Genomic DNA, 54,561 nt, shown 5'->3' on the forward strand with positions numbered 1-54,561 from the left:
CCGCCAAGGCGGCCCGATCGCCTTTCAAAAAACGCCCATGCATCACGTGCGCCAAATATCGGCTCCCGTGCAAAGGCCTCGCTTGGGCTGAAGGTGCCGCTCGGTCTTGTCCTGGCGGTGCATTTTGCACCGGTGCCCTACAACGTCTTCCTGACTTTGGCGGTCTGGCGCACGGCTGAGAAGGCCGGCGGTGCCAGGGCTTCGCTCTTCATGCTAGGATCAGCGCTCTGGCTGATCGCCACGATCGTCGTCTGACGAGGCGACCCGTACGAAAAGGGCGGCCAGAGCCGCCCTTCGCGAGAAATGATGACGCCTGTTCAGGCCGCGGGCTCGAATTTCAGCGCCACGCCATTGATGCAGTAGCGCAGGCCGGTCGGCGGCGGGCCGTCCTCGAAGACATGGCCGAGATGGCTGCCGCAACGAGAGCAGTGGCATTCGGTACGGACCATGCCGTAGCTGCGGTCGACCGTGTTCTCGACCGAGCCCGGAACGGGATCGTTGAAGCTCGGCCAGCCGGTGCCGCTCTCGAACTTCAGCGTGGATTGGAACAGCGGCTGGTCGCAGCCAACGCAGGAAAAAGTGCCGGCACGCTTCTCATAGAGCAGGGCGCAGCTCCCCGGCCGCTCGGTGCCATGGTTGCGCATGACCGCGTACTGCTCCGGCGTCAGCCGGGCGCGCCATTCGGCGTCGGTGCGGGTTACGGGGTAGGTGTGGGTGTCCATTTGATCTCCTCAGCCTTGGCGGCTCGTTCTTGGTTGCAACCGGATATTCGCAACAAGATAGGCGTTTGTTACGACATTTGCCCGCATTTTCGAGCGGACCACCTGGAATTCCTCAGGCAATCGCCGCGAGATAGCGCGTGACAGAGGCGGCCAGCGCCGTCTTCGCATCGCTGATGATGTTCTGGTTCCACCATGCGCCGTAGATGTCGTCGAAGGCGAACGGCGCAAGGGCTGCCGCGATGCGGTGTATGGCGGCAGCATTGAGCGGGATCTGGTTCGGATAGCTGTACATGAAGCTGACATGGCGGCGTGTCGGCGTCACCTGCAGGATGTCGCCGGTCAGCAGGGCATCGGCACCGTCGCGTTTCCAGTGCAGCACCTGGCCGCCGGCAAAGTGGCCGCCGCAGCGGATGAGTGTCAGCGACGGGTTGATGGCCAGCGTCTCGCCTTGCCAACTGACGATCGAGCGATGCGGCCGCATGATCCATTGCCGGTCGTCGGCATGGAGATAGATCGGCACGCCGCCAAACGCCTCGCTCCATTCGACCATCACTGAATAGTAATGGCAGTGCGAGATGGCGATCGCGGCAAGGCCGCCGCGGCGGTTGATCTCCGCCACCGCCTCGTCGCTTACCATCGAGATGCAGTCCCATAGCACATTGCCGTGCAGCGTTTGCGCCAGCAGCGCCCGCTGTCCGATGGCGAAGCGCGGCTCGATGCCAAACGCGAGCACGCCGGCGTCGTCCTTCATCACCAGCCGATGCGCGGCGGCGAGTTGTTGGGGCGTGGTCCAGGCCTGGCCCTCCCAGCGCACATACTGCCGTTCGTCCTCGCAAATCGGGCAGTGTCGCGGTGGCGTTTCCGTCGCCGCGAACTGGACGCCGCACTGCAAGCAGAGGAAGCAGGTCATCTGATCTCCCGTGGTCCTTCAGTGCTTTCTTGAAAGCTGCTTCGTAGCACCTTCGAGCCCGGCCAGTGTCAGCGGAAACATGCGGCCGCCGAAGATGTCACGGATCATCGCGATCGAATGGGTAAAGCCCCAGTTCTTTTCGCTCTCGGGGTTAAGCCACACCGCGTTCGGCCATTGCCGCAGCAGCCGGCCGAGCCAAACGGTTCCGGCCTCGGGGTTCCAGTGTTCCACCGAGCCGCCGGGGTGGGCGATCTCGTATGGGCTCATCGAGGCATCGCCGACGATGATGACCTTATAGTCCGGACCATATTTGTGGAGGAGGTCGAAGGTCGGAATCACCTCGGCATGGCGGCGGCGATTGTCCTTCCACACGCCTTCGTAGATGCAGTTGTGGAAATAGAAATATTCGAGCTGGCGGAATTCGGCGCGGGCGGCCGAAAACAGTTCCTCGACGCTTTTGATATGGTCGTCCATCGAGCCGCCGACATCGAAGAACATCAGGAGCTTCACGGCATTGCGGCGCTCGGGACGCGTCTTGACGTCGAGATAGCCATGCTCGGCGGTGGCGTGGATGGTGCCGGGCAGGTCGAACTCTTCCTCAGCGCCTTCGCGCACCCAGCGGCGCAGCCGCTTCAGCGCGACCTTGATGTTGCGGGTGCCGAGTTCGATGGCATCGTCGAAATTCCTGAACTCGCGCTTGTCCCAGACCTTCACCGCGCGGCGGTTGCGGCTTTCATGCTGGCCAATGCGGACGCCTTCGGGGTTGTAGCCATAGGCGCCGAAGGGCGAGGTGCCGCCGGTGCCGATCCATTTCGAACCGCCCTGGTGGCGGCCTTTTTGTTCCTCGAGCCGTTGCTTCAGCGTCTCCATCAGCTTGTCGAAGCCGCCAAGCGCCTCGACCAGCTTTTTCTCCTCTTCGGTCAGGTGTTTCTCGGCGAGCCGGCGCAGCCATTCCTCGGGAATGTCGGCGACATTGATGGCATCCGGGCCACCCAGCGCCTCGATGCCCTTGAAGACATGCGCGAACACCTGGTCGAAGCGGTCGATATGGCGCTCGTCCTTCACCAGGGCGGCGCGAGCAAGATAGTAAAATCCCTCGACATCATAGTCGACCAGTCCGGCTTTCAGCCCTTCCAGCAGAGAGAGGTATTCCCTGAGCGAAACGGGAACACGCGCTGCCTTCAGTTCGAGGAAGAAGGGGATGAACATGGCCGGTTACAGCAAATCATACTCGATAAAGCCGGTGCGGCGCGCAACGCGGTCGTAGAGCTTGCGCGCGGTGGTGTTGGTCTCGTGCGTCATCCAATAGACGTTCTTCACGCCAATCTTGGCTGCCTCATCCTTGACGGCCTTAATCAGGGCGGCACCGATGCCCTTGCCGCGCACTTGCGGGTCGGCGAACAGGTCCTGCAGGTAGCAGTTGTTTTTCTCCGACCAGCCGGAGCGGTGGTAGAGATAGTGGGTGAGGCCGACCGCCTTGCCGTCGAGGGTAGCGGTAAAACCCTTCGGCTCGAACTCGCCCGCCGTGAACAGCCGCTTCCAGGTGACGGCGTAGACCTCTTCCGGCAGCTTGGTTTCGTAGAAGGTCAGATAGTCGGTCCACAAGCGGCGCCAGTCGGCGTGGTCGGATTGCGCGAGCGGGCGGACAACAATCTCAGACATTTTATCTCCTCCGAAGGGTTCCGGCCGAAGCTGACGTGCTCTTCGGCCGGCGGCAACGGTCCACAGCCGAGGAAAGCGCTATCGCTGCGGTCCTATTGCTGCCGTCTGGCCATGAAGGCCAGCCGCTCGAACAGGTGCACGTCCTGTTCGTTCTTCAGCAGGGCGCCGTGCAGCTTGGGCAGCGCGTTCTTGGCGTCGGCGCGCAAATCCTCTGGCGCGATGTCGTCAGCGACCAGCAGGCGGATCCAGTCCAACGCCTCCGATGTCGACGGCTTTTTCTTCAGCCCCGGCACGTCACGGATTTCGTAGAATTGGGTGAGCGCCGCGCGCACCAGGTTCTGCTTGATGCCTGGGTAGTGGACATCGACGATCCTGTGCAGCGTGTCGACATCGGGAAAGCGGATATAGTGGAAGAAGCAGCGGCGCAGGAAGGCGTCCGGCAGTTCCTTCTCGTTGTTGGAAGTGATGATGACGATCGGCCGCACCGCAGCGCGGATGGTCTCACCGGTCTCGTAGACGAAGAATTCCATCCGGTCGAGTTCCTGCAGCAGGTCGTTGGGGAACTCGATGTCGGCCTTGTCGATCTCGTCGATCAGAAGCACGACCTTCTTGCCGGCCGCGAATGCCTCCCAAAGCTTGCCGCGCTTGATGTAGTTCTTGATGTCGTTGAACCTGAGATCGCCGAGCTGGCTGTCGCGCAGCCGCGACACGGCATCGTACTCGTAAAGACCTTGCTGCGCCCGTGTCGTCGATTTGACATGCCATTCGATGAGGTCGAGGCCGAGTGCCGCCGCCACCTGGCGGGCAAGTTCAGTCTTGCCGGTGCCGGGCTCGCCCTTGACCAGCAACGGCCGCTCCAGCGCGATCGCCGCGTTGACCGCCACCATCAGATCCTTGTCGGCGACATAGGCCGCCGTGCCTTCGAAACGCATTTTTGCTCCTCGGTTCGTTCCGGGGACCGTAAGGAGGCCCTCTGGTCCGCGCAAGGGCGGGTTTGCAACGGCGATGATGCCAAATCGGCGCGGAAAGAGCACCGTCTCTCTGGCGCATGGGCCACCATCGGCCTATATTGGCGGAGGCGGTCTGCGCTTCCCGGCAGGAGACACTTTTCCCCGGGGCCTTAATGATCCTTAGGGAGCTGTCCCTGGGAAGACCCGTGGGTTTTCTCATACGGCGCCCACCTACTTTGTAGGCACCCGGGATCGACCTCTCCACCGGTTGTGTGGATCGCCACTTGTCGCAAGGCGTCCACGCATCGCGGTGGATGATGCGGTGGAAAACGTCGCTCTTGAGACCTCACACAGTTCTGACCTTTTCTACCTTGGCCGCATGACCTCTCCCAAAGACCTTAAAAAACGGCTGCGCCTCGAGGCACTCGCCCGCCGCGACGCGCTTGATGAATTCTGGCGGGTCGAGGCCGCGCTCGAAATGGCGGAGACGGCGCGCGACCGTCTGGAGGTCGGGTCCGGTCAGATCGTCTCCGGTTTCTGGCCAATGCGCTCGGAGGTGGATGTCAGGCCATTGATGTTCGCCTTGCGCGAGAAGGGCGCACGGCTCTGCCTGCCCGCCATTCTCGACAAAACCACCATCGTCTTTCGCGAGCTGGTGCGTGGTGCGCCGATGGTCGACATGGGCTTTGGCACGGTCGGACCGCACGCGGAGGCCGAAGTTCTCGACCCCTCGGTCATGCTGGTGCCGCTCGCCGCCTTCGACGCGCGCGGCCACCGCATCGGTTATGGCGCGGGCTATTACGATCGCGCGATCGCGAAGCTCGTCGACAAGGGGCATGCGCCCCGGCTGGTCGGCATCGCCTTCGACTGCCAAGAAGTTTCGCAAGTTCCGGACGAACCCCATGACGTGGTCATCGCGGAAATACTCACCGAGAGCGGGTTGCGCCGCTTTGCACCAAAATTGTAGATAGTTCTTTGAAACGCATGATCTTTGCCGAAAAGTCATGCAACTTTTCGGGATCAGGCATAGATGAGACTTCTCTTCCTCGGGGACATGGTCGGTAAGACGGGCCGCACCGCGGTGTGGGAACAACTGCCTGGCCTGATCTCCGACTTCAAACTCGATTTCGTCATCGTCAACGGCGAGAACGCCGCCGGCGGCTTCGGCATCACCGAAGAGATTTTTCGCGAGACGATCGCGGCGGGCTGCGATGTCGTGACCACCGGCAACCATGTCTGGGACCAGCGCGACGCGCTGGCCTTCGCGCCGCGCGAGCAGCGTTTCCTGCGGCCCTCCAATTTTCCCAAAGGCACGCCAGGGCGCGGCTCCGGCGTCTATATCGCCAGGAGCGGCGCGCGTGTGCTGGTCGCCAACATCATGGGCCGGGTATTCATGCATCCCGAGCTCGATGATCCGTTCCAGGCCGGCGAACGCGAGCTTGCGGCCTGTCCGCTCGGCGAGCAGGCGGATGCGGTGGTGATCGACTTCCACGCCGAGGCAACCTCGGAAAAGATGTGCTTCGCGCATTTTGTCGACGGCCGTGCCAGCCTGGTCGTCGGCACCCACACGCACCAGCCCACCGCCGATCACCAGATACTCAATGGCGGCACCGGCTACCTGTCGGATGCCGGCATGTGCGGTGACTACGATTCCTCGCTTGGCATGGACAAGGAAGAACCGCTCAACCGGTTCCTGTCGAAGGTGCCGAAAGGCCGTTTCGAAGCGGCGATCGGCCCGGCGACATTGTGCGGGGTCGGCGTGAATATTTCCGACCGCACCGGGCTGACCGAGAAGATCGCGCCGTTTCGTCGCGGCCCCCGGCTGGAGGAAACGGTCCCCTCCTTCTGGTCGTGACATTGATATAAGCGTTCGCAATACCCAACTGCCGGCGACACTGCTCTAGATCGTAGGGGACGACCTCCATGCAGCTTATCGAATTCCTGGCGCCGCATTTTCAATTCGTTTCCGACCCGACCGCCTGGGTCGCGTTGCTGACGCTGGTGGTGCTCGAGATCGTGCTCGGCATCGACAATCTGATCTTCATCTCCATCCTGACCAACAAGCTGCCGGTGGAGCAGAGGGCTCGTGCGCGCCGCCTTGGCATCTCGGCCGCGCTGATCATGCGCCTGGTGCTGCTTGCCACCATTTCCATCATCGTCCAGCTGACGACGCCGGTGTTCACGGCCTTAGGCCACGGCTTCTCCTGGCGCGACCTGATCCTGATCGCAGGCGGCCTGTTCCTGGTGTGGAAGGCGACCAAGGAAATCCACCACACGGTCGATCCCGACGACCATCAGGACACGATGCTGGGCGAAACGCTCAAGATCTCGCTTGCCGGCGCGATCTTCCAGATCCTGCTGCTCGACCTCGTCTTCTCTATCGATTCCATCATCACCGCGGTCGGCATGACCGACGAGATCGCCATCATGTACATCGCGGTCATCGTGGCCGTCACGGCGATGATGCTTGCCGCCGGACCGCTGGCGGACTTCATCGCCAAGAACCCGAGCATCGTCATGCTGGCGCTGGGCTTCCTGCTGATGATCGGCATGACACTGATCGCCGACGGCATGGGCTACCATGTGCCCAAGGGCTACATCTACGCCGCGATGGGTTTTTCGGCGCTGGTCGAGGGACTCAACATGCTGGCGCGACGGCGCAAGAAAGCGAAATCCGGCGACGGGCACTGAGACCGACCGGATCGGGCGAGCCTCGGCATTTCCGGCGAGAACAGGATCGCCTCCAATGCGCTATCTCTTTGCTTTACGCAATTCCGAACGCAAAAGCGCTTCGCACTTTTGCGTTCGGAATTGATTTAATGCCCCGGAGCGCCCTTCGGGTGGCGGTCGGCGATCAGGCCCAGCGTCAGGCCCTGTTCCAGCCAGGCCTTGGCGCCGGCGAGGACAAGTGCAAAGCCGCCGGTTGAGCCGACCGCTTGTTTCACCTGCTCGTCGCCCTTGCCGGCAAAGCCGAAATTGTGGACTTCGAGGAAGGTCGCCTCCCCAGGCATTTCGGTGAAGGTCCAGACCACCGTGGTCGGCGGATCGCTCCACGTCATGACGATCTTCTTGTCCCTGACGATCTCGCTGACATCGACGGTCGTCGAGACGCCATACATGCGCCACTCCCACTGAACCGGCTTGCCGCCATCAAGCCGGCCGCTGCCGTGGGTGAACCAGAATTGGGTCGTGATCGCCGGGTCGACGATGGCTTCGAAAACATCAGCGACCGGCCGCCGGATCAGCATGGCGGCTTCGGCGGTCGGTGTTTCACGGATTTCCATGGCGATCTCCTTTTCGAATACGCGCTCACCAGGCGTCGGGTTCGCGTACCATGTGAATGATGTTGGCCGGATTGGTGGTCCAGCCACCTCGGAAACCCAAGCCCAATGGCTCAATGGCATCGCAACGCACAACGCCCGCCTTGGCCAGATGATCCGCGGCGCCCGGAAAATCCTGCGTGAAAAGCTCCAGCCAGATCTCGGCTTGGCTCATCATCGGCGCTTCGTCGATCCACAGCCTGACAGGCCCAAGTTCGAAGCCGACGGCCGGCGCCTTGGTGGTGAACGGCTTGAGGCCGACGACGTCGCGGTAGAAGGCGACCGTCGCTTCGTACTGGTGCGATGGCACCTTCATGGCGATGTTGATGCCGCCGGTGATCTTCGCGGTCATGGCTGGGTTCCGTTTTTTAAATGTTGTTTTCGCTGGCGGGCTCGCCCTTCATCTCGCTGCGGTAATAACCGTCGCGCAGATTGATGCCGTATTCGACGTAGGCCTTCATACAGGCCAGCATCTGCGACCAGCCCTCGCAATTCAGGTAGGACTTCTTCAGGCCGACCGCGCCTTCGTGCCAGCCGCTCTCGGCGATGGTGACGAAGGTGCCGCCATCGTCGAGCGGCTCGAAATTCATCTCGATGCGGGTCTTGTAGGCGGGCTTGCCGTCGGCGTCGGTAGCATCCCAGCGCAACACGATGCGGCTGTCCTTGACCACTTCGTCGACCTCGACCGGCACCTTGCCCCACCAGACGACACCCGAACCGGCAACCAATGGCGCGCTGGCGCCGCCGATGGTGGTGAAATAACCGCTGAGCTTCTTCGGATTGGCGACCGCGTCGAAGACTTCGGCGACCGGTTTACCGATGCGCCCTGAAACCCTGAATCCAAGAGACATATCCACAGCTCCTTGCTTGATCGCGACAACGATATGTTATATAAAAGTAACATGTCAAGCCGATCGCAGGACGACAATGTTTTCAAGGCGCTGGCGCATCCGCGCCGGCGCGAAATGCTGGACCGGTTGAAAGACGAGCCCAGGACCACCGGCATGCTGTGCGAAGCCTTTCCCGATATCGACCGCTGCACGGTCATGCTCCATCTCAAGGTGCTGGAGGAGGCAGATCTGATCGTTGCGCGTCGTGATGGGCGCGAGCGCTGGAACCACCTCAACGCGCTGCCGATCAAGCAGATTCACGACCGCTGGATCAGCCAGTATGCCGGCCATGCGCTCAGCATCATCGACCGGCTGAAGTCCGATCTGGAAGGGTAGGACTCCGATCTCGAAGGGTAGGACATAGGCCGGGCGAAGCCTGCTTGCCGGGCCGCCGCATGCCGAGTGCCCGGCAACGCGGCGCGGCTGGACGAATTGAGCCGATTTATCTATAAGCCGGCCATTCCGACACAGAGCGCGTACGTTCACCCGGACGCATCAGGACGCTCTGAAATTGAATTCGAGCCTTTTGCAAAGGCGAGGTGACGCACCTCGCGGCAAGACGCTCTAGCCGAACACGACAGGGGTGCCATGGCTGGCCATTCACAGTTCAAGAACATCATGCACCGCAAGGGCCGTCAGGACGCGGTGCGGTCGAAAATGTTTTCCAAGCTGGCGCGCGAAATCACCGTTGCGGCCAAGAGCGGGACGCCCGATCCATCGATGAACCCGCGCCTGCGCCTGGCGATCCAGAACGCCAAGGCGGTGTCGATGCCGAAGGACAACATCCAGCGCGCCATCAACAAGGCGTCGATGGGCGATGCCGAGAATTACGAAGCCGTGCGCTACGAAGGTTATGGGCCGGGTGGCGTCGCCGTGATCGTCGAGGCGCTGACCGACAACCGCAACCGGTCGGCGTCCAATGTCCGTGCCGCCTTCACCAAGGCAGGCGGCGCGCTCGGCGAAACCGGATCGGTATCGTTCATGTGGGACCGCGCCGGCGAAATCTACTATCCGGCCTCGGCAGGCAGTGCCGACAAGATCATGGACGCGGCCATCGAAGCCGGTGCCGACGATGTCGAATCGGACGAGGAAGGCCACACGATCTATTGCGCCTTCGAGACTCTCGGCGAAGTGTCCAAGGCGCTTGAAGCCTCGCTCGGCGAGGCCGAATCGGTCAAGGCGATCTGGAAGCCGCAGAACAATGTCCCGGTCGACGAAGAGCGGGCGCAGTCGCTGATGAAGCTGGTTGCGACGCTCGAGGACGATGACGACGTGCAAAGCGTGTACGCCAACTTCGAAGTCGACGACGAAACCTTGGCCAAGCTCAGCGCGGCGTGAGTGAAGCCTGATCCGACATGAGCAAAGCTCGGTTGCCCGCCATCCGCATCACCTACTGCACGCAATGCCAGTGGCTGCTACGTGCCGGCTGGATGGCGCAGGAGCTGCTCTCCACCTTCGGCACCGATCTCGGTGAGGTGACGCTGGTGCCGGGCACCGGCGGCATCTTCACCATCTCGTGCAACGATGTACTGGTCTGGAACCGCAAGCGCGACGGCGGCTTTCCGGACGCGGCGAAACTCAAGCAGTTGGTCCGCGACGTGATCGATCCGGATCGTGATCTCGGTCACGCCGACCGCAAGGCGAAGAGCTGATATCTTCCCGCGAAAGCGGGACGATCACTTGCGCCTCTTTCCGAAAACAGCACCGATACCGGCGCCGATCGCTATGCCCATGCCGATGCCGACGGCGGGGTCATCCATCGCCACGCCGAGGGCAGCGCCGAGGCCGACGCCGATCGAAATGCCGACGGCCATGGTCGAATACGGATCGTTCACGGCTCTTTTCCCGACAATGCTTATGGCCGCCACAACGCCCGGCTGCGGCGGTCCGTCAACATGTCAACGCGCGGCGAACCAGAAGGATGCCATGGCAACGATGGCGGTGACGGTGCGAACGTGGTTCCACATCACCCAGTTCCGGAGAAAGCTGGTCCATACGGCGGCGCCATTGCTGCTGGCCGGATCGACGGCGGCCAGCGCATCGTTGAGAGGCACGTTGAAGACCATGGTCACGATCGGGTTGCCGACGAGATAGATCAGCGCGCCGGCCAGAAGCCAGAACGAACCCGGCTGGTTCCAGCCGATGAGGGCGCCGGCGATGAGCACGATGCAGACCAGCCCGGTGCCGAAGAGTGCCGTCATGAACATCGGCGTGATGACAGTGACGTTGATCGAATTCATGGCGGCGATGCCGCCCGCCGCCGGCAGGCGAGCGAACGCCGGCATGACGAAGTTGGAGAAGGCGAAGAACACGCCGCCGACCACGCCTGCGCCCAGGGCCGCGATGAAAGTGAGGATGGGAAGAAGTTTGACAATCATGTCGGTTGCTCCAAGTGCCGGTTGCGGCGGGTTCCTCTGTTTGCAAATGTGACTAATCCTCACATTTGCAAAATGTGATAAACCCTCGTATTCTGCGAGTCAAGTCATTCGAGGCGATTGCCGGGCGCGTTTGTTGGAGACAGTCATGGAAGGCACGCCGGCCAACGAGCAGATCGCTTCGCCGCGCCGGGCACCAAGCCAGCAGCGCAGCCGCGAGCGGGTCGAGCGCATGCTGGCCGCCGCCTCGGCGCTGATCGCCGAGCAAGGCAGCGATGCCATGCGCATGGGTGAAGTCGCTGAACGGGCAGGGGTGTCGATCGGATCGCTCTACCAGTTCTTTCCGGACAAGCGGGCGATCGTCTGGGCGCTGGCAGAGCGCTACACGGTGGAGAGCCAAGCCTGCATCTCGGCGGCGCTCAAGGATGTTACGGATGCAGAGGGGCTGGGCCAAGCGTTTTCGGAGCTGGTCGATATCTACTACCGACTGTTCCTCGCCGAACCGGTGATGCGCGACATCTGGTCGGGCACGCAGGCCGACAAGGCGCTGCGCCGCCTCGAGCTCGCCGACAGCCGGGCCAATGCCGAATTCCTCGGTGCGGTGCTGAAGCGGTTACGTCCCGGCGCCGATCCCGTTTCCCTGGAGACCACGGCCTTTCTCGTCTGGCAGATGGGCGAGGCGGCCATGCGGCTGGCGATCTCGGTCGAGCGGCAGGAGGGCGACAGGCTGGTCGCAGCCTATAAGCGTATGGCGCTCAGGGAACTGCTGGCGGAATAGAGAGCCGAAAACTCAGCCTTCGGCCAAGCAACAAAAAACCCGCCACGAGGGCGGGCTTTTGATCTGCGAAAAAGCTCTTGCCTTAGAGGCCGAAACCTTCAAAGCGCTTCTTGAACTTCGACAGGCGGCCGCCGCGGTCGAGCAGAGTCTGCTGGCCGCCGGTCCAGGCCGGGTGGGTGGTCGGGTCGATGTCGAGGTTCATCGTATCGCCTTCCTTGCCCCAGGTCGAACGGGTCGTGTATTCGGTGCCGTCGGTCATGACGACCTTGATGGTGTGGTAGTCGGGATGAATAGCGCTCTTCATGGCTCGGTTCCTGGCTTGCTGGCGCGGCTGACTGGCATAAGCCTGCGTCGATGCGCCCCTTTTTTAAACTCGAAGCCGCAGCTATTGAGGAGCCACGGCTTCTAAAACGGTCGGCGTGGCTATACATCAGCCGAAATTGAATCACAAGGCCGTGGCTCGCGCATATTGAGGCGCATACAACAAGGCGGCTAGAGGAAACACCGGGATGGCGCAATCCAGCAGCGCAGACGAGCGCCGCCGCTCGCTCAAGCCGCTCAGGCGCCTGTTCCCTTACATCGGCCGCTACCGGAAAATGGTGGCGGGCGCCGTCGTCTCGCTGGCAGTCGCGGCGATGACGACGCTGGCGCTGCCGCTGGCGGTGCGGCGCATGATCGATCATGGCTTCACGCCGGCGGGATCCACCATCATCGCTGAATATTTCGCCGCGCTGGTGGCCATGGCGGCGCTTTTGGCGGCCGCCTCGGCCGGCCGCTACTATTTCGTCATCACGCTCGGCGAGCGCGTCGTCGCCGACATCAGGCGCGACGTTTTCGCTCATGTGACGATGCTGTCGCCGGCCTTCTTCGACACTGCCCAGTCGGGTGAGATCGTGTCGCGGCTCGCCGCCGACACCACGCAGGTCAAGTCGGCGGTAGGCGCCACGGCTTCGGTCGCGCTGCGCAACGTCATCCTTGGGCTCGGCGCCGTGGCGATGATGGTTGTCACCAGCCCAAAACTGTCCAGCCTGGTCATAGCGGCCATTCCGATCATCGTGCTGCCGCTGGTCGCCTTCGGCCGCTCCGTGAGGCGCAAATCCCGGCAGGCACAGGACACGCTCGCCGAGGCGACAGCCTATGCCAGCGAGCAGATCGGCGCAGTGCGCACGCTGCAGGCCTTTACCAATGAGAAACTGGTCACCGGTCGTTTTTCGGGCGCGGTGGAAGCCGCCTTCGAGGCGGCACGTGCCTCGATCTTCGCGCGGTCCTTCCTCACCTTCTTCGCCATCTTCACCATTTTCTCGTCGGTCGTTGCGGTGTTGTGGTTCGGCTCGCGCGACGTGCTCGACGGCAATCTGTCACCCGGCACGCTTGGCCAGTTCCTGCTCTATTCGGTGTTCGCCGCCGGCGCGCTCGGCGCGCTGTCGGAAGTCTGGGGCGAACTCGCGCAAGCAGCGGGTGCGGCCGAACGGTTGACCGAGATCCTGGCCGAGACGCCGGCGATCCAGGCGCCGGCCGAGCCGAAGCCGATGCCGGCAATTGTGAAGGGCGCGATCATCTTCGACGACGTCTCGTTCTCTTATCCGGCGAGGCCCGACCGCGCCGCCGTCCATGGCTTGAGTTTTTCGGTCAAACCCGGCGAGACGGTGGCGATCGTCGGTCCCTCGGGTGCCGGCAAGAGCACTGTCTTTTCGCTGATCCTGCGCTTCTATGATCCCGAAACCGGCAAGATCCTGATCGACGGCATCGACGTGCGTGAGGCTGACCCCGTCGCGGTCAGGCAGCGCATCGCCATCGTGCCGCAAGATGTCACCATCTTCGCGACGAGCGCGCGCGACAATATCGGCTTTGGCCGGCCAGGCGCCAGCGAGGCCGAGATCGAGGCGGCGGCGAAGGATGCGTTGGCCGACGAATTCATCCTCAAGCTCGAGAAGGGTTACGACAGCCAGGTCGGCGAACGCGGCGTGACGCTGTCAGGCGGCCAGCGCCAGCGGGTAGCGATCGCCCGCGCCATCCTGCGCGACGCGCCGGTCCTGTTGCTCGACGAGGCGACCTCGGCCCTCGACGCCGAAAGCGAGACGCTGGTGCAGACGGGGCTCGAGCGGCTGATGCAAGGCCGCACCACCATCGTCATCGCCCACCGGCTGGCGACCGTGCTCAAGGCCGACAGGATCCTGGTCATGGATGGCGGCCGCATCGTCGAGGAAGGCACGCATCAGAGCCTAGTCGTCAAGGGCGGCATCTATGCGCGCCTGGCCAAGCTGCAATTCGAGACCGGCGCCAGCGCCTTCAGGGGCGCGGCGGAATAGCGGGGCTCGATATGGCCGGTCTCATCCACCGTAGCGCTGCTTCAGGTGATTGACGAAATAAACGGCGTTGAGTTTTTCGCCGGTGGCGCGTTCGAGCAGGTCCGGCGTCGTCCAGCGCGATCCCTGCGACCATATCTTCTTGCGGCGCCAGTCGTTGATGGCCGCGAAATTCCCTTTCACCAGGTCGTCGTCGGCGGAAGGATGTTCGCGTATCAGCGCGGCCCATTGCTGCGCCGCCATCATCGCGCCCAGCGTGTAGGAGGGGAAATAGCCGAAGGCGGCACCCGGCCAGTGCACGTCCTGCATCGGCCCATCGGCCGGATTGTCGATGGTGGAGAGGCCGAGATAGTCGCGCATCTTGGCGTCCCAGGCTTCGGGTAGATCAGCCACCTCCAGCCTGCCCGAGACGAGTTCCTGCTCCAGTTCGTAGCGCAGGATGACATGCAGCGGATAGGTTACTTCGTCGGCATCCACGCGGATCAGGCCGCGCTCGACACGATGCACATGCGGCAAGAGATCATCGAGCGACCAGGTTTCGCCGAGATGCTTTTCCACCACCGGCAGCGCCCAGTGCCAGAAAGCAGGATTGCGGCCGATCTGCTTTTCGACGAACAGGCTCTGGCTTTCATGCACGGCCATGCCGCGGGCCTTGCCGAGCGGCCAGTGCGACCATGCCCTCGGCAGGTTCTGCTCATAGAGCGCATGGCCGGTCTCGTGCAGCACGCCCATCAGCGCCGACAGGAAGTCCGATGTCTTGTAGCGGGTGGTGATGCGCACGTCGCTGGGCACGCCGCCGCAGAACGGATGGTGCGACACCGACAGCGAGCCGTGTGTCAGGTCGAAGCCGACCGCCGCCATCATGGCGAGACCGAGTTCGCGTTGCCGGTCGATGGCATAGGTGCCCGAAAGCGGCTTCAGCGGATGCCTGCGCAGCCGCGCTTCCTGGATCGCCAGCGCCTCCGGCACGAAGCCTCTAAGGAAGGCCTTCAGGTCGGCGAAGACGGGAGTGATATCCGCCGTGCGGTTGCCGGGATCGTATTGTTCCATCAGCGCGTCATAGGGCGCGAGGCCGAGCACGTCGGAGCGCAGGGCCGCCTCTTCGCGCACCAGCGCCACCACGCCCTCGAGCGCCGGCTGGAAGCCAGCCCAGTTGTTCTTGGCGCGCAGGTCGCGCCATAGCTGCTCGCAACGCATGCGCGCCGTTGTCTGGCGTTCGACGAATTCGACCGGCAGGCAGGTCAGGTTGGTGTACTGCCGCCGCAGCTCGGTTAGGGCCGCGCGCTGCTCATCGTCCAATGCCTCGGCTTCGGCGGCGGCGATCCAGTCCGATATTTCCGGCGCGGTCGCCCTGGTGTGATACATGCCGGCCAGTGCCGCCATCGCCTCGGCGCGCTTCTCGCCACCGCCAACGGCCATATGGGTCGCTTCATCGGCGCCGAGGATGGCCAGCGCATGCTCAAGCGCTTCGAGCTTGTGGCCGAGGTCGTCGAGTTTGTGAAAGGACATGGCGGCTCCGTGATTGAGGACGGCGCGAAAAGACACCAACGCAAAAGCCTTGGCAACCCTCAGATCCCATTCAGCAGATGCAGCTTGCGCAGGCGAGGTCGAGCATGAAATGCTGCCGGCGACGCATGCAGGGGGAGCAGAATGATCGGCAACATCCTGGCCGGGCTCGTGGCCTTGATCCATGTCTACATCGTCTATCTCGAGATGGTTCTTTGGGACACGCCGCGCGGGCACAAGACATTCCGCCTGACGCCGGAATTCGCCAGTGCCTCGAAGGTGCTCGCCGCCAATCAGGGCCTCTACAACGGATTTCTCGCCGCCGGCCTGATCTGGGGGCTTTACCTCGGCGCCGGCGGGTTCCAGGTCAAGGTCTTCTTCCTGTTGTGCGTGGCCATTGCCGGTCTCTATGGCGCGGCAACGGTCGGCCGCAAGATCCTTTACATCCAGACCGTGCCGGCGGCGGCCGCCCTGATCGCGGTCTGGCTTGGTCGGTGGGCAGGATGGGCTGGTAAGGAAAAGGACGCCTGCGGGATTGGGTCCCGAAGGCGCCAGTTGATCCCTTCCTCCTGGAACTTTCAGGCAGGATCGCCTCAGCCGTTCGGATAGTTTCCGCCGTCGGCGCCATCGCCCATCAGGAAACCGCTGCCGGTGTTGACCATCAGACGCTGGTCGACAGTGTCGAGCTGGCGCAGCAGGTCATGGTATTGCGCGGCCGGTATCCTGCCGTGATCCGACGCGGCTATCTTCTCGGCGGCCCGACCGATACGGGCGGTGCGCATTTCCAGGCGCTCCGCGACGGCCGGGGTGATGTTGTTAGCTCGCCTGGCGTCGACGATGCCCTGATGGACACCCCGAGCCTGTTCAACGAGCGCTGCGACACGCGGGCCTGTCATGGCGGTCGGATCGGTCGCATCGAGTGCACCCTTGTGGTGGCCCGCGGCATAGGCGCCGGCAAGCGGGGCCGCGATCAGAATCGCGGCAAGGGTTGCAGTCTTGAGAGATGCTGAAGTGCTCATAGGGAGGTTCCTCCTGCCGGGAAGGGAGAGCGGCCGCGCCGCTTCGCCTTCCGACCAGTTTGGGTCGTCCAGTTCCGTCGCGTCGCGATGGGAGGCATCGCCGGCGGTTCTCGACCCTGCGCAGCAAGCTAGGAGCGCTTCCGCGCGAAGTGTAATTAAGAAAAGATAATCTTTTCAGGCCTTGCTGGCCGCCGCTTGCGCCCTAGAGTTGAGTCGGCGAACAAATTCGCGTGAGTTCGCGTGATGATGGATCAACGTTCGGTGAGCTTCAGTTCAATGCGGCGGTTCTTGTTACGCGCTTCGTCGGTGTCGGCGGGGTCGAGCGGCTGGAACTCGCCGAAGCCGGCGGCGACGAGCCGGTTGGCCGGCACGCCGTTCTCGATCAGGAACTTGACCACCGAGGTCGAGCGCGCCGTCGACAGCTCCCAATTGTCGCGGTAACGGCCATTGCCGGACAGCGGCTTGTTGTCGGTGTGACCATCGACGCGCAGCACCCAGTTGATCTCCGGCGGGATCTCTTTCTGCAATTCAATGATGGCATCGGCGAGCTTCTTCATCTCGACCTTGCCGGCGTCGTTGATCACTTCGGAGCCGGTCGGGAACAGCACTTCCGACTGGAACACGAAGCGGTCGCCGACGATGCGGATGTTCTCGCGATCGGCGAGGATTTCGCGCAGGCGCCCGAAGAAATCGGAGCGGTAGCGGTTCAATTCCTGCACACGCTGCGCCAGTGCCACGTTCAGGCGACGGCCGAGATCGGCTATCTTGGTGTTGGAATCGCGGTCGCGCGTTTCGGAGACGTTGAGGGCATCCTCGAGCGCGCCAATCTGCTTGCGCAAGGCCGCGATCTGCTGGTTGAGGATCTCTACCTGGCTCAGCGCCTGCTGGCTGATCTGGCGCTGGTTGTCGAGTTCACCACCCAACTGCGCGGCACGCTGGTTGGCGGCGTCGCCGGCGCCGGCACCTTGCGCCAGCAACTGTTCGAGCCGGCTCTTTTCCGCCTGCGCCGCCGACAGGGACGCCTGCAGATTGGCGAGCGAATCCTCCTTGTCCTGCGCCGTCGAGCGCTCCAGCGCCAGAAGCTGGGTCAGTTCGTTGATCTGCGAGTTGAGGCGCGACAGTGCCGTGTCCTTGCCGGAGATTTCGCGGCCGAGCAGGAACTGCGCCAACACGAAAACGGTGAGCAGGAACATGATGGCGAGCAGCAGCGTCGACAACGCGTCGACGAAGCCAGGCCAATAGTCGATACGGCGATCGGTACGCCGGCCCCTGGCAAGCGCCATGCTAGTGCACCCCGGGCTTCTTCAGCGCGTCGGCGATCTTCTCCAGCGTGTTGCGCATCGCCTTCTGCTCGTCGGACTGGGCCTCGACCCAATCGCGCATGATCTGCTGCTCGGAACGCATGTTCTTGACCAGGCCGGAAATGCCGTCGGCGAGATTGGCCATGGCGGTGGCGACGCGCGGATTGGAGCCGCCGCCGTTCTCCTGCATGCTGCGCAGCCGTTCCGACAGGACGCGGATCTCGTCGGAAGATTCGGCCTTGGCCGGGTCGGAAACGACGATGTCGGACGACAGATCGGTGACCGAGGACAGCCAGTTCTCGAGCTCGGTGTAGAAGCGCGTCTGGGCGCGGCCGGCCTGCAGGTCGAGGAAGCCGAGCACGAGTGAGCCGGAGAGGCCGAACAGCGAGGACGAGAAGGCGGTGCCCATGCCGGCCAGCGGCGCCGACAGGCCCTGCTTCAGCGAATCGAGCACCGCCGCCGCATCGCCCGTGCCGGGATCGAGCGATTCGATTGTCTCGCGGATCGAGCCGATCGTATTCAACAGGCCCCAGAAAGTGCCAAGCAGGCCGAGGAACACCAGAAGGCCAACCAGGTAGCGCGAGGTGTCGCGGCTTTCGTCGAGGCGCGTGGCGATGGAATCGAGCATTGTGCGCATCGAGGAGGTCGAAAAGGCCATGGACGACGAGCGTCCGATCATCGCCTTCATCGGCGCCAGCAGCACCGGTTCGGTGGTCTCGGAGCCGGCGCGGAAGGAGTTGACCCAGCGCACCTCGCGAAACAGCCGTCCGACCTGCGTGAAGGCCAGCAGGATACCGACGACGAGCACGCCGACGATCAGGCCGTTGAGGCCGGGATTGGTGACGAATGCCGTCGTGACCTGGCGGGTCAGGATGGCGGCGATGAAGGCGACGATGGCCAGGAAGATGACCATGGTCAGCAGAAAGACCTGAGGGCTCGACAATTTGTGCGGATCGTAGATGAGCACGTCAGAGCGCCTGCCCATGCCGAAGGATCTGAGAAAAGCCATCCGTGCCCCGTTTCCGATGCCGCTGCCGCTGCCGCCGATCACGTAGTTGGCGACTCTAAACGGAATTGTGACCAAATTGAATGGTGCTTGGCAATATTGCCACAGGTGGCTTTTGGAGCCGGCGCTTCAAAGGCGGTTGATGACCAGGCAATCGACCATGGCCGCCAGATGCAGGCCGGCGCCGGTGACGACGAAGCCGTGCCACAGGGCGTTGTGGAAGCGCAGCGCCTTCCAGGCGAAGAAAATCACGCCGCAGGAATAGACGACGCCACCGGCGACGATGAGCACGATCGACGTGGTCGGCAGCGTCTCGACAAGCGGTTTGACAAGGACGACGCCGCTCCAGCCGATGGCAAGGTAGAAGACGATCGCCAGCCTGTCGAAGCGGCCGGGGAAAAACACCTTGACGGCAATGCCCGTTGCGGCCGCGGCCCAGACCAGAACGATCATCCAGCGCGCCAGCGGCGAGTTTCCCAACTGAGCGAGAAAGGGTGTGTAGGTGGCGGCGATCAACAGATAGATCGCGGCATGATCGAAACGCCGCAAAATCCATTTCGCGGGCGAGGTCACCGGCCACAGATTATAAGTCAGCGACACAGAAAGCACCGTGAGCAGCGAGACGACATAGAAGGCGGCTGCGATGTATTCGCCGGGCCCGACCCGGGAGGCGGCGAGCGCCAGCAGCGCCGAACCGGCCGCTATCGCCAGCACGATCCCAACAGCATGGACGATCCCGTCGGCGATCGTCTCGGCGCGCGAATAGTGCCAGCGTCCGATGAACGGGATGTCGATCTGTGGCTGGGTGTCGGTCATCTATCGTCCTGCATCACCCTATAATCTGGGCGACCGACGGACAGTATTTCAAGCTTTGTTTGCGGTTTTACGACTGCGGCGGTTCAGCGCGGCGGGAGCGGCTTTTTCACCGTCTTCAGCAATGCGCGCTGGATGATCTCGTTGCCGGCGACGACCGTGCCGGTGTCCAGCATGTCCTGTCCGCCATTCATGTCGGAGGCGAAGCCGCCTGCCTCGCGGATCAAGAGCAGGCCGGCGGCGATGTCCCAGGCCGACAGGCCGACTTCCCAGAACCCGTCCATGCGTCCGGCGGCGACATAGGCAAGATCGAGCGAGGCGGAGCCCATGCGGCGTACGCCGGAGACCTCGGCCATGACATTGCGCAGTTCGACCAGGAAATTGCCGTGATGGCCGCGGCCGAGATGCGGCACGCCGCAGCCGATCACCGTGTCGACAAGCTTGGTGCGGCCGGCGACGCGCAGGCGGCGATCATTCATGAAGGCACCGCCGCCGCGCTCGGTCGTATAGAGCTCGTCCATGGCCGGATTGTAGATGACGCCGGCAACGATCTGACCCTGGCGCTCAAGCGCGATGGAGACGGCGAAAAGCGGAATGCCGTGCAGGAAATTGGTGGTGCCGTCGAGCGGATCGACGATCCAGCGGTGCTGGCTGTCATCGCCAATGACCGTGCCGCGCTCTTCCATCAGGAAACCGTAGCCCGGGCGCGCTTTCGACAATTCGGCAAACACGATGTCCTCGGCCTTGCGGTCGGCCTGGCTGACATAGTCGCCGGGGCCCTTCATCGAGACCTGCAGGTTCTGGACCTCGCCGAAGTCGCGCGACAGCGAGCGGCCGGCCTTCATTGCGGCCTGAACCATGACGTTGAGGAGGGCGGAGCGTGCCATAGTGCTTCTTCCTGGTGCGGCGCTTTAAACTCTGTCTCGATGCATGCCGGTGACCCAAAAGCAGGGCCACCTTTGGGCGACATGCATCAGTCGGCGCGGCGCACGTAAGTGATTTCGTTGGTGTCGACGATGATGCGTTCGCCGGCGCCGATGAAGGGCGGGACCAGCACCCGAATGCCGTTTTCCAGTACAGCCGGCTTGTAGGAGGACGCTGCCGTCTGGCCCTTCACCACGGGATCCGCCTCGGTGATGGTCAACGTCACATAGTCGGGCAGCGAAATGCCGATCGGCCGCTCCTCGTAGAGCTGAACCGTCACCATCATGCCGTCCTGCAGGAACGCGGCGCGGTCGCCGACGAAATCCTTGTTCAGTTCGAGCTGCTCGTAGCTTTGAGTATCCATGAACACCAGCGCGTCTTCCTGCTCGTAGAGGAAGGAAAAATCCTTCAGGTCGAGCCGGATCTGCTCGACCGTCTCGGCCGAACGGAAGCGTTCGTTGAGCTTGGTGCCGTTGATGAGGTTCTTCAGTTCGACCTGGTTATAGGCGCCGCCCTTGCCGGGCTTGACGGTGTTGGTCCTGACCGCCACCCAGAGGCCGCCATCGTGTTCGATGACATAGCCGGGACGGATTTCGTTGCCATTGATCTTGGCCATGATGATGGGATCCGGGATGCTGCCAACGGCCAGACCGTTGGTTGGGATGTTCGCCGTGACAAGCGATTTAGGGCTCCAAGACCACAAATCGCCCGGAGAGGCAAGGGAGGACGGGTCGGCTCCAGCCGGCAAGCCGGCATCAGGTCTCGATATCGAGGACGTCGCCGACGGTCGTTGCAATGGCCTGCGCGGCCTTCGCCAGGCGGTTGAGGTGAGGAGAGCGCAGTGCCACGACCTGCAATGAAAGGTCCAAATCTCCAGTATCGACAAGCGCGAGGTCGTCGGGAAGTCCGCGCGCGGCGAGCCGCGACGGCATGAGGCCGAGGCCGTGTCCCCGACGTACCCATTCCATCTGCATCGCCGGGTCCTGAATTTCCGCTGCCACAACGAGCCGATGCCGTTCGCCGCCCAAAATGGCGAGGAGTCTCTGACGTGCGTCGCAAGGCTCGGGACTGAGCACCCAAGGCATGGAAGCCCAGGCGGCGTCCCTAAGACGGGATTTGGTAGCGCCGGCGTGCGCTATGACGGCGAGACGTTCGGTGCCGAGCACGTCCGGGCCTTGATGACCGGCGGGTCGTAGAACAATCGCCATGTCGAGTAGGCCGCGCTCGAACTGCTCGATCAGATCCGCGCTCCAACCGGTCTTGAGCCGCAAGGATATTTTTGGAAACGTCGCAGCCGCGCGAGCTATACCGCCCGCAACGCTCCCGTCGGACAAGCCATGTGCCAAGCCGACACGCAGCACGCCTTGCGGTTCGCTGTCGGCGGCGAAGGCTTTCAGAGCCTCGATTGACGCCAGTATGTCTTTCGCGCGCTCCAACACCTCCAGTCCCGCCGTGGTCAGGCGCGGCGGCTTCTGCCGGCGATCAAGAAGCGTTGTCCCGAGCATATCCTCCAGTCGCTGCATCTGACGGGTGACGGCAGGCTGCGTCAAAGGCAGGCGCCGGGCCACATTCTGAATAGAGCCTTCCTCGGCGAACAGAACGAGCGTGCGCAGTTCCTCCAGCATTCTAGCGGTGCTCCAAATGCATAATCATACTGATTATTATGAATTTGAAATCATAAGCAAGGCAAGCGATTTTCCTTTCCAGGGACCTCCAAACGGAAAGAAGACAATGAAGGCCATCGAATTGCAGCACCCGGGCGGCATCGACAATCTCAGGCTGGTCGAGCGGCTGATGCCGGAACCGGGCCGCCAGGAGATGATTATCAAGGTCAAGGCCACGGCACTGAATTACCGCGATGTGGAAATCGCCCATGGCAGTTATCACACTGCCTTTGCGCTGCCATTGGTTCCGCTTTCGGACGGCGTCGGCGAAGTGGTTGCCGTTGGCGCCGAAGTGACCCGCTTCAAGGTCGGCGACCGCGTCTGCGCTACATTCTGGCAGCGTTGGATCGGCGGCAGTTTCGCCATGGCCGAACCCTCCTATCAACGGGGCGGTCCCATCGACGGGTTGCTCAGCGAGTTCGCGAGGCTGGATGAACAGGCGGCCGTCCTTGCGCCAGAGCACCTGAGCGATGTCGAGGCCGCGACCCTGCCTTGCGCCGCCGTGACGGCCTGGCATGCGCTGTTCACCGAAGGCCGGTTGAAACCCGGCGAGACGGTGCTGAGCCTGGGCACAGGCGGTGTCTCGCTGTTTGCGGTGCAGTTTGCCGCCGCCGCCGGCGCACGCGTCATCGTCACGTCAAGCAGCGTCGACAAGCTCACGCGCGCAAAAGCGCTTGGCGCCCATGATGGCATCAACTACCGCAGCGACCCGGATTGGGCGTCAGCCGTGCTGGCGCTCACCGGTGGGCTGGGCGCCGATCACATCATCGAAGTCGGCGGGCCGCAAAGCTTCGCCCAGTCGCTGAGGGCTTCGGCGCGGGGTGCCCAGATCAACGTAATTGGCTATCTCGGCGGCAGTGAAGGGGCAGTCAACCCGCTCGACATCTTCCGCCGCCAGGTCCGGGCACGCGGGATACCGGTTGGTTCACGCGAATCCTTCGAGGCGATGAACCGGGCTCTTGCCGTCAACCGGTTGACGCCGGTGATCGACAAGGTCTTGCCGTGGCGTGAGGCAGCCAGCGCCTTCCGCCATCTCGAACACGGCTCGCCCTTCGGCAAAGTCGTCCTGGATCACATGCAATAAGCATGCGCGCTGTCCTCAGGGCAGGCGGTTCGCCTTCTGCAGGGCCTGCTTGGTCTGGTCGTCGCTCAACCCTTGCAGGAAATCGTCCATCTCCTGATCGATGAGGCCGGCGCGGCGGGCGACGATGTACCAGGCGCCGGCGAGCACGAGGTCCGGATCGGTGCCGATGCCTTGCATATAGAGTTTTGCCAGGCGGTTCTGGGCCGCGACGTTGCCGCCTTCGGCGGCCTGCTTCGTCCAGCCGAACGCCGATTTCAGGTCGCGCGCGCCGCCGCGGCCCTCGATCATCCAGGCGGCGAGATCGATCTGCGCGGTGTCATAGTTCTGACGGGCGGCCTGCGCCAGCAGCCGCCGTGCCTGTGCGTCGTCGCGCGGCTTGCCGCCGACGCCATTGGCATAGATCTGAGACATGGCGTATTGCGCATCGGCGAGACCGGTCGCCGCAGCGCGCTCATAATAGGAAACCGCCTTGGCCAGGCCGGCGTCGCCGGGATCCTGCTGGACCAGCATCTGCGCGAAATTGAATTGCGCCAGCTGGTTGCCGGCTTCGGCGGCGGCCTGCATCAGGGCATAGGCCCCCTTCGCGTCCTTCTTGACATAGCGGCCGTCGAGCAGCATCAGCGCATATTGAAACTGCGATTCCGGCACGCCCTGCTCGGCGGCAAGCGCATACCATTTCGCGGCCTCGGCCGAGTTCAACGGGACACCCAACCCGCGCGACAGGATCTCGGCCACCAGCGTCTGCGCGGCCGGGTCGCCATTCTGCGCACGGACCAGCGCCAGATTGTAGGCGGTCTTGTAGAGCCCGCGCTGGAAGGCACCATAGGCGGCGTCGGCCGGCTTGGCGCCGAAACGATCGGGATTGACGGTGTCGACCGAGGGCAGCGGTGCAGGCTCCGCCGTGGTGGCAGGCTGGGGCAGCTGGTTTTCGATCGGCTTGTCGGTGTGCACGCCGGTTTCAGGCTTGGGCTGCGGCAAGGGTATGGTTTCGGCGGCGGCGGCCTGGATCATCACCGCCGCAAGCAGGGCCTGAAGGGAAAGCCTTGCCAGGGACACGTCAATCCTCGAAGCGCGGCGCTGTTTCGTCGAGCAGCGCATTGGCGCGAGTGATCGCCGCCTTCGGATCGACGCCGTCGGCGAACACGGCGCTGGACAGCGCGACGAACTCGGCGCCGGTGGCGGCCACCGTCTCGACGGAGGCAAGATCGCAACCGGCCTCGACGATGCAGGGGATCTGGATCATCTGCGCCCACCATTGCCCCAATGACAGGTTGCGCGGATGCGGCTCGGGCTTGTTGTCGTAGCCGAAGCGGCCGAAGAAAATGTAATCGGGCCTGGCTTCGCCAAGCTCCAGCGCGTCGTCGCGGGTCTTGGCACCGCCGGCGCCGACCATCATTTTCGCCTGGAAATGCTCGATCGTCTCCGCGAGTTCGGCCTTGGAGACCTCGACATGGATGCCGTCGGCCTGGACCCGGCCCGCGATGCGGGTGTCGCCAGCGATGATGACGGCCACGCCCGCGGCCTGCGCAGCCGGCACGATCTGTTCGGCAAAGGCCTGGAAGGAGGCCTCGTCCATGCCGTTCTCGGGAAGGATCAGCGAGGCGATGTCGCCGCCGTCGAACGCGGCCGCGATGCGGGTGGCCAGCACGCCGGGCGGCGCGATCAGTACGATGCGGCAGCGGTTGGGGGGCGTTGCGTCATTCATGGTTCTTCGATCCCGGGTTTCGCCTATGCCGGGCGAAGATGGTTGGATTGCGGCATAGAGCAAACTGCCCGCTTTGAACAGGCGGGCAGCCAGGATCGCAATTTTTGACCGGCCGGGTAGCCGGCATGCCGCCTTACTTGATCGGCTGCGGGCTCGCGGCGGACGGTCTGGATTTCCACAATGTCCAGCCGAGGTTCATGCCGGCGGCAGCGGTCAGGATGGCGGCGGCGCCGACGACCTGACTGAGATGCAGCCGATGGCCGAAGGCCGTGACATCGACCAGGATGGCAACGACCGGATAGATGAAGGACAGCGACCCCTGCAGATGCGTCGGCAGCCTCTGGATGGCGCCGTACATCAGGATATACATCAGGCCGGTGTGGACGACGCCGACCGTCGCCAGCATAGCCCAGCTCAATGGATCGGCGGGAAGATGCGAGAGATTGGCGAAGGGCGCCAGCATGACCACGCCGACGCAAACCTGGATGAGTGCGATCAGATGCGGCGGCGTGCCCTTGAGCTTCTTGGTGACGATGGCCGCGACCGCCCAGAAGAAGGCGGCGGCCAGGGCCATGAGAATGCCGCCGAAATAGTTCGTGCCGACATCGCCGGCGTCAGGGGCGGCCCCGACGATCAGCACCATGCCGGCGAAGGCGATTGCCAGCCAGCTCAGCTTGGTCAACGTCAGCCGCTCGGCGAACAACAGCGCGCCGAAGCCGACCAGCATGAAGGGCTGCGTGTTGTAGACCGCGGTGGCGATCGAGATGGAGGCGCGTGAGAAGGCACTGAACAGGAGCAGCCAGTTGATGACGATCGCCGCACCCCCAAGTGCCGCGAGGCCGACGATGCGCAACGACAGTCTCTTGCGCAACAATCCAAGCGAAGCACAGATGACGAGCAGCGTCAGCGCGCCGAACGCGCAGCGCCAGAACACCACATCCATGATCGGCTGGCCGGACATGATGACGAACCATCCGATCGTTCCCAAGATCGCCATTGCGGCCGACATTTCGACTGTGCCACGTACAGTATCGTTCATGATAAGCCTCTGAACCCGTTGAGGCGGCATAATCTCATGCGATGCCGAGGCTTTCCATCTCCATGAAAAGGATATATGACGGCTTTGCCTAATTATCTTAGGCTGGAACCTGGAACCCGCGAGAAAAATAAATGCTGGATGACTTCGACCGAAATCTGCTGGAAATCCTGGTCAGGGATGCGCGGACCTCGCTGAAGGATCTCGCGGCCCAGGTCGGACTGTCGTCGCCGAGCGTCTCGGAGCGGCTGCGGCGGCTCGAGGAACGGGGCGTCATCCGGGCGTTCACCGTCGAGATCGACCCGCTGGCGCTCGGCTATACGCTCCAGGCGATCGTGCGGATCAAACCTTTGCCGGGCAAGCTGCACATCGTCCAGAAACTGATCGAGGAGATTGCCGAGTTTGGCGAATGCGACAAGGTGACGGGCGATGACTGTTTCGTCGCCCGGCTTTACGTACGCTCGATCGGCGACCTCGATGGTGTTCTCGACCGTATCGCCGACAAGGCCGAGACCAGCACCGCCATCATCAAGGCACAGCCGATCCGGCGGCGGCCGCCGCCCCTGGGGTTGCCGTCGGGCTCACAGGCTTGACACCACATGGCCATGGTGGAAAGGCGCGGCCAGTTCACCAAATGTCAGTCTTCCGCCAGATGGCTGTCCTAGGAGCGAGAAAAACATGGCACAGAACATTTACGATCAGCCGGACTTCTTCGCTGGCTACAGCCAGCTTGGCCGCTCTGTCGAAGGCCTGGACGGCGCTGCCGAGTGGCCGGCGCTGCGTGCGATGCTGCCTGACGTCGCAGGCCTCAGGATCGTCGACCTCGGCTGCGGCTTCGGCTGGTTTTGCCGCTGGGCGCACGAGCAAGGGGCGAGGCAAGTCCTTGGGCTTGACCTGTCGGAGAAGATGCTTGCCCGTGCGAGAGCGGCCGGCCCGGACGCCGGCGTCACCTACGAGAGAGCCGACCTCGACCAGCTAAGCCTGCCGCAAGGCGGCTTCGATCTCGCCTACAGTTCGCTCGCCTTGCACTATATCGAGGATATTGAGCGCCTGTTCAGGACCGTGCACCAGGCCCTGTCGCCCGGCGGCCATTTTGTCTTCTCGACGGAACATCCGATCTACATGGCCCCAACCAAACCGGGCTGGTCGATCGATGGGGAAGGGAAAAGGACCTGGCCCGTCGACCGGTATCTGGTGGAAGGGCCGCGCAAGACCGACTGGCTGGCCAAGGGGGTGGTCAAACATCACCGCACCATCGGCACAACGCTCAACACGCTGATCCGCACGGGTTTCACCATCGAGTATGTCGACGAATTCCGTCCGACGGGCGCGCAGATCGCGGCCAGGCCGGATCTTGCGGAAGAGCTCGAGCGGCCGATGTTCCTGCTGGTTTCGGCGCGCCGATAAGGGTTCGAAGCCCGTTGGCCCGATATGTCGCGGCCAGCCCATATTTGCGGTCGCCGAGCAGGCGATTCCAGTCTATTCAGACGTTGATCCGCTTTCCCTCCAGACCAGCCCCTCCCCATGTCAGACCTGCTTCTCGATCCGTGGTTCTACGCGGCCGCCGTCCCGGCGGTCATTCTGGTCGGCCTGTCCAAGGGCGGTTTTGGCGGCGCCGTCGGCTTTGTCGGCGTGCCGCTGATGGCGCTGACCATGCCGCCGGTGCAGGCGGCCGCCATTCTGCTGCCGATCCTGTGCCTGATGGACATCGTCTCGGTGTGGACATGGTGGGGCGTCTATAACAGAAAGATGCTGGCCGACATGATGCCGGGCGCCATCATCGGCATCGGGCTTGGCTGGCTGACGGCAGCACTCGTCACCGAGGAAGCGGTGCGGCTCATCGTCGGCGCCGTCGCCATCATCTTCGTCCTGCGCTGGCTTTACCTGCAATTTCGTCATGGTTCCGACCATGCGGCCGCACCAAATCGCGTGGCCGCGGCCATATGGGGCACGGTCGCAGGCTTCACCAGCTTCGTTGCCCATGTCGGCGGCCCGCCCTTCCAAGTCTATGCCTTGCCGATCCGACTCGATCCCAAGGTGCTGTCGGGCACGGCAGCGATCTTCTTTGCCGCCACCAACGCACTGAAGCTCATTCCCTATTTCGCGCTCGGCCAATTCGACACCGCCAATCTGACGGCATCGGCGGTGCTGATGCCGCTGGCGCCGTTGTCGACCATCGCCGGTGCATGGCTGGTGCGGCGGATGCGGCCGGAGGTTTTTTATCCCTTCACCTATGCGACCGTGGCGGTCGTGGCTGTGAAGCTTCTGTGGGACGGGATCGCCGGCTTGATGTAGACCAGCGCCCCCTCAGGCGATCCGCTCTGGTCAGGCAGCGTTGGGCACCAAGCGCCGTGTCCGGCCGAGCGCCATTGTGGCGCCGGCGGCAAGAACCACAATCATGCCGGCGAGAATGGCGACGTCGTGCAGGGTCGGCTTCAGCACCATGTCGGTGACGATGACCAGCATCACCGCATAATCGAAGCGCGCCGCCCGCAGGATGCGCTGGCCGTAGGCAAGTGCCGCAGGCGTCACGCCGTCCCTGGCGATCATCGCGGTCATGTGGTCGGCTGTCGGCTTGAAAACGAACATGCCGATGCAGAAGGTCGTGGCGTAGCCGGCAAGGCCGATCAGGATCCAGAGATCGGAAAAGCCGACCCAGAATGAGCACATGATCAAGCCGAAGGCCAATGTCAGCATCGACATCGGCGCGAAGAAGCGGTTGCCCAGCTCGCCGGTGGCGCGCATCGCCTGCAGCGTTCCCTGAATGTTGCCGGCACGATCCGCCAGCGTCGCCAGCACCATCAGCGTGAAGCCGCCACCGACCCAAAGCATCGCCGAAACGATGTGCAGCAATTTGACGATGGAATACCAATCCATGACTTTCTCCCGATGTCCAATGGTTGATGGCGACGCGGCCATTGCCCGTTCGCCGATCAGATGCCGCAGCGTTTAGCGCCGCGGCTGTTTCGAAACGATGTCGTGGAAAAGCCGGCTGTGTTTCAGACTGCCGGCTAACGAAAGGAGCGACTAATATGATGAACGCACCGCCCGATTTTCTGCTATGTCGGGAGCGTCGGGGGCGACATCGTCCGGAAACAGTGCCGATGCTAGTGCCGACGCTGGAACTCCGGCGGCGACAGCGCTCGCCTGGCGATCAACTCATTCCCAGCTTGGGAAAAGGCAATTCGGGGGACTAATATGCAAGGGACAGCACGGAATTTCTTCACGCTGGCGATCATCTATGCGCTGTGCGGCATGGCACTCGGCATCCACATGGCCATCAGCGAAGATCACGGCCAGATGCCGACCCACGCCCACACTATGGTGGCGGGCTGGCTGATGTCGGCGGTCTTCGCGTTCTTTTACCACCTGTTTCCAGCAGCCGGGCAAAAGACGCTGGCCCTGGTCCATTTCTGGCTGACGGCAATCAGCGGCATCGGGCTCATGATCGGCCTTTATATACTGCTTGCCGGAAATCCGGGGATCGAGCCGTTGCTGGGGATATCCTCGATCTGCTTCTACGCAGGCATTCTGCTGTTTGCCTTCATTGCCTTGCCAGTGGTGTGGAAAAAGACCTGAGGGAAGGTTGAAACCGGGCCTGTGCGGCTGTGCTGTTACGGCACAGGAGCACGGTGTCGGGTTAAAAAATATCAGGGATGTTAAGGGTTCATTAAGCTTTACAGGCGTTTACTATGTCCATCCAGTGATCTGGATTCTTACCGAGTGGTTGGAGCCACTTTGTTTGACGCCTCCCTGTTAAACTCCTGAGAGCCGCCTTATCCGCGGCTCTTTTTTTGTCCGCATTCCGGCGGCATTCCGCGCAGCGGTTCCCCGTTAACCTTCTGTTAAACATGTGCTTGCCTTCACCCCGGACGAAGCGCATTTTCAAGCTTCAGTTATATAGCGTCCCGGGTGTATCGGCAGAGAGCCGAATCGGCCGGTTGCGAGTGCAGGGGCATTATCAATGAACGAGCCTTCGAAGGGCATTGCGAAAACCGTGAAGCTGGCGGAGCGCCGGGTTTTTTCGTACTCCTTCAAGCCGCTTTACCAGGAAGGCATGGGGCTGGTCGAACAGGCGGCGGAGTATCTCGACGGCAAGGGCCGGGCCGAGGCCAAGAAACTGTCGCGGCTGGCGGCCACGCTCTACGCGGCCGAATCGATGCGACTGACCACGAGGCTGATGCAGGTTGCCTCGTGGCTGCTTTTGCAGCGCGCGGCGAATTCCGGCGAGATGACCCGCGACCAGGTCGCCTCGGAAAAGTCCAAGGTGCGTCTCGATACCGCTTCCGCCCATGACGAAGCGGCCGGCTGGGCCGAACTGCCAAACGATTTCCTCGACCTCGTTAACCGATCGCTGCGCCTGCAGGCATTGGTGCGCCGCATGGATGAAGAGATCTACGGCGCCGGCGCGGTGGTCGACATGCAGCCCGTGGCCCGCCGGCCCAATCCGGTTTCGGACCAGATCAGCCTGCTCAACACGGCGTTCGCCCGCAATTAAGCGATCCCGCAATCGCTCCCCTTGAATTGGCAAGGGTTGTTTCTGGTTTGTTCACATTTCGCTGGCATCGCTGTCCGCCGGGGGTAAAGTCACCGGATGGGGGACGCGATTCGCATCATCGGTATCGATCCGGGGCTCAGGCGCACCGGCTGGGGCATTGTCGAGAGCCTCGGCAATTCCTTGCGTTTTGTCGCTTCGGGTACCGTGCGCTCCGAGGACAAGGCAGCGCTGGCGACGCGGCTCTGTCAACTGCATGATGGGCTTGCCGAAGTCCTGCATCAGGCCATGCCGCATGAGGCCGCCGTCGAACAGACCTTCGTCAACAAGGACGCCGTTGCGACGCTGAAGCTCGGCCAGGCGCGCGGCATCGCCATGCTGGTCCCGGCGCGGGCGGGCCTCGTCGTCGCCGAATATGCGCCCAACGCGGTGAAGAAGGCGGTGATCGGCGTCGGCCACGGTGACAAGAAGCAGATCCACATGATGGTGAAGGTGCTGCTGCCGAAGGCGATCTTCGACACCGAACACGCCGCCGACGCGCTGGCCATCGCGATTTGCCACGCGCATCACCGGCAGAGTGCGGCCTATCGGCTGGCAGTATTGGCATCATGAGAGGCTGTTGGGGATGATCGGCAAGCTCAAGGGCACGCTCGACGAGGTCGACGAAGACCATTGTCTCGTCGATATCCACGGCGTCGGCTACGTCGCCTACTGCTCGACCCGCACGCTGGCGGCACTGCCTTCGCCCGGCGAAGCGGTGGTGCTGTTCATCGAGACCTATGTCCGCGAGGACATGCTGCGGCTCTACGGTTTCCAGTCGCAGCTCGAGCGCGAATGGTTTCGGTTGCTGATGAGCAACGTGCCGGGTGTCGGCGCCAAGGTGGCGCTGGCCATCCTGTCGACGCTGGCGCCGGCCGACCTCGCCAATGCCATTGCACTGCGCGACATCGCCATGGTTTCCCGCGCCCCTGGCGTCGGCAAGAAGGTGGCCGAGCGCATCGTCACCGAATTGAAGGCCAAGGCGCCGGCCTATGCAGGCACAGCCACCGGCACCATCGGGCTCAAGCAGGAACTCGGCGAAGGCGTAGCGCCGGCGCCGATCACCGACGCGGTCTCGGCCCTGGTCAACCTCGGCTATTCGCGTGACACCGCCGCCAATGCGGTGTCGGCGGCGCTGAAAACGGCGGGCGAGGGCGCCGATGCGTCGAAACTCATCCGCTTCGGGCTGAGGGAACTGGCGCGGTGAGCCATCGCTTGTCCGAGGCGCTACCCTGTGCAAGGAAGGACCCATGAGCCTTTCCCCCCGTCTCATTGCACCGGAAAAGCGTGGCGAGGACGCCGAGCAGACGTTGCGGCCGCAGACGCTCGACGATTTCGTCGGTCAGGCGGCGGTGCGGGCAAACCTCAAAGTCTTCATCGAGGCCGCCAAGGGCCGCAAGGAGGCGCTCGATCATGTGCTGTTCGTGGGACCGCCGGGGCTGGGCAAGACGACGCTGGCGCAGATCATGGCGCGTGAGCTCGGCGTCAATTTCCGCTCGACCTCCGGGCCGGTCATCGCCAAGGCAGGCGATCTCGCGGCACTGCTGACAAATCTCGAAGAAGGCGATGTGCTGTTCATAGACGAGATCCACAGGCTCAACCCGGCGGTGGAGGAAATCCTCTATCCGGCGATGGAGGATTTCCAGCTCGACCTGATCATCGGCGAGGGACCTGCGGCGCGCTCGGTCAAGATCGACCTCGCGCGCTTCACCCTGGTGGCAGCCACCACGCGGCTCGGTCTGCTCACCAATCCGTTGCGCGACCGCTTCGGCATTCCGGTGCGGCTCAATTTCTACACCGTCGAGGAGTTGGAGCAGATCGTGCGGCGCGGCGCTCGCATCCTGCAGATGCCGCTCGGCAATGACGGTGCGCTCGAGATCGCGCGGCGCGCGCGCGGCACGCCGCGCATTGCCGGCCGGCTGTTGCGGCGGGTGCGCGATTTCGCCTCGGTTGCCGGCGACGGCCATGTCGACCGCCTGATCGCCGACGAAGCCTTGACCCGGCTCGAAGTCGACGCGCTCGGCCTGGACGCGCTCGACCGCCGCTATCTCAGCATGATCGCGCGCAATTTCGGCGGCGGGCCGGTGGGTATCGAGACGATCGCGGCGGGCCTGTCCGAGCCGCGCGACGCCATCGAGGACATCATCGAACCCTATCTGATCCAGCAGGGCTTCATCCAGCGCACGCCGCGCGGACGCATGCTGACCGCCAATGCCTGGCGCCATCTCGGCCTCGATGCGCCGAAGGATCTGGCGCAGCAGCAGATCAATTTGTTCCAGGAAGAGTAGCCCGCCGCGGCTTTCACGCCGATCAAGCATCAGTGAACGGACCTGCGCAAATTCTCCTCATCTTCGCCGGCTTGCAGGCGTATTCTTGGATTGTATCGGGCTCGCTGCCTCTTGCACGTCGTCCTCCCAAATCGAGATCGCTTTTGAGGGGACAGGCATCAGCGCATGCGAAATGAGGTGCCGGAGTCACTCAATGATAACCAGACGCGGATTCCTGCGCTTCATCGGCGGGTCATTCCTGTCGGTCGCCTCGTTCAGTGCCTACGCCGTCGGCATCGAACCGATGCTGCTGACGCATGTGAAGCGCTATGCGCTCACGCCACCGCATTGGCCCGCCGGATTGAAGCTTCGCGTCGTCGCGCTTGCCGACATCCATGCCTGCCGGCCGTGGATGACGCCGGAGCGGATCGCTTCGCTTGCCGAAGAGGCGAATGCTCTGCAGCCGGACCTGATCGTGCTGCTCGGCGACTACATCGCCGGCATTCGCCTGTTGTCGCAAAGGGTGACGCCGCCGGAATGGGCTGGCGCCCTATCGGGCCTCAAGGCACCGCTCGGCGTGCTGTCGATCCTCGGCAATCACGACTGGTGGGCCGATGGCTTCGCGCAGCGTGCCGGAGTTGGTCCGACGATCGCGCGCAAGGCATTGGAGAAGGTCGGCATCCCGGTTCTGGAGAACGACGTCGTGCGTCTGGAAAAGGATGGACATGGCGTATGGATCGCCGGCCTCGCCGATCAGTTGGCGCTGTTGCGGAAAAAGAAGCACGAGCGTCCCAGGCGATTGGACGATCTCGACGGCACGCTGGCTAAAATCAGCGACCCCGCGCCTGTCATCCTGCTGGCGCACGAACCAGACATTTTTCCAAAAGTGCCGTCGCGCGTGTCGCTGACGCTAGCGGGACACACCCATGGCGGGCAGGTGCGGCTGTTCGGCTATTCGCCTATCGTGCCGTCGCAGTTCGGCAATCGCTATGCCTATGGCCATGTCATCGAGAACGACCGCAACCTGATCGTCTCGGGCGGGCTCGGCTTCAGCAATTTGCCCATCCGCTTCGGCATGCGTCCGGAAATCCTGCAGATCGACCTCGGCTGACCGGCACTTCAGGGTAGGCTTCGGATTGCGTCCTTCACGTCCGGCTCGGCCTTCTCGCCATTGAACGCTTCGACGACGCCAGCACGGGTCTTGATCCGCGCCGTCAACAGTGCCATCGGGTTCATGCGCCAAAAATACCTGCCGCATCGGCATCCAAAAGGGAAGCGCAATGGGCGATCATGGTGAATCCGCGGCATTGCTGGCTGGGCTTTCCGGCGCGCTGACCGAGTTCGGCCACCGGCTGATGGCGCGGGTCTATTATGCCGATACCGATTTCTCAGGCGTCGTCTATCACGCGCGCTATCTCGAATTCCTCGAGCGCGGCCGCTCCGATTATCTCAGGCTCACCGGCGTGCATCATACCGAACTCGCCGACGGCAAGCATGGCGAGAAGATCGTATGGGTGGTACGCCGCATGGAGATCGACTTCCGCATCCCCGCCCGCATCGACGACATACTGACCGTCGACACCCGCACGCGGGACATCTCAGGCGCGCGCATCTTCATGGCGCAGCAGCTCAAGCGCGGCGACGAGGTGCTGGTCGAGGCCAAGGTCGAGGCGGCGATCATCGGCGAGAACGGCCGGCCGAGGCGCTTCCCCAGGGAATGGGTCGCGGCCTTCATGCCTCGGGTACGCTGATATTCAGGTGATGCCGGCCTGCGATGCCCGGGCGCGGCAATGCGCCGCGCCTGACAGACTAACCCATCCTTAACCATAACGGTTCATGAAGAGATTGGCGAAGATTGGCGTTATCCAGCGCCTTCCTTTCACCAATATTTGCCCCGAAAAGGCCGCTAACGGCACGGTTTGGGGTGTCCGGTAGCTTCGTGCGAACCGACCACAAGGGATGCCATGGGCCAGCCGCCAGCTTCGCCCGGAAAATCTTAAGGACGTAACGATGGAAAATATCGCACTCGCCGAACCGGGCGCGCAATTGTCGATTTGGGCCTTGTTCATGCAGGCCAGCTGGGTGGTCAAGCTGGTCATGATCGGGCTGCTTTGCGCCTCGGTATGGACCTGGGCGATCATCGTCGACAAACTGGTTGCCTATGGCCGCATGCGGCTGGCGCTGAACCGCTTCGAGCAGGTTTTCTGGTCCGGGCAGTCGCTGGAGGAACTCTACCGCACGCTCGCCGACCGCAAGACGACAGGCATGGGCGCCATTTTCGTCGCCGCCATGCGTGAATGGAAGAAGAGTTTCGAGAAAGGCGCCAAGTCGCCGCTCGGCCTGCAGACCCGCATCGACAAGGCCATGGACCTGGCGCTGACTCGCGAGATGGAGAAGCTGGAGGGACGCCTCGGCTTCCTTGCCACGACCGGATCGGCAGCACCTTTCATCGGCCTGTTCGGCACCGTCATCGGCATCATGACGTCGTTCCAGGCCATCGCCGGCTCCAAGAACACCAGCCTCGCGGTGGTCGCGCCCGGTATCGCCGAAGCGCTGCTGGCGACGGCCATCGGCCTGCTCGCCGCTATTCCGGCTGTCATCGCCTATAACAAGCTGTCATCGGATGCGAGCAAGATCGCTGTGCGCATGGAGGGGTTCTCCGATGAGTTTTCCGCCATACTCTCGCGCCAAATCGATGAAAAAGTCGCGCCTAAGGCCTGAGGAGTAACGAGATGGGTATGTCCGTAGGCATGGGAGGGCGCGGCGGGCGCGGCCACCGGCGGCGCGGCCGCCACCATGCGCTGATGTCGGAGATCAACGTCACGCCGATGGTCGACGTCATGCTCGTGCTTTTGATCATCTTCATGGTCGCTGCGCCGATGCTGACGGTCGGCGTGCCGATCGACCTGCCGGACACGCAGGCCAAGGCGATGAATGCCGACACCCAGCCGATCACCGTCTCGATCGATGCGACCGGCAAGATATTCCTGCAGGAAACCGAGATTCCGATCGAGGAACTGGTGGCCAAACTGCAGGCGATCTCGAAGACCGGTTATGAAGAGCGTATCTTCATTCGTGGCGACAAATCGACCGACTATGGCACGGCCATGAAGGTCATGGCTCGCATCTCGGCCGCTGGTTACAAGAACATCGGCCTGGTTTCACTGCAGGAACAGGATCAATAGACGCACGATGAGGACCGGCCTCACCACATCGGTGATCCTGCACACGGCGGTGCTGGCCTTCGGCTTGTTCACCCTGTCGGCGCCGGCCGCGCTTCCGTCGGCCGACGTGGAGTCGGTTGCGGTCGATATCGTGCCGATGGAAGCCATTGCGCAGACGCTACAGGGCGACAAGAAGGCCGTGATGCATGAAAAGCCGGCGCCGTTGCCGACGCAGCGTCCCGACGTCGTGCGGGATGCGCAGAAGGTGGGCGAAAACAGCGTCGACACCGACAAGCCGATAACGCCGGAAGCCAAGCCGAAACCCGTCGACACGACGTCGGCCCCGGCGCCAGCGCCAACCCCGAAGGAAATCCCGAAGACCGAGGACGTGCCGAAGCCGCAGGAAAAGCCCAAGCCCATTCCGGCGACGGAAGTGGCGCCAGCGCCGACGCCCAAGGAAGAGGTCAAGCCCGAGCCGGTCAAGAAGACGGAGCCCAAGCAGACGCCGGCCAAGCCGGCGCCGACACCGCCGCCGCAGGACAAGACCGCTGCTATCGATCCGACCCCTGAGGTCAAGCCGGATGCCGTCGCCGAGGCCATAGCCAAGGACCCGCCCACAGAAGAGACCCAATTGCCGAATTCGGCGCCCGCGCCGGAAGCGCGGCCAAAGCCGCAGCCGGCACAGGCCGAAAGCGCCAAGGCGCCTGACCGCAAAGATGCCGACAAGCCGGTCAAGGAAGCCTCGTCGAAGCCGAAGTCCGACGACAAGCAGTTCAACGCCAATGAGATTTCGGCCCTGCTCGACAAGCAGAAGCCGTCCGGCGGCGGCGCCAAGCGCTCGACCCAGCAGGCGTCGCTCGGTGGCGACAAGAATCAAGGCCAGAAGCTGTCGAAGTCGGAGCAGGGCGCCCTGGAAAGCCAGTTGGGCGGTTGCTGGACCTTGCCGGCCGGGCTTGAAGGTTCGGAGAATTTCGTCGTCGTCGTCCGTTTCAATCTGAACAACTCAGGCAAGCTCGACGGCCGTCCCTCCGTTGAAACATCGAGCGGCAACAGGCAGTTCGATGAGAGTGCGGTGCGCGCGGTTCAGAAATGCGACATGGCCGGCCTGCAGGTTCCCGCCGGCAAGCAAGATATCTGGAACGACATCCGGGTCACCTTCGATCCAAGGGAGATGCTCGGCCTGTAGGCCCTGACATCCGAAAATCAGTATGAGAAGCGAGAAGACATGAAATCAATCCTCAAGCCGCTCCTGATGATTGCCGCGATGGCGATGGGCATGACCGCTGCCGGCACGCTGCCGGCGCTGGCGCTCGTCGAACTCAACGTCAACAAGGGCAATGTCGAGCCGCTGCCGATCGCCATCACGGATTTCCAGGGCGGTGATGCGCTTGGCGCCCAGATTTCCCAGATCGTCACCGCTGATCTCAAGCGCTCCGGCCTGTTCGCGCCGATCGACAAGAGCGCCTTCATCGAGAAGATCGCCAATCCGGACGCAACCCCCCGCTTCGACGACTGGAAGGTGATCAACGCGCAGGCGCTGGTCACTGGCAGCGTCAGCAAGGAAGCAGACGGCCGTATCCGCGCCCAGTACCGGCTGTGGGACACCTTTGCCGGACAGCAGATGGCCGGCGAGCAGTTCTTCGCCAACGATGCCAATCAGCGCCGCGTCGCCCACATCATCGCCGATGCCATCTATGAGCGGCTGACCGGGGAGAAGGGCTATTTCGACACGCGCGTCGTGTTCATCGACGAGTCCGGCGCCAAGAACGCGCGCAAGAAGCGCCTCGCCATCATGGACCAGGACGGCGCCAACGTCCGCTACCTTTCGGATGGCCGGTCGATCGTGCTGACGCCACGCTTCTCGCCGAACCGGCAGGAAATCACCTACATGTCGTATGAAAGCGGCCAGCCGCGGGTCTATCTCCTGCAGATCGAGACCGGGCAGCGCGAACTGGTCGGCAATTTTCCCGGCATGACGTTCGCGCCGCGCTTCTCGCCCGACGGCCAGAAGGTGATCATGAGCCTGCTGCGCGACGACGGCAATTCCAACATCTTCGCCATGGACCTGCGCAGCCGTTCGACGACGCGGCTGACCAACTCGACCGCCATCGACACCTCCCCCTCCTATTCACCCGACGGCAGCAAGGTGGTGTTCACCTCCGACCGTGGCGGCCGCGCGCAGATCTACGTCATGGGCGCCGACGGCTCGGGCCAGACCCGCATCTCCTTCGGCGACGGCGTCTATTCGACGCCGGTATGGTCGCCGCGCGGCGACCTCATCGCCTTCACCAAGCAGAGCGGCGGCGAATTCCAGATCGGCGTCATGAAGACCGACGGCTCTGGCGAGCGCATCCTGTCGTCCGGCTTCCAGCAGGAAGGCCCGACCTGGGCCCCGAATGGCCGCGTGCTGATGTTCTTCCGTGACTTCAATGGCGGCCCGAAACTGGTTTCCGTCGATCTCACCGGCCGCAACGAACAGCCGATCCCGACATCGAATTTTGCTTCGGATCCGGCCTGGTCGCCGTTGCTGGAATAGGTTCGACTGAATTGCCACACAAGCTGAAAAGGGGCCGTTTTCGGCCCCTTTTTCCCGCCTTCGTCGCGTTTTGGCCGCATTTCCGCCTAGGGTCCGCGCCAACTGTGGCTCATGACAAAACGGCTGCGGACGGGCAGTTTAAACCAAATTTTAACCGTGTTTCTTGAATGCCGGTTAACCCAAACGTGGTTACTGGGTGATCAACGAAATCACTCGAATACGAAGGAGAGGCGGCATGGGCCGTATCGCAGCACTTACCAGAAACCCGGTCATGATCGCGCTGGTGGCGATGCTCGCCGTCGCCGGTTGCGCCTCGAAGAAGACGCCGAACAGCGCCGCTGACCTTGGCCTCAATGGCGCGGGTGCTGCAACACCCGGCTCTGCGCAGGACTTCACCGTCAACATCGGCGACCGCATCTTCTTCGATACGGACTCGACCTCGATCCGGGCCGACGCGCAGACGACGCTTTCGCGTCAGGCGCAGTGGCTGAACCAGTACAAGCAATATGCCATCGTCGTCGAAGGCCATGCCGACGAACGCGGCACGCGCGAATACAATCTGGCGCTCGGTGCCCGCCGTGCGGCCGCTACTCGCGACTTCCTGGTTTCCAAGGGTGTTTCGGCCAGCCGCCTCAAGACGATTTCCTACGGCAAGGAACGTCCGGTCGCGGTATGCGATGACATCTCCTGCTGGTCGCAGAACCGCCGCGCCGTCACCACGCTCAGCGGCGCTGGATCCTGATCGGCAAAAATACAACACACTTCTGCGAAAGGCGGCCTCCCGGCCGCCTTTTTCATATCCGGAGGCCCGAAACAAAATTTGGCCGAAGTCTCGCGCCCTGCTATGAGCCGAGGGCGCTTGGCTGGTCTCACATCGATTGGAAGGCGCGAACAAGCTAACGATTGGACGGCGAGAGGCACATGCATTTGAGATCGGTTCTGAGCGGCACGCTTGCGCTGCTGCTCCTATCAGGCGTAACCGCTTTGGCGAGCGGTTCGGGGCAATCAACCGAGAGCGGGTTTTCCTTCCATCTGCCGACACTTGAGTTGCCCAGCCTTTTCGGTGAGAAGAAAAAGCAGGATCAGGTCCAGCTCGCGCAGTCGAGCGGCGCCGGCGTGACCGGGCTCGAGGACCAGCTGCGGCAGCTGACCGGCAAGGTCGAGGAACTCAATTTCCAGATCCTGCAAATGCAGGAGCAGATCCGCAAACAACAGGAAGACAACGAGTTCCGCTTCCAGCAGCTGGAAGGCGGCTCGCAAGGTGGACAACCGCCGGCGCAGAAGAAATCAGACGCCACCACCGGAAGCAACACCGACGTGGCCTCGGCCCCGGCAACCCAGGCGCCGGCTGATGCCGGGGCCGCGCCCGGCGGCGATCAATCCACAAGCGGCAAGACGGTCGAGGACGTCATTGTCGAATCACCCGACGGCGACCCCGGCAAGGTGATCCCCGGCAAGGGAGCGCCCGAAAAGACCTTTGGGTCCATCACCGTCGACAAGAATGGCAATGTGATCGATGCCGGCGGCAATACGCAGGCAACCGCACCGGCACAGGACACGGCACCCGCCAACGGCGCACCCGCCAAGGCCGGCAAGTCCGGCGGCACGGTGGTCGCGGCGCTGCCCGCCACCAACAATCCCGAAGAGCTCTACCGCAACTCATACCAGTTCATCCTGTCGGGCGACTACGGCACCGCCGAACAGGGTTTCCGCGACCACATCTCCCGCTTCCCCAAGGACGCCAAGACGGCGGACGCACATTACTGGCTGGGCGAATCGCTGCTTGGCCAGCAGAAATACCGCGATGCGGCGGAAGTCTTCCTCGCCGCCAGCAAGGACTATCCCAAAGCCAAGAAAGCGCCCGACATGCTGTTGAAGCTCGGCGTGTCGCTGGTCGGCCTCAAGCAGCATGATGTCGCCTGCGCCACCTTCAGCGAGGTCGGAAAGCGCTATCCCGATATTTCCAGCACACTCAAGGAACGCGTCAAGCAGGAGAAGGCATTGGCTGCGTGCTGATCTTTCCCAGGGATGTCGCAGTCCCAAACCCGGGACCGCTTTTTGGCGACATGCATTGATGCTCGACCCCGGGCCTGATTTTTCGACGAGACTTTTTTCGCATATCGATTTTACCAACGGCGCTGTTGCGGCCGTATCGGGCGGCAGCGACTCGACTGCGCTCCTTCTTCTTCTCAAACAGCATCTCGACCGAACCGCACCGTCCGCCAGGCTGCTGGCTGTAACCGTCGACCACGGCTTGCGGCAGGGTTCGGCTGATGAGGCACTGGCCGTGGCGAAGCTTTGCGCGGAGCGCGGCATCGCCCACCGTATCCTGGCCTGGTCCGGAGAAAAACCGTCGACCGGCCTCCCGGCGGCAGCGCGCGAGGCGCGCTACCGGCTGCTGGCCAGCGCCGCGCGGGCGGAAGGCATCGGCCTGATCGTGACCGGACATACATCCGACGACCAGGCCGAGACGGTGCTGATGCGGCTCGATCGCAACGATGCGGCCCGCGACGAGGGACGGGGCCTTGCCGGCATGGCACCCGCCACCTTGCATGACTGGCGCGACTGGATCGTGCGACCGCTTCTTGGGGTGCGGCGCCATGCGTTGCGCGATTTCCTGCGGCGCCAACAGGTCGGCTGGGCCGAGGACCCGACCAATGCCGATGAAGCCTTCGAGCGGCCGCGCATGCGCGCAACCCTTGCCGGGGAGGCCGGCGCACAGCGCATGAACGACGCGCTGGCGTTGGCCGCGAAGGAGGCCGGCGCCCGCACGCGTCTTGGCGCGGAGGCCGCCTGCCTGGTCGAGCGCTTTGCCAGCCGGCCGGCAGTGGGCCTCATCCGGCTCGATCCGGCCCTGCTCGGCGCCGGCGACGATCGGGCGGCCGTCTACGCGCTGCGCATTCTCCTGGCAACGTCGGGCGGGATTGCCTTCCTGCCGGACCTGGCTCGCAGCGAGGCGTTGTTCGCCCGGCTGAAGGCCGGGTTTCTTTGCGCCACATTGTCGCGGACGGTGGTCGACTTCCGGCGCGCCGGCATCTTCCTGCACCGAGAGATGCGGGGCTTGCCGGCGGCAGCGGCGGCGGTCGACGCGGCCATCTGGGATGACCGCCGCCAAATCACGTTGAACGACGCCAGCGGTGCATTGTTGATCGCGCCATTCGGGGCAGCGGCGGCGAAGCGGCTGGCTGTAGGCCGGGGCGAGACCCCGCCCAGCCTGTTGCGCGCGGCATTGGCGGCTGAACCAGCCCTGCCGGAAGCCGTCGGGAAAGCTGGTCCGGCGCCTGATTGGCCCGCACCGCAAAGGTTCGCGGCCTCGCCGATCGTTAGCCCCTTTGCCCGCTTCCTGCCGTCCTTCGATCTGGCCCCGGCACGCGCCGTCGCCGGGTTGATCGGCGCCGCGCCGCTTCCCGCCTTGCCATTGCGTGGCCACAGTGCCGGTTGATGCTGGGCGAAAGCTTAACCCAGACATGCTGTTCTGCTTGGCAAGGGGGGACGCTCTCCCTATGTTAGGCCCAAGTTTCCTCTCATGATGCTGTCCGCTCGCGGACGCCAACGGGACAATTGATGAATCCGAACTATCGCAACCTCGCGCTCTGGGCGATCATAGCGGTCCTGCTCATCGCCCTCTTCAATCTGTTCCAGACGCCGCAGACGCGCGGGGCTTCGAGCGATGTGCCTTATTCGCAGTTCCTGCAGGATGTCGCGGCCGGCCGGGTCAAGACGGTGACCATCGCGGGCGCCCGCATCACCGGCACCTACACCGACAACTCCAGCGGCTTCCAGACCTATTCGCCCGGCGATCCGCAGCTGGTCTCGCGGCTGCAGGACAAGAACGTCACCATCAATGCGCGGCCTGAGACCGACGGCTCCAATTCGCTGTTCGGCTACCTGATCTCGTGGCTGCCGATGATCCTCATCCTCGGCGTGTGGATATTCTTCATGCGCCAGATGCAGTCCGGCTCCGGGCGCGCCATGGGCTTCGGCAAGTCCAAGGCCAAGCTCCTGACCGAGGCGCATGGCCGCGTCACCTTCCAGGACGTCGCCGGCGTCGACGAGGCCAAGGAAGATCTCGAAGAGATCGTCGAGTTCCTACGCGATCCGCAGAAATTCCAGCGCCTCGGCGGCAAGATTCCGCGCGGCGTGCTGCTGGTCGGCCCTCCCGGCACCGGCAAGACGCTGCTTGCCCGCTCGGTCGCCGGCGAAGCCAACGTGCCGTTCTTCACCATTTCGGGCTCGGACTTCGTCGAGATGTTCGTCGGCGTCGGCGCCAGCCGCGTCCGCGACATGTTCGACCAGGCCAAGAAGAATGCGCCCTGCATCATCTTCATCGACGAAATCGACGCCGTTGGCCGCCATCGCGGTGCCGGCCTCGGCGGCGGCAATGACGAGCGCGAGCAGACGCTGAACCAGCTGCTGGTCGAGATGGACGGCTTCGAGTCCAACGAAAGCATCATCCTGATCGCCGCCACCAACCGGCCCGACGTGCTCGATCCGGCATTGCTCAGACCAGGCCGTTTCGACCGCCAGGTGGTGGTGCCGAACCCCGACATCGTCGGCCGCGAGAAGATCCTCAAGGTGCATGTGCGCAACGTGCCGCTGGCGCCCAATGTCGACCTCAAGGTCGTCGCTCGTGGTACGCCCGGCTTCTCTGGCGCCGACCTGATGAACCTGGTCAACGAATCCGCGCTGATGGCGGCGCGGCGCAACAAGCGCCTCGTCACCATGGCCGAGTTCGAGGACGCCAAGGACAAGATCATGATGGGCGCCGAGCGCCGCTCGTCGGCCATGACCCAGGCCGAGAAGGAGCTGACCGCCTATCACGAGGCCGGCCACGCCATCCTGGCGCTCAACGTGCCGTCGGCAGATCCGCTGCACAAGGCGACCATCATCCCGCGCGGCCGCGCGCTCGGCATGGTGATGCAGTTGCCGGAAGGCGACCGCTACTCCATGAGCTACAAATACATGATCTCGCGCCTCGCCATCATGATGGGCGGCCGAGTCGCCGAGGAGTTCAAGTTCGGTAAGGAGAACATCACGTCCGGCGCTTCCTCCGACATCGAGCAGGCGACCAAGCTGGCGCGCGCCATGGTCACGCGCTGGGGCTTCTCCGACAAGCTCGGCCATGTCGCCTATGGCGACAACCAGGAGGAAGTGTTCCTCGGCCATTCGGTGGCGCGTACGCAGAACATCTCGGAAGAGACCGCGCAGATCATCGACGGCGAGGTGCGCCGGCTGATCGACGAAGCCTATTCGACGGCTAAATCCATCCTGACCAAGAAGAAGAAGGAATGGATCGCGCTGGCACAAGGCCTGCTCGAATACGAGACGTTGTCCGGCGAGGAGATCAAGCAGTTGATCGCCGGACAGAAGCCCTCGCGCGACCTTGGCGACGACACGCCGCCGAGCCGTGGCTCGGCCGTGCCGAAGTCCGGCCGCCGCAAGAAGGGCCCCGAGCCCGAAGGCGGCATGGAGCCGCAGCCGTCCAGCTGAGCTTAGATTACAGGTTTCAAGAAAAACGCCGCGGTTTGAAGCCGCGGCGTTTTTTATTCGTGCTGGTCATGAAGCGTGCGGCGCGGGCGCATCTGCCTTGCCGGGACGCCTTTCAGTCCGCACCGCATGTTGCTTGCCCCATCTGGCGAGCGGGATCAGGGCATTGTCCAGCTCGATGCCGAAGTCGGTGATCGAATATTCGACCCTGGGCGGCACTTCGGGGAAGACCTGGCGATGGACGATGCCGTCCGCCGCCATTTCGCGCAGCTGCTGGATCAGCATTTTTTCGCTGATGTCGGGCACCAGGCGCTTCAGCTCGCCGAATCGCGCCGGCGCTTTGTGTATCTGCCAGAGCAGCAACGCTTTCCATTTGCCGCCGATCACCTCGAGTGCGGGTCCAAGTCCGCAACTATCTGGCTGTTTCTTTCCCATGTTTCATCCAATTCTGAGCAATCGGTGGGTGGCTTACATTTTTGTCGGTACTTGAGAAAAACCAAGTCGGCCCATAGCTTCGGACCAGATCGCAAACACCGGCGAGCACCACAACACCATATCGGTATCCCACTTCGGCCTGCAAAGGCCGTCGAGGGCAGGATTTTGTCAAAAGGATGCATCATGACACGATACGCAAACAGCAAAGCTGTGGTGATCGGCGGAACCCACGGCATGGGGCTCGCTGTCGCCGAGGCATTGGTTGAGGGCGGCGCCGAGGTGCTGGTCACCGGCCGTGACGAACGCAACATCGATGCCGCACGTGCCAGGCTGTTTTCGCGCGCCCATGTGCTGCGGTCCGACATCGGCGACATGGCCGCTATCGTTACACTCGGCGCAGAGGTCGGGCAGAAGCTCGGCCAGATCGATTTCCTGCACGTCAATGCCGGGATCGCCTATCTGGAGCCGGTGCCGCAGGTGACCGAAGACAGCTACGACCGCATCTTCAACATCAATACCAAGGGGGCCTTCTTCACCGTTCAGCGGCTCTTGCCCCTCATTAGGGATGGCGGCGCCATCGTCTTCACCTCGTCCGTCGCCGACGAATCCGGCACCGGCGGCATGAGTGTCTATTCCGGGTCGAAGGCAGCACTTCGCGCCTTCGCCAAGGTGCTGGCCGCCGAACTGCTGCCGCGCCGGATCCGCGTGAATGTGGTCAGCCCCGGCTTCATCGACACACCGACAATGGGTGTGGCCAGCGCTTCCGCCGAGGAGCGTGCGGCCTTCATCAGGATAGGCGACAAGGTCACGCCGATGAAGCGTCACGGCACGATCGAGGAGGTGGCGCGTGCGGTGCTGTTCCTGGCTTTCGACGCGACCTTCACCACGGGTGCCCGGCTGACCGTGGATGGCGGCCTTGGCCAGGATCTGAGCCCTCTGCCGGCGTGACCGGCAAAGCGAACAAAGGAAAAGCAGGATGAGTGATATTGCTGTAATCGGCCTCGGTGCCATGGGCACGGCGCTCGCCGAAGCCTTTCTTGAGAAGGGGCACGCGGTGACGGTGTGGAACCGCTCAGCGGCAAAGTCGGAGCTCGTCGCGGCAAAGGGCGCCATAGTGGCCAGGAATGTCGAGGAGGCGGTCAGGTCGAGCCCGCTGATCGTGGCATGCCTTCTGGTCTACGACACTGTCCATGAGGTGCTCGGTCCCGCAGGGGACGCGCTTTCGGGACGCACATTGGTCAATCTCACCAACGGCACACCCGAACAGGCGCGAGCGATGTCCGTCTGGGCCGCCCAATGCGGTGCCGACTATATCGACGGCGGCATCATGGCGGTACCGCCGATGATCGGCGGGCAGAATGCCTTGATACTCTACAGTGGCTCCAGGCAAGCGTTCGACGATCATGCAGGCCGGCTCGATGCGCTCGGCACCAGCAAGTATCTTGGCGAGGATGCCGGTCTCGCGCCACTCTACGACATCTCGCTCCTGGCCGGCATGTACGGGTTGTTCGCCGGTGTGCTGCAGGCATTGGCATTGACGGGCAAGGCTGGAATCCCCGCCGGCGAATTCATGCCGCTGCTGACATCGTGGCTTCAGGCGATGCAAGGCGGATTGCCGAAATGGGCGCAACAGATCGACAGCGGCGACCACACCGCCAATGTCGTTTCCAATCTGGGCATGCAGGCAGATGCCTATATCAATCTGGTCGATGCCAGCAAAGCGGCTGATGTCAGCACCGAACTCGTCTTGCCGATGCAAAATCTTATGCGACGCGGTGTGGCGGCTGGCATGGCCAACGCCGATCTTTCAAGTCTGGTCGGGCTCCTCTCCAAGCAAGGGAGTTGAGCCTGGCCAATGCCGAACAAAAAAGCCCGCGAACCTTGCGGCTCGCGGGCTTTGTTTTTTCAGATGCGGTCGATCAGCTCTTCAGCTTGGCATTGCAGAGGCTGTAGAAGCCGCCGCCCTTCTGGATCCACTTCAGGCCGCCAAGCGTGTTGGCGTCCTTGTTGGCGTAGTACTGTTCGAGGCAGGTGTGCATGCGACCCTTGGCTGGGGTCTCGCTGGCGAATTTCGGCGAGATGGCGGTCGGGAAAGTCACGCCCTTTGGCGCCACAGCAGTCGGCTTTGCTGGTTCCTTGGTGTAGGTCGCCTCGCTCGGAGCCGGCACGGTATCATCGTCAGAGGCGCTGGCGCCGCATTCGCTCTTGCGGAAGTCGTTCCACTTCATGCCGTTCAGCGTATTCGCCGTCTTGGCAGCCTGATATTTGGTGCTGCATTCGGCCATGCTCAGGCGCTTGCCAGAAGCGGCGGCCGGGGTGGTCGTGGTCGCAGCCTTGGTGGTCGCCGGCTTGGTGCTGTCAGCGGCGGCGGATGCGCCAGCGGCGCATTCGGTTTTGCGGAAGTCGTTCCACTTCATGCCGTTCAGCGTGCCGGCGGCCTTGGCCGCCTGGTACTTGGTGCTGCATTCCTTGGCGGTCAGGCCCTTGGCCGTGCTGTCGGCGGCTGCGGCGGCAGCCTTGGTGGTCTTGGCCGGCTTGGTTTCGGCCGGCTTGGTTTCAGCAGCCTTGGTCGTGGCCGCCTTGGTGTCGGTGGTGGCCGCGGCGTCGGTGCCGCACTGTGCCTTGCGGAACTGGTTCCAGGTCGCCCCGGCAAGTGTCCCCGCGTCCTTGGCGGCGTTATACTTCGTGCTGCACTCGGCCATCGTCAGCGCGTTGGCTGGCGCGGCCAGGAACAACGTCGCGACCGCAAGGCCGGTCAAAGTAGCAATTCGGTGGATGAGCATAGCGTTTCTCCGTGGCTGCAGCCCATTATACGTCCCAGCGAATCAATAACGCTCAACGGTCGGTTGCGCCAGATGCCAAGTGGCGTATATATCGCCGAAAATCGCATTCTGACGACAAGGTGATGAAATCATTTGGCCTGACGGCCGCCGAAGCAAGAATTCTCGGGGTGCATCCGCGCCGAATGGCTCGCAAAACTGGTATATTGAGAGGCAACCGCGTCTCCATGCTAAGCTGCCGCCATGTTGTGTGCAGTGCACAACAATGATTTTCTAAGGATTGGTAACATATAATCACACAATGTGATCGAGGCGCGGCGGCCAATTGTGGCATGACGTGCCGGCTAAGGACAATCGAGGGTACTGGCTAGCATGGCAGGGAATTACTTCGGCACGGATGGCATTCGCGGGCGCGCCAACAAGTTTCCGATGACCGCCGAAATCGCCATGCGGGTTGGCATGGCCGCCGGTCTTTCGTTCCAGCGCGGCAGCCATCGCCATCGTGTCGTGCTCGGCAAGGACACCAGGCTTTCCGGCTACATGATCGAGAACGCGATGGTGGCCGGCCTTTGCGCCGCCGGCATGGACGTGTTCCTGCTCGGCCCGATCCCGACGCCGGCGGTCGCGATGCTGGTGCGTTCGCTGCGTGCCGACATCGGCGTCATGATCTCGGCTTCGCACAATCCCTATTATGACAACGGCATCAAGCTGTTCGGGCCTGACGGCTACAAGCTCTCCGACGAGATCGAAGAACGCATCGAGAGCATGCTCGACAAGGATATCGAACTGGCGCTCGCCGATTCCGACGGGCTTGGCCGCGCCAAGCGCGTCGACGGCGTGCATGACCGCTACATCGAGTTCGCCAAGCGCACCTTGCCACGCTCGATGTCGCTTTCGGGCCTCAGGATCGTCGTCGACTGCGCCAATGGCGCGGCCTACAAGGTGGCGCCCGAGGCGCTGTGGGAACTTGGCGCCGAGGTCGTGGCGATCAATGTCGAACCCAACGGCTTCAACATCAACAGGGAATGCGGCTCGACCCATCCGGCCGGGCTGCAGAAGAAGGTGCATGAAGTGCGCGCCGACATCGGCATCGCGCTCGATGGCGATGCCGACCGCGTCGTCATCGTCGATGAGAATGGGGCCATCGTCGACGGCGACCAGATCATGGCGCTGATCGCCGAGTCATGGCACCAGAGCGGGCGGCTGGCCGGCGGCGGCGTCGTTTCGACGATCATGTCCAATCTCGGCCTCGAACGCTTTCTCGGCGACATGAAGCTGCAATTGCACCGCACCAAGGTCGGCGACCGCTATGTCGTGGAGCATATGCGCGCGCATGGGCTCAATGTCGGCGGCGAGCAGTCGGGCCACATCGTGCTGTCAGACTTTTCGACCACGGGCGACGGTCTGGTCTCGGCGCTGCAGGTGCTGGCCTGCATCAAGCGGCAGGGCCGCCCGGTCAGCGAACTGTCGAAGAAGTTCGAGCCGGTGCCGCAACTGTTGAAGAACGTTCGCATCGCCGGCGGCAAGCCGCTGGAGGAAGCCCCGGTCAAGGCCGCGATCGAAGACGCCCGCCACCGTCTCGGCAAGGCCGGGCGGCTGGTCATCCGTCCATCCGGCACCGAGCCGCTGATCCGTGTCATGGCCGAGGGCGACGATCCGCAGCTGGTCGAGGCCGTGGTCAACGACATCGTCGGGGTGATCTCGGAAACCCGTAGCGCCGCCTGATCGCCGCCCAGGGGGAGGCGTCGCGCGCCGCCTTGGTTGCATCGAAGCTCGCCCCTCCGGCGGGCTTTTTTGTTGGCCATAACTGGTCTCCTTCTGTCGAAATCATCGCCGAATCCCTGGAACTTTAGAGATTCGTGGTTAATCGACAGGGTTAAACGCCTTTTAACCTTTGCAATTCATTATCCACGCCTGAAAGCCAATCTCATCCGGACACGATCGCCGTTCCGAGGTTTCTAGGGGTGACAAGCATGTTCAATACAGCAAGAAGGGCCCTGTTCGCGCTGCTGTTCGCGGGCTTGGCCTGGCCGGTGTTCGCAGCCGACCTGCCGGAGCCACAGGTCGAAGAGGCACCGCCACCGGTCTACGAGCAGCCGGTGGACGTCGGCGGCTGGTATATCCGCGGCGACATCGACTATCACAAGTCGAAGGTGGGCGACATCGACTACATCACCTATGGGGCCGCCCCTTGCCCCTGCGGACCTCCTGTCGGTGTCGCCGGCAGCAAGACTTTCGATTATGGCAAGCTCAAAGGCGGCTTCTCGCTCGGCGGCGGCGTCGGCTACAAGATCAACGAACACTTCCGTACCGACCTGACCGCCGACTACTGGTTCAAGTCGAATTTTAATGGCGGAACCTCGGATCTCACCTCGACCTCGACCGAAGTGTCGAAGATGAGCGCCTTGCTGCTGCTGGCCAATGCTTATGTGGATATCGGCACCTGGCACGGCATCACGCCCTATGTCGGCGCCGGCATCGGCGGTGCGCGGATCAAGTGGGATACCGTCCACGATCCGAACACCACCGAGACCAATCCTGGCGCGTCCAACTGGCGTTTCGCCTACGCGGTCATGGCCGGTGCTTCCTACTGCCTGACCGACAAGATCATCCTCGATGCTGGCTACCGCTTCTCCCATATCCAGGGCGGCCGTATGTTCGAATACGACACGAGCAGCGCCGGGCCTGGCTTCGACCATGGCTTCAACACCCACGAGGTGCGGGGTGGCCTGCGCTACCAGTTCGGCGGCAACAACGGTTGCGCCGCACCGGTGGTGGCCTACCAGCCCGAACCCGAGCCGATCTACACCAAGTAAGACTTGCACGACCTGATATATGCGAACCGCCCGGCCCAGCCGGGCGGTTTTCGTTTGGGTTGTCGCCAGGGAAGTACTTCAGACGTCGTATCGAAATAGATCCAAGCGGCACACTTCAGACCTTTGCTGTCCTGCATGCCGGCTTCTCCAAAGTCAGGCCATTTGGGCGACATGCATTAGCGAAATCAATTCGCTAACGCTCTGTTAGCCTTAACCGCGACTTAACCACTATGGTTAACAATGCTCCTTGAAACGATGGTGCGTCACTTATGCGACGCCCCGAATTCGGGAGCCGGGGACCATGATATCAATATCGCGTATGGGGCTGGCGCTTGCCGCATTCCTGTTGCCGCTGACGCCTGCAATAGCCGCCGACTACGATCCACCGATCTATGTCGACCAGGCACCCGACTATGTGCCGGTCGAGGTCGGCTCTGGCTGGTACCTGCGCGGCGACGTCGGCTATGCGTTCAGTCACCCATTCGATAACGAGGAGGTCTCAAGCGGGCCCCTGAACAGCTTTACGTCCGAGAGCAGCCTTTTTACAGGCAGCGTCGGCATGGGCTATCACGTCAACGACTATCTTCGGGTGGAACTGAATGGCGGGATTCTGCCGACCAATAAATTCGCCGATCATCAGAAACTTGCCACCACTTGCAAAGGCACGACGCTCGTAGATGACGGTTTCGGAACCATCAATTCCGCGCCCGCATCGCAGTTGTGCGACCAGATCGACAACGGCAGCAACAAAGCCTACAGCCTCATGGCCAATGGCTATGTCGATCTCGGCACTTATGTCGGGATCACTCCTTATGTCGGCGGCGGCATCGGCCTTGCGTACAACAAATATTACAAGAGCATCGGCGCCAAGGATTGTGTGGAAACACCGGTAAATTCCGCCGGAACGGGCGGGTTTTTCTGCAATGACCCCGCAGGGTATGATGGCCAAACCGATACGGCCGCCAAATTCAACTTCGCTTACTCGATCGGCGCCGGGCTGTCTTATCAGGTTACGAAGAACGTTTCCGTCGATCTGGGCTATGAGTATTTCTCGGTGCCGGACGGCAAATATGTAGCCTATGACAATGGCGCCTTCAACATTCACAAGGGCATAGACTACCAGACGGTCAAGCTCGGTCTGCGCTACGACCTCTGGTAAGGCCTGGGAAAGGCCGGGACTTTGACGGCGGATCCCCGTGGTCCGCCGTTTGCGTTTGGATCCCGAAATCCTGATCGCAGACATTTCTTGTTTGATTACATGTCGCTGTCCGCCGCTTTTGGGCGACATGCGTCTGGTATCCCGGCAGCGACAAAAACTTTCCTCTTGACGCCCGAGGCCTGAACGCATATCGCCGTCCGTGGGCCACCCCTCCCCAACGAGGGGCCACTATCTGGAAGGATAGACCACGATGACGACGCTTACGAAGCCCGGACTCCGTCCGGCAAATCCCAATTTTTCCTCAGGTCCCTGCGCAAAACGTCCCGGCTGGTCGGTCGAGGCGCTGAAATCCGCCGCGCTCGGCCGTTCCCACCGCGCCAAGATCGGCAAGACCAAGCTCGAGCAGGCGATCGCGTTGACGCGCGAGATTCTCAAGGTCCCGGCCGACTACCGCATCGGCATCGTGCCGGCCTCCGACACAGGTGCTGTCGAGATGGCGCTGTGGTCGTTGCTCGGCGAGCGCGGCGTCGACATGGTCGCCTGGGAAAGCTTCGGCTCCGGCTGGGTCACCGACGTGGTCAAACAGCTGAAACTTGCCGATGTCCGCAAGATCGAGGCCGGCTATGGCGCGCTGCCTGATCTGAGCAGGATCGATTTCGATCGCGATGTGGTCTTCACCTGGAACGGCACGACCTCGGGCGTCCGCGTGCCGGACGGCGGCTTCATTCCCGCCGATCGCAAGGGCCTGACCATCTGCGACGCTACTTCCGCGGCCTTCGCGCAAAGGCTCGATTTCGAGAAACTCGATGTCGTGACCTTCTCCTGGCAGAAGGTGCTGGGCGGCGAGGGCGCGCATGGAATGCTGATCCTGTCGCCACGTGCCGTCGCGCGGCTGGAGAGCTACAAGCCTTCATGGCCGTTGCCGAAAATCTTCCGCCTGACCTCGGGCGGCAAACTGATCGAGGGCGTCTTCAAGGGCGAAACCATCAACACGCCGTCGATGCTTTGCGTCGAGGACTATCTCGACGCGTTGAACTGGGCGAAGTCGATCGGCGGCCTCGATGCGCTGATTGCCAGGGCGGATGCCAATGCCGCCGTGCTCGACCGGTTCGTGGAAAGCTCATCCTGGCTCGGCCATCTCGCCGTCGCGCCGGCGACACGATCGAACACGTCGGTCTGTCTGTCTTTCAGCGACCCGGATGTCGCGGCGCTCGACGCTGATGGGCAAGCGGCGTTCGCCAAGGGGCTTGTCTCGATGCTCGACAAGGAAGGCGTCGCCTATGACATCGGTTCCTATCGCGATGCCCCGCCGGGATTGCGCATCTGGTGCGGCGCAACCGTCGAGGCCTCCGATCTCGAAGCGCTGATGCCCTGGCTCGATTGGGCTTTTGCCAGCCAGAAGGCGTCGCTGAAAGCGGCTGCCTAAACTCTCCGTGGCGGCCCGAGGGCCGCCCATTCCCGGATCAATCCCATTTTCAAGGAGGCCGCCATGGCGCCCCGCGTTCTCGTCTCTGACAAACTCTCTCCCACGGCCGTGCAGATATTCAAGGATCGCGGCGTCGAGGTCGACTATCTGCCCGATCTCGGCAAGGACAAGGAAAAGCTGCTCGAAGTGATCGGCCGCTATGACGGCCTCGCCATCCGCTCGGCGACCAAGGTCACCGAGAAGCTGATCAACGCCGCCACCAATCTCAAGGTCATCGGCCGTGCCGGCATCGGCGTCGACAATGTCGATATCCCTGCGGCAAGCCGCAAGGGTATCATCGTGATGAACACGCCCTTCGGCAATTCGATCACGACGGCCGAACACGCTGTGGCGATGATCTTCGCGCTCGCCCGCCAGATCCCGGAAGCCAACGCTTCGACCCATGCCGGCAAATGGGAGAAGAACCGCTTCATGGGCGTCGAGATCACCGGCAAGACGCTGGGCATCATCGGCTGCGGCAACATCGGTTCGATCGTCGCCACACGCGGCGTCGGGCTAAAGATGCATGTCATCGCCTTCGACCCTTTCCTGTCGGACAAGCGCGCCGAGGAGCTCGGCGTCGACAAGGTGGAACTGGACGAACTCTTCGCCCGCGCCGACTTCATCACCCTGCACACGCCGCTGACCGACAAGACCCGCAACATCATCGATGCGGCAGCCATCGCCAAGATGAAGAATGGCGTGCGCATCATCAACTGCGCCCGTGGCGGGCTGGTGGTCGAGGCCGACCTAGTCGCGGCGCTGAAGAGCGGCAAGGTGGCGGGCGCCGGCATCGACGTGTTCGAGGTCGAGCCAGCGGAGCAGAATGCGCTGTTCGGCATGGAGAACGTGGTGGCGACACCACACCTTGGCGCCTCGACGGCGGAAGCGCAGGAGAATGTCGCGTTGCAGGTCGCCGAGCAGATGGCCGACTACCTGATCAAGGGCGCGGTCTCCAACGCCATCAACATGCCCTCGATCACGGCGGAAGAGGCGCCGCGGCTGAAGCCGTTCGTCAAGCTCGCCGAAGTGCTCGGCGCCTTTGTCGGCCAGGTCACCGAGGATCCGATCAGCGAAGTCGAGATATTGTTCGACGGCTCGACCGCGACGATGAACACCCGTGCGCTGATCAGTGCCGCCCTGGCTGGCCTGATCCGGCCGCAGGTCGCCGACGTCAACATGGTCTCGGCGCCGATCATGGTGAAGGAGCGTGGCATCATCGTCGCCGAGGTCAAGCGCGACAAGTCGGGCGTCTTCGACGGCTATATCAAGCTCACCGTCAAGACCGAGCACAGGACCCGCTCGATCGCCGGCACCTGCTTCTCCGACGGCAAGCCGCGCTTCATTCAGATCAAGGGCATCAATCTCGACGCCGAGGTCGGCCAGCACATGCTCTATACGACCAATGCCGACGCACCAGGCATCATCGGGCTGCTCGGCACGGTGTGCGGCGAGAACGGCGTCAACATCGCCAACTTCCAGCTTGGGCGCAACCGACCCGGCGGCGACGCCATCGCGCTGCTCTATCTCGACGCGCCGTTCCCGGAAAAAGTGCTGGAGCAGGTGCGAGGCCACATGTCGATCGACTCGGCAAAGCGCCTCCAGTTCGACGTGGGCGGGATCTAGCTCTCCGCACCTCCCCGGGTGACAAGCACACGACGCCCCGTTTGCCGGCATGCATGCGGGGCGTTTCCATGACCGCCGGAACCGCCCGGCGGATGCGCCGTTGCCGACGGTGGCATGATTTGGAAGCCTCTAGTCAGCGGTTCAATGTTTGATGGAATCGCCGAACCGCTTCAACTCTTTACAGGCAATCCCTAGGGAAAGTGCTACGCGCGCTTCCTGGAATTGCTCTGGCCAGAAGCCATCTTGCGCCCGCTGTGTTCGGCGAGCCCGATGCCGCCCAGAACGAGAACCAATGCCAGCGCCTGATAGAGCTGAAAGGTC

61 protein-coding genes, 1 other RNA gene and 1 pseudogene (1 of these 63 only partly in view) are annotated in these 54,561 nt (G+C 63.0%); 37 read left to right on the plus strand and 26 right to left on the minus strand.

What is annotated here, in order from left to right; translation table 11 throughout:
- Positions 1-255: hypothetical protein (locus FJ941_RS29230; RefSeq protein ID WP_140508898.1), on the plus strand; the 255-nt coding region annotated here is incomplete at its 5' end.
- Between the two features lie 62 nt (positions 256-317).
- On the opposite strand, the gene msrB is transcribed toward FJ941_RS29230, so the two are convergent.
- The 5 genes from msrB to FJ941_RS22110 all read right to left on the minus strand — a co-directional run bounded on the left by msrB (position 318) and on the right by FJ941_RS22110 (position 4,226).
- Positions 318-722 carry a peptide-methionine (R)-S-oxide reductase MsrB gene (msrB, locus tag FJ941_RS22090; protein WP_027141754.1) on the minus strand — a complete coding sequence of 135 codons (405 nt, stop codon included), beginning with the start codon at positions 720-722 and terminating at the stop codon, positions 318-320.
- Between the two features lie 112 nt (positions 723-834).
- Positions 835-1,632, minus strand: coding sequence for an MBL fold metallo-hydrolase (locus FJ941_RS22095; RefSeq protein ID WP_140508900.1), 798 nt, complete (start codon positions 1,630-1,632; stop codon positions 835-837).
- Positions 1,633-1,650: 18 nt separating this feature from the next.
- Positions 1,651-2,841, minus strand: a complete 1,191-nt coding sequence (locus tag FJ941_RS22100) for a VWA domain-containing protein (RefSeq protein WP_140508902.1) — start codon at positions 2,839-2,841, stop codon at positions 1,651-1,653.
- 6 nt (positions 2,842-2,847) lie between these two features.
- Entirely contained in the window at positions 2,848-3,294 is a 447-nt protein-coding gene (locus FJ941_RS22105) for a GNAT family N-acetyltransferase (protein ID WP_140508904.1), read from the minus strand.
- A gap of 92 nt (positions 3,295-3,386) precedes the next feature.
- Positions 3,387-4,226 (minus strand): MoxR family ATPase, encoded by an 840-nt coding sequence (locus FJ941_RS22110; RefSeq protein ID WP_140508906.1) that lies wholly within the window; start codon positions 4,224-4,226, stop codon positions 3,387-3,389.
- 145 nt (positions 4,227-4,371) lie between these two features.
- Between FJ941_RS22110 and ssrS the strand changes: the two genes are divergently transcribed.
- From ssrS to FJ941_RS22130, 4 genes are all read left to right on the plus strand, one after another.
- Positions 4,372-4,527: non-coding RNA, 6S RNA (gene ssrS / locus FJ941_RS22115), on the plus strand.
- A 96-nt stretch (positions 4,528-4,623) separates the two neighbouring features.
- Complete coding sequence (locus tag FJ941_RS22120) at positions 4,624-5,211, plus strand: 5-formyltetrahydrofolate cyclo-ligase (RefSeq protein ID WP_027141761.1); 588 nt, start codon at positions 4,624-4,626, stop codon at positions 5,209-5,211.
- Between the two features lie 63 nt (positions 5,212-5,274).
- Positions 5,275-6,099, plus strand: a complete 825-nt coding sequence (locus FJ941_RS22125; RefSeq protein WP_140508908.1) for a YmdB family metallophosphoesterase — start codon at positions 5,275-5,277, stop codon at positions 6,097-6,099.
- A 68-nt stretch (positions 6,100-6,167) separates the two neighbouring features.
- On the plus strand, positions 6,168-6,935 hold the full coding sequence (locus FJ941_RS22130; RefSeq protein ID WP_027141763.1) for a TerC family protein: 768 nt from the start codon (positions 6,168-6,170) through the stop codon (positions 6,933-6,935).
- A 125-nt stretch (positions 6,936-7,060) separates the two neighbouring features.
- Here the strand turns inward: FJ941_RS22130 and FJ941_RS22135 are convergent, their stop codons facing one another.
- From FJ941_RS22135 to FJ941_RS22145, 3 genes are read right to left on the minus strand one after another with little or no spacing between them, the layout of a single operon-like run.
- Positions 7,061-7,528 (minus strand): SRPBCC family protein, encoded by a 468-nt coding sequence (locus FJ941_RS22135; RefSeq protein WP_140508910.1) that lies wholly within the window; start codon positions 7,526-7,528, stop codon positions 7,061-7,063.
- A gap of 25 nt (positions 7,529-7,553) precedes the next feature.
- A complete protein-coding gene (locus FJ941_RS22140; protein WP_140508911.1) occupies positions 7,554-7,916 on the minus strand; it encodes a hypothetical protein in 363 nt (120 codons plus the stop codon).
- Positions 7,917-7,932: 16 nt separating this feature from the next.
- Positions 7,933-8,415 (minus strand): SRPBCC domain-containing protein, encoded by a 483-nt coding sequence (locus FJ941_RS22145; RefSeq protein WP_140508913.1) that lies wholly within the window; start codon positions 8,413-8,415, stop codon positions 7,933-7,935.
- Positions 8,416-8,466: 51 nt separating this feature from the next.
- Here FJ941_RS22145 and FJ941_RS22150 point away from each other — a divergent pair, with 51 nt between their 5' ends.
- The 3 genes from FJ941_RS22150 (at position 8,467) to FJ941_RS22160 (ending at position 10,106) form a co-directional block, all read left to right on the plus strand.
- Positions 8,467-8,790, plus strand: a complete 324-nt coding sequence (locus FJ941_RS22150; protein WP_140508915.1) for a helix-turn-helix domain-containing protein — start codon at positions 8,467-8,469, stop codon at positions 8,788-8,790.
- A 252-nt stretch (positions 8,791-9,042) separates the two neighbouring features.
- Positions 9,043-9,792: a YebC/PmpR family DNA-binding transcriptional regulator gene (locus FJ941_RS22155; RefSeq protein ID WP_140508917.1), complete on the plus strand. Its 750-nt coding sequence runs from the start codon at positions 9,043-9,045 to the stop codon at positions 9,790-9,792.
- A 17-nt stretch (positions 9,793-9,809) separates the two neighbouring features.
- Positions 9,810-10,106, plus strand: a complete 297-nt coding sequence (locus tag FJ941_RS22160) for a SelT/SelW/SelH family protein (RefSeq protein WP_140508919.1) — start codon at positions 9,810-9,812, stop codon at positions 10,104-10,106.
- Between the two features lie 24 nt (positions 10,107-10,130).
- Here the strand turns inward: FJ941_RS22160 and FJ941_RS29065 are convergent, their stop codons facing one another.
- On the minus strand, positions 10,131-10,289 hold the full coding sequence (locus FJ941_RS29065; RefSeq protein ID WP_181166615.1) for a hypothetical protein: 159 nt from the start codon (positions 10,287-10,289) through the stop codon (positions 10,131-10,133).
- Between the two features lie 63 nt (positions 10,290-10,352).
- Complete coding sequence (locus tag FJ941_RS22165) at positions 10,353-10,832, minus strand: DUF1772 domain-containing protein (RefSeq protein ID WP_140508921.1); 480 nt, start codon at positions 10,830-10,832, stop codon at positions 10,353-10,355.
- Between the two features lie 145 nt (positions 10,833-10,977).
- Between FJ941_RS22165 and FJ941_RS22170 the strand changes: the two genes are divergently transcribed.
- Positions 10,978-11,607, plus strand: a complete 630-nt coding sequence (locus FJ941_RS22170) for a TetR/AcrR family transcriptional regulator (protein ID WP_140508923.1) — start codon at positions 10,978-10,980, stop codon at positions 11,605-11,607.
- 82 nt (positions 11,608-11,689) lie between these two features.
- On the opposite strand, the gene rpmE is transcribed toward FJ941_RS22170, so the two are convergent.
- A complete protein-coding gene (gene rpmE, locus FJ941_RS22175) occupies positions 11,690-11,911 on the minus strand; it encodes a 50S ribosomal protein L31 (protein WP_010912060.1) in 222 nt (73 codons plus the stop codon).
- A 205-nt stretch (positions 11,912-12,116) separates the two neighbouring features.
- On the opposite strand from rpmE, the gene FJ941_RS22180 reads away from it, so the two are divergent.
- The gene (locus tag FJ941_RS22180) at positions 12,117-13,916 is read left to right on the plus strand and encodes an ABC transporter transmembrane domain-containing protein (protein WP_140508925.1); all 1,800 of its coding nucleotides are present in this window, start codon (positions 12,117-12,119) and stop codon (positions 13,914-13,916) included.
- Positions 13,917-13,937: 21 nt separating this feature from the next.
- Here FJ941_RS22180 and FJ941_RS22185 read toward each other — a convergent pair whose 3' ends face one another.
- Positions 13,938-15,422, minus strand: a complete 1,485-nt coding sequence (locus tag FJ941_RS22185) for a carboxypeptidase M32 (RefSeq protein ID WP_140508934.1) — start codon at positions 15,420-15,422, stop codon at positions 13,938-13,940.
- 141 nt (positions 15,423-15,563) lie between these two features.
- Here FJ941_RS22185 and FJ941_RS22190 point away from each other — a divergent pair.
- Positions 15,564-15,917, plus strand: a pseudogene (locus FJ941_RS22190) (DUF1304 domain-containing protein); the annotation flags it as partial.
- Positions 15,918-16,012: 95 nt separating this feature from the next.
- Here FJ941_RS22190 and FJ941_RS22195 read toward each other — a convergent pair.
- The 7 genes from FJ941_RS22195 to FJ941_RS22225 all read right to left on the minus strand — a co-directional run bounded on the left by FJ941_RS22195 (position 16,013) and on the right by FJ941_RS22225 (position 22,107).
- Entirely contained in the window at positions 16,013-16,438 is a 426-nt protein-coding gene (locus FJ941_RS22195) for a hypothetical protein (RefSeq protein ID WP_140508936.1), read from the minus strand.
- 251 nt (positions 16,439-16,689) lie between these two features.
- Positions 16,690-17,721: a peptidoglycan -binding protein gene (locus tag FJ941_RS22200; RefSeq protein ID WP_140508938.1), complete on the minus strand. Its 1,032-nt coding sequence runs from the start codon at positions 17,719-17,721 to the stop codon at positions 16,690-16,692.
- A 1-nt stretch (position 17,722) separates the two neighbouring features.
- The gene (locus FJ941_RS22205) at positions 17,723-18,748 is read right to left on the minus strand and encodes a MotA/TolQ/ExbB proton channel family protein (protein ID WP_140508940.1); all 1,026 of its coding nucleotides are present in this window, start codon (positions 18,746-18,748) and stop codon (positions 17,723-17,725) included.
- Positions 18,749-18,874: 126 nt separating this feature from the next.
- Positions 18,875-19,561: a hemolysin III family protein gene (locus tag FJ941_RS22210; protein WP_140508942.1), complete on the minus strand. Its 687-nt coding sequence runs from the start codon at positions 19,559-19,561 to the stop codon at positions 18,875-18,877.
- Between the two features lie 83 nt (positions 19,562-19,644).
- Complete coding sequence (locus tag FJ941_RS22215; RefSeq protein WP_140508944.1) at positions 19,645-20,445, minus strand: inositol monophosphatase family protein; 801 nt, start codon at positions 20,443-20,445, stop codon at positions 19,645-19,647.
- Between the two features lie 86 nt (positions 20,446-20,531).
- The gene (gene efp / locus FJ941_RS22220) at positions 20,532-21,098 is read right to left on the minus strand and encodes an elongation factor P (RefSeq protein WP_027141779.1); all 567 of its coding nucleotides are present in this window, start codon (positions 21,096-21,098) and stop codon (positions 20,532-20,534) included.
- A gap of 139 nt (positions 21,099-21,237) precedes the next feature.
- Entirely contained in the window at positions 21,238-22,107 is an 870-nt protein-coding gene (locus FJ941_RS22225; RefSeq protein ID WP_140508945.1) for a LysR family transcriptional regulator, read from the minus strand.
- 106 nt (positions 22,108-22,213) lie between these two features.
- Here FJ941_RS22225 and FJ941_RS22230 point away from each other — a divergent pair, with 106 nt between their 5' ends.
- Complete coding sequence (locus FJ941_RS22230; protein WP_140508947.1) at positions 22,214-23,230, plus strand: NAD(P)-dependent alcohol dehydrogenase; 1,017 nt, start codon at positions 22,214-22,216, stop codon at positions 23,228-23,230.
- 15 nt (positions 23,231-23,245) lie between these two features.
- On the opposite strand, the gene FJ941_RS22235 is transcribed toward FJ941_RS22230, so the two are convergent.
- The 3 genes from FJ941_RS22235 to FJ941_RS22245 form a co-directional block, all read right to left on the minus strand.
- Positions 23,246-24,286: a tetratricopeptide repeat protein gene (locus FJ941_RS22235; protein ID WP_140508948.1), complete on the minus strand. Its 1,041-nt coding sequence runs from the start codon at positions 24,284-24,286 to the stop codon at positions 23,246-23,248.
- A 1-nt stretch (position 24,287) separates the two neighbouring features.
- Positions 24,288-24,935: a thiamine phosphate synthase gene (locus FJ941_RS22240; RefSeq protein WP_140508950.1), complete on the minus strand. Its 648-nt coding sequence runs from the start codon at positions 24,933-24,935 to the stop codon at positions 24,288-24,290.
- 133 nt (positions 24,936-25,068) lie between these two features.
- Positions 25,069-25,974, minus strand: a complete 906-nt coding sequence (locus FJ941_RS22245) for a DMT family transporter (RefSeq protein ID WP_140508952.1) — start codon at positions 25,972-25,974, stop codon at positions 25,069-25,071.
- Between the two features lie 131 nt (positions 25,975-26,105).
- On the opposite strand from FJ941_RS22245, the gene FJ941_RS22250 reads away from it, so the two are divergent.
- The 3 genes from FJ941_RS22250 to FJ941_RS22260 all read left to right on the plus strand — a co-directional run bounded on the left by FJ941_RS22250 (position 26,106) and on the right by FJ941_RS22260 (position 28,266).
- A complete protein-coding gene (locus FJ941_RS22250) occupies positions 26,106-26,564 on the plus strand; it encodes an Lrp/AsnC family transcriptional regulator (protein WP_140508953.1) in 459 nt (152 codons plus the stop codon).
- 85 nt (positions 26,565-26,649) lie between these two features.
- Positions 26,650-27,378, plus strand: a complete 729-nt coding sequence (locus FJ941_RS22255; protein WP_140508955.1) for a class I SAM-dependent methyltransferase — start codon at positions 26,650-26,652, stop codon at positions 27,376-27,378.
- Between the two features lie 117 nt (positions 27,379-27,495).
- Complete coding sequence (locus FJ941_RS22260) at positions 27,496-28,266, plus strand: sulfite exporter TauE/SafE family protein (protein WP_140508957.1); 771 nt, start codon at positions 27,496-27,498, stop codon at positions 28,264-28,266.
- Between the two features lie 30 nt (positions 28,267-28,296).
- Here FJ941_RS22260 and FJ941_RS22265 read toward each other — a convergent pair whose 3' ends face one another.
- The gene (locus tag FJ941_RS22265) at positions 28,297-28,848 is read right to left on the minus strand and encodes a DUF2269 family protein (RefSeq protein WP_140508959.1); all 552 of its coding nucleotides are present in this window, start codon (positions 28,846-28,848) and stop codon (positions 28,297-28,299) included.
- Between the two features lie 321 nt (positions 28,849-29,169).
- On the opposite strand from FJ941_RS22265, the gene FJ941_RS22270 reads away from it, so the two are divergent.
- From FJ941_RS22270 to ftsH, 15 genes are all read left to right on the plus strand, one after another.
- Positions 29,170-29,550, plus strand: coding sequence for a cbb3-type cytochrome c oxidase subunit I (locus tag FJ941_RS22270; RefSeq protein ID WP_140508960.1), 381 nt, complete (start codon positions 29,170-29,172; stop codon positions 29,548-29,550).
- 385 nt (positions 29,551-29,935) lie between these two features.
- Positions 29,936-30,469 carry a DUF1465 family protein gene (locus FJ941_RS22275; RefSeq protein ID WP_140508962.1) on the plus strand — a complete coding sequence of 178 codons (534 nt, stop codon included), beginning with the start codon at positions 29,936-29,938 and terminating at the stop codon, positions 30,467-30,469.
- Positions 30,470-30,565: 96 nt separating this feature from the next.
- Positions 30,566-31,078, plus strand: coding sequence for a crossover junction endodeoxyribonuclease RuvC (ruvC, locus tag FJ941_RS22280; protein WP_027141790.1), 513 nt, complete (start codon positions 30,566-30,568; stop codon positions 31,076-31,078).
- 13 nt (positions 31,079-31,091) lie between these two features.
- Entirely contained in the window at positions 31,092-31,712 is a 621-nt protein-coding gene (gene ruvA, locus FJ941_RS22285) for a Holliday junction branch migration protein RuvA (protein ID WP_140508964.1), read from the plus strand.
- 43 nt (positions 31,713-31,755) lie between these two features.
- Positions 31,756-32,793 carry a Holliday junction branch migration DNA helicase RuvB gene (gene ruvB, locus FJ941_RS22290; RefSeq protein ID WP_027141794.1) on the plus strand — a complete coding sequence of 346 codons (1,038 nt, stop codon included), beginning with the start codon at positions 31,756-31,758 and terminating at the stop codon, positions 32,791-32,793.
- Positions 32,794-32,986: 193 nt separating this feature from the next.
- Positions 32,987-33,883, plus strand: coding sequence for a metallophosphoesterase (locus FJ941_RS22295; RefSeq protein WP_027141795.1), 897 nt, complete (start codon positions 32,987-32,989; stop codon positions 33,881-33,883).
- 169 nt (positions 33,884-34,052) lie between these two features.
- Positions 34,053-34,523, plus strand: coding sequence for a tol-pal system-associated acyl-CoA thioesterase (gene ybgC, locus FJ941_RS22300; protein ID WP_140508965.1), 471 nt, complete (start codon positions 34,053-34,055; stop codon positions 34,521-34,523).
- A gap of 259 nt (positions 34,524-34,782) precedes the next feature.
- Positions 34,783-35,493 (plus strand): protein TolQ, encoded by a 711-nt coding sequence (gene tolQ, locus FJ941_RS22305; protein ID WP_015315267.1) that lies wholly within the window; start codon positions 34,783-34,785, stop codon positions 35,491-35,493.
- Positions 35,494-35,504: 11 nt separating this feature from the next.
- The gene (gene tolR, locus FJ941_RS22310) at positions 35,505-35,957 is read left to right on the plus strand and encodes a protein TolR (protein WP_027141797.1); all 453 of its coding nucleotides are present in this window, start codon (positions 35,505-35,507) and stop codon (positions 35,955-35,957) included.
- A gap of 7 nt (positions 35,958-35,964) precedes the next feature.
- Positions 35,965-37,122, plus strand: coding sequence for a TonB family protein (locus FJ941_RS22315; protein ID WP_140508967.1), 1,158 nt, complete (start codon positions 35,965-35,967; stop codon positions 37,120-37,122).
- Between the two features lie 39 nt (positions 37,123-37,161).
- The gene (gene tolB / locus FJ941_RS22320; RefSeq protein ID WP_140508968.1) at positions 37,162-38,472 is read left to right on the plus strand and encodes a Tol-Pal system beta propeller repeat protein TolB; all 1,311 of its coding nucleotides are present in this window, start codon (positions 37,162-37,164) and stop codon (positions 38,470-38,472) included.
- Positions 38,473-38,707: 235 nt separating this feature from the next.
- Positions 38,708-39,214 carry a peptidoglycan-associated lipoprotein Pal gene (gene pal, locus FJ941_RS22325; protein WP_027141800.1) on the plus strand — a complete coding sequence of 169 codons (507 nt, stop codon included), beginning with the start codon at positions 38,708-38,710 and terminating at the stop codon, positions 39,212-39,214.
- Between the two features lie 179 nt (positions 39,215-39,393).
- On the plus strand, positions 39,394-40,488 hold the full coding sequence (ybgF, locus tag FJ941_RS22330) for a tol-pal system protein YbgF (protein ID WP_140508970.1): 1,095 nt from the start codon (positions 39,394-39,396) through the stop codon (positions 40,486-40,488).
- Positions 40,489-40,546: 58 nt separating this feature from the next.
- Complete coding sequence (gene tilS / locus FJ941_RS22335; RefSeq protein ID WP_140508972.1) at positions 40,547-41,914, plus strand: tRNA lysidine(34) synthetase TilS; 1,368 nt, start codon at positions 40,547-40,549, stop codon at positions 41,912-41,914.
- Between the two features lie 122 nt (positions 41,915-42,036).
- Entirely contained in the window at positions 42,037-43,962 is a 1,926-nt protein-coding gene (gene ftsH, locus FJ941_RS22340) for an ATP-dependent zinc metalloprotease FtsH (protein ID WP_027141803.1), read from the plus strand.
- A 66-nt stretch (positions 43,963-44,028) separates the two neighbouring features.
- On the opposite strand, the gene FJ941_RS22345 is transcribed toward ftsH, so the two are convergent.
- Positions 44,029-44,394 (minus strand): helix-turn-helix domain-containing protein, encoded by a 366-nt coding sequence (locus FJ941_RS22345; RefSeq protein ID WP_140508974.1) that lies wholly within the window; start codon positions 44,392-44,394, stop codon positions 44,029-44,031.
- Positions 44,395-44,577: 183 nt separating this feature from the next.
- Between FJ941_RS22345 and FJ941_RS22350 the strand changes: the two genes are divergently transcribed.
- Both FJ941_RS22350 and FJ941_RS22355 read left to right on the plus strand, forming a co-directional pair.
- On the plus strand, positions 44,578-45,342 hold the full coding sequence (locus tag FJ941_RS22350; RefSeq protein WP_140508975.1) for an SDR family oxidoreductase: 765 nt from the start codon (positions 44,578-44,580) through the stop codon (positions 45,340-45,342).
- A 28-nt stretch (positions 45,343-45,370) separates the two neighbouring features.
- Positions 45,371-46,240 (plus strand): NAD(P)-binding domain-containing protein, encoded by an 870-nt coding sequence (locus tag FJ941_RS22355; RefSeq protein WP_140508977.1) that lies wholly within the window; start codon positions 45,371-45,373, stop codon positions 46,238-46,240.
- Positions 46,241-46,313: 73 nt separating this feature from the next.
- Here FJ941_RS22355 and FJ941_RS22360 read toward each other — a convergent pair whose 3' ends face one another.
- Entirely contained in the window at positions 46,314-47,177 is an 864-nt protein-coding gene (locus FJ941_RS22360; RefSeq protein WP_140508979.1) for a hypothetical protein, read from the minus strand.
- A gap of 369 nt (positions 47,178-47,546) precedes the next feature.
- On the opposite strand from FJ941_RS22360, the gene glmM reads away from it, so the two are divergent.
- The 5 genes from glmM to serA all read left to right on the plus strand — a co-directional run bounded on the left by glmM (position 47,547) and on the right by serA (position 54,240).
- A complete protein-coding gene (gene glmM, locus FJ941_RS22365) occupies positions 47,547-48,899 on the plus strand; it encodes a phosphoglucosamine mutase (protein ID WP_027141808.1) in 1,353 nt (450 codons plus the stop codon).
- 248 nt (positions 48,900-49,147) lie between these two features.
- Positions 49,148-49,990 carry an outer membrane protein gene (locus FJ941_RS22370; protein ID WP_140508980.1) on the plus strand — a complete coding sequence of 281 codons (843 nt, stop codon included), beginning with the start codon at positions 49,148-49,150 and terminating at the stop codon, positions 49,988-49,990.
- Between the two features lie 301 nt (positions 49,991-50,291).
- Entirely contained in the window at positions 50,292-51,149 is an 858-nt protein-coding gene (locus tag FJ941_RS22375) for an outer membrane beta-barrel protein (RefSeq protein WP_140509082.1), read from the plus strand.
- 250 nt (positions 51,150-51,399) lie between these two features.
- Positions 51,400-52,575 (plus strand): phosphoserine transaminase, encoded by a 1,176-nt coding sequence (locus FJ941_RS22380; protein WP_140508981.1) that lies wholly within the window; start codon positions 51,400-51,402, stop codon positions 52,573-52,575.
- A 63-nt stretch (positions 52,576-52,638) separates the two neighbouring features.
- Positions 52,639-54,240 (plus strand): phosphoglycerate dehydrogenase, encoded by a 1,602-nt coding sequence (gene serA / locus FJ941_RS22385; protein ID WP_027141812.1) that lies wholly within the window; start codon positions 52,639-52,641, stop codon positions 54,238-54,240.
- A gap of 203 nt (positions 54,241-54,443) precedes the next feature.
- On the opposite strand, the gene FJ941_RS22390 is transcribed toward serA, so the two are convergent.
- Positions 54,444-54,561: the 3' portion of a DMT family transporter gene (locus FJ941_RS22390; protein ID WP_140508983.1), read on the minus strand. It continues 800 nt past the right edge of the window; 118 of the gene's 918 nt are visible here — the last part of the coding sequence; its start codon lies beyond the right edge, outside the window; it ends in the stop codon at positions 54,444-54,446.

The organism is Mesorhizobium sp. B2-3-13 (assembly GCF_006442195.1).
Classification (GTDB): domain Bacteria; phylum Pseudomonadota; class Alphaproteobacteria; order Rhizobiales; family Rhizobiaceae; genus Mesorhizobium; species Mesorhizobium salmacidum.

Coding starts and splice junctions, on each gene's coding strand:
- FJ941_RS22185 (WP_140508934.1), bottom strand. CDS start 15,422: ATGTCCTTTCACAAACTCGACGACCTCGGCCACAAGCTCGAAGCGCTT.
- ybgF (WP_140508970.1), top strand. CDS start 39,394: ATGCATTTGAGATCGGTTCTGAGCGGCACGCTTGCGCTGCTGCTCCTA.
- FJ941_RS22205 (WP_140508940.1), bottom strand. CDS start 18,748: ATGGCTTTTCTCAGATCCTTCGGCATGGGCAGGCGCTCTGACGTGCTC.
- FJ941_RS22270 (WP_140508960.1), top strand. CDS start 29,170: ATGCAAGGGACAGCACGGAATTTCTTCACGCTGGCGATCATCTATGCG.
- rpmE (WP_010912060.1), bottom strand. CDS start 11,911: ATGAAGAGCGCTATTCATCCCGACTACCACACCATCAAGGTCGTCATG.
- FJ941_RS22095 (WP_140508900.1), bottom strand. CDS start 1,632: ATGACCTGCTTCCTCTGCTTGCAGTGCGGCGTCCAGTTCGCGGCGACG.
- FJ941_RS22170 (WP_140508923.1), top strand. CDS start 10,978: ATGGAAGGCACGCCGGCCAACGAGCAGATCGCTTCGCCGCGCCGGGCA.
- FJ941_RS22255 (WP_140508955.1), top strand. CDS start 26,650: ATGGCACAGAACATTTACGATCAGCCGGACTTCTTCGCTGGCTACAGC.
- FJ941_RS22110 (WP_140508906.1), bottom strand. CDS start 4,226: ATGCGTTTCGAAGGCACGGCGGCCTATGTCGCCGACAAGGATCTGATG.
- FJ941_RS22125 (WP_140508908.1), top strand. CDS start 5,275: ATGAGACTTCTCTTCCTCGGGGACATGGTCGGTAAGACGGGCCGCACC.
- FJ941_RS22100 (WP_140508902.1), bottom strand. CDS start 2,841: ATGTTCATCCCCTTCTTCCTCGAACTGAAGGCAGCGCGTGTTCCCGTT.
- FJ941_RS22225 (WP_140508945.1), bottom strand. CDS start 22,107: ATGCTGGAGGAACTGCGCACGCTCGTTCTGTTCGCCGAGGAAGGCTCT.
- FJ941_RS22230 (WP_140508947.1), top strand. CDS start 22,214: ATGAAGGCCATCGAATTGCAGCACCCGGGCGGCATCGACAATCTCAGG.
- FJ941_RS22250 (WP_140508953.1), top strand. CDS start 26,106: ATGCTGGATGACTTCGACCGAAATCTGCTGGAAATCCTGGTCAGGGAT.
- ybgC (WP_140508965.1), top strand. CDS start 34,053: ATGGGCGATCATGGTGAATCCGCGGCATTGCTGGCTGGGCTTTCCGGC.
- FJ941_RS22240 (WP_140508950.1), bottom strand. CDS start 24,935: ATGAATGACGCAACGCCCCCCAACCGCTGCCGCATCGTACTGATCGCG.
- pal (WP_027141800.1), top strand. CDS start 38,708: ATGGGCCGTATCGCAGCACTTACCAGAAACCCGGTCATGATCGCGCTG.
- FJ941_RS22295 (WP_027141795.1), top strand. CDS start 32,987: ATGATAACCAGACGCGGATTCCTGCGCTTCATCGGCGGGTCATTCCTG.
- FJ941_RS22245 (WP_140508952.1), bottom strand. CDS start 25,974: ATGAACGATACTGTACGTGGCACAGTCGAAATGTCGGCCGCAATGGCG.
- FJ941_RS22345 (WP_140508974.1), bottom strand. CDS start 44,394: ATGGGAAAGAAACAGCCAGATAGTTGCGGACTTGGACCCGCACTCGAG.
- FJ941_RS22195 (WP_140508936.1), bottom strand. CDS start 16,438: ATGAGCACTTCAGCATCTCTCAAGACTGCAACCCTTGCCGCGATTCTG.
- ruvC (WP_027141790.1), top strand. CDS start 30,566: ATGGGGGACGCGATTCGCATCATCGGTATCGATCCGGGGCTCAGGCGC.
- FJ941_RS22355 (WP_140508977.1), top strand. CDS start 45,371: ATGAGTGATATTGCTGTAATCGGCCTCGGTGCCATGGGCACGGCGCTC.
- FJ941_RS22350 (WP_140508975.1), top strand. CDS start 44,578: ATGACACGATACGCAAACAGCAAAGCTGTGGTGATCGGCGGAACCCAC.
- tolR (WP_027141797.1), top strand. CDS start 35,505: ATGGGTATGTCCGTAGGCATGGGAGGGCGCGGCGGGCGCGGCCACCGG.
- ruvA (WP_140508964.1), top strand. CDS start 31,092: ATGATCGGCAAGCTCAAGGGCACGCTCGACGAGGTCGACGAAGACCAT.
- tolB (WP_140508968.1), top strand. CDS start 37,162: ATGAAATCAATCCTCAAGCCGCTCCTGATGATTGCCGCGATGGCGATG.
- FJ941_RS22215 (WP_140508944.1), bottom strand. CDS start 20,445: ATGGCACGCTCCGCCCTCCTCAACGTCATGGTTCAGGCCGCAATGAAG.
- ruvB (WP_027141794.1), top strand. CDS start 31,756: ATGAGCCTTTCCCCCCGTCTCATTGCACCGGAAAAGCGTGGCGAGGAC.
- ftsH (WP_027141803.1), top strand. CDS start 42,037: ATGAATCCGAACTATCGCAACCTCGCGCTCTGGGCGATCATAGCGGTC.
- FJ941_RS22370 (WP_140508980.1), top strand. CDS start 49,148: ATGTTCAATACAGCAAGAAGGGCCCTGTTCGCGCTGCTGTTCGCGGGC.
- FJ941_RS22155 (WP_140508917.1), top strand. CDS start 9,043: ATGGCTGGCCATTCACAGTTCAAGAACATCATGCACCGCAAGGGCCGT.
- FJ941_RS22165 (WP_140508921.1), bottom strand. CDS start 10,832: ATGATTGTCAAACTTCTTCCCATCCTCACTTTCATCGCGGCCCTGGGC.
- FJ941_RS22360 (WP_140508979.1), bottom strand. CDS start 47,177: ATGCTCATCCACCGAATTGCTACTTTGACCGGCCTTGCGGTCGCGACG.
- tilS (WP_140508972.1), top strand. CDS start 40,547: ATGCTCGACCCCGGGCCTGATTTTTCGACGAGACTTTTTTCGCATATC.
- glmM (WP_027141808.1), top strand. CDS start 47,547: ATGGCAGGGAATTACTTCGGCACGGATGGCATTCGCGGGCGCGCCAAC.
- tolQ (WP_015315267.1), top strand. CDS start 34,783: ATGGAAAATATCGCACTCGCCGAACCGGGCGCGCAATTGTCGATTTGG.
- FJ941_RS22200 (WP_140508938.1), bottom strand. CDS start 17,721: ATGGCGCTTGCCAGGGGCCGGCGTACCGATCGCCGTATCGACTATTGG.
- FJ941_RS22210 (WP_140508942.1), bottom strand. CDS start 19,561: ATGACCGACACCCAGCCACAGATCGACATCCCGTTCATCGGACGCTGG.
- FJ941_RS22160 (WP_140508919.1), top strand. CDS start 9,810: ATGAGCAAAGCTCGGTTGCCCGCCATCCGCATCACCTACTGCACGCAA.
- msrB (WP_027141754.1), bottom strand. CDS start 722: ATGGACACCCACACCTACCCCGTAACCCGCACCGACGCCGAATGGCGC.
- FJ941_RS22105 (WP_140508904.1), bottom strand. CDS start 3,294: ATGTCTGAGATTGTTGTCCGCCCGCTCGCGCAATCCGACCACGCCGAC.
- FJ941_RS22375 (WP_140509082.1), top strand. CDS start 50,292: ATGATATCAATATCGCGTATGGGGCTGGCGCTTGCCGCATTCCTGTTG.
- FJ941_RS22135 (WP_140508910.1), bottom strand. CDS start 7,528: ATGGAAATCCGTGAAACACCGACCGCCGAAGCCGCCATGCTGATCCGG.
- FJ941_RS22260 (WP_140508957.1), top strand. CDS start 27,496: ATGTCAGACCTGCTTCTCGATCCGTGGTTCTACGCGGCCGCCGTCCCG.
- FJ941_RS22130 (WP_027141763.1), top strand. CDS start 6,168: ATGCAGCTTATCGAATTCCTGGCGCCGCATTTTCAATTCGTTTCCGAC.
- FJ941_RS22140 (WP_140508911.1), bottom strand. CDS start 7,916: ATGACCGCGAAGATCACCGGCGGCATCAACATCGCCATGAAGGTGCCA.
- serA (WP_027141812.1), top strand. CDS start 52,639: ATGGCGCCCCGCGTTCTCGTCTCTGACAAACTCTCTCCCACGGCCGTG.
- FJ941_RS22265 (WP_140508959.1), bottom strand. CDS start 28,848: ATGGATTGGTATTCCATCGTCAAATTGCTGCACATCGTTTCGGCGATG.
- FJ941_RS22315 (WP_140508967.1), top strand. CDS start 35,965: ATGAGGACCGGCCTCACCACATCGGTGATCCTGCACACGGCGGTGCTG.
- FJ941_RS22150 (WP_140508915.1), top strand. CDS start 8,467: ATGTCAAGCCGATCGCAGGACGACAATGTTTTCAAGGCGCTGGCGCAT.
- FJ941_RS22120 (WP_027141761.1), top strand. CDS start 4,624: ATGACCTCTCCCAAAGACCTTAAAAAACGGCTGCGCCTCGAGGCACTC.
- FJ941_RS22380 (WP_140508981.1), top strand. CDS start 51,400: ATGACGACGCTTACGAAGCCCGGACTCCGTCCGGCAAATCCCAATTTT.
- FJ941_RS22275 (WP_140508962.1), top strand. CDS start 29,936: ATGAACGAGCCTTCGAAGGGCATTGCGAAAACCGTGAAGCTGGCGGAG.
- FJ941_RS22180 (WP_140508925.1), top strand. CDS start 12,117: ATGGCGCAATCCAGCAGCGCAGACGAGCGCCGCCGCTCGCTCAAGCCG.
- efp (WP_027141779.1), bottom strand. CDS start 21,098: ATGGCCAAGATCAATGGCAACGAAATCCGTCCCGGCTATGTCATCGAA.
- FJ941_RS22145 (WP_140508913.1), bottom strand. CDS start 8,415: ATGTCTCTTGGATTCAGGGTTTCAGGGCGCATCGGTAAACCGGTCGCC.